Origin of the sequence: Sulfurospirillum oryzae, assembly GCF_025770725.1 — a bacterium.
GTDB lineage: Bacteria > Campylobacterota > Campylobacteria > Campylobacterales > Sulfurospirillaceae > Sulfurospirillum > Sulfurospirillum oryzae.
The window spans coordinates 228,077-285,747 of sequence record NZ_JANZKZ010000002.1; the positions used below are offsets into that span (position 1 = coordinate 228,077).

A 57,671-nucleotide genomic window follows, 5' to 3' on the forward strand; every position below is an offset into this window, starting at 1 on the left:
CTGTCAGTGCTGTTCCCGTCGAAGATAATGTGATGGCATTAGATGCACCTGTCGAATCAGATTTGATGACAAGTCTATAAGGATTTGTTCCACCAACATTGAGAATCGAAGCTGTGACTTTATCGCCAGCCTTATCGTTGATCATATTTTTAAGATCTGAAAGCGTAGTTGTTGATGTTATATCAAAGGCATACGTATTTGTTCCAAGTTGCAGACTAAGAGTGTCACTTGCAGATGTAAATGTACTGGTTTGGCTTGTAAAACTAGACGATTGATAAATGTCTTGACTTGCCAATGTATTCACATGCATCGTAAAATTTTCTAACGTTGCACCTGCTTTTGTTGTAACAGATATGGCATCATTTGAAACGGTGGTCGTTCTTTGAAGATAGTTGTTTTCTTCTGATAATGCAGCTGTTGATGACTTTAAAGTATTTGCCAATGATGTCAGCGTAGACAAATCAGTCTGCTTGGTTGTATTGGTGGTTAGCTTTGCATCAATAGGATCAAGTTGAGCCTTTTCATCGACTGCTCTTAATTTATCAATAGTATCGTATGTAAGAACACCGTTACTACCAAGCCCTAGTGAGCTTAAGCTTGAAGTTGCCATCGTCTATCCTTTTTTATCAAAAATAATTCCTACGATCTCTTTCATTTTAGCTGAAAGGCTCATTGCTTCTTCTGTTGGGAATTTGCGAATGACTTTACCTGTACTTTTTTCAATAACATTGATAAACATTTGATTAATTTTATCGTTATATCCAAACGTAATATTTGTATTGAGTAAGTCCATCTGTTTATTGAGTTCTTTGACGGTTTCGCTTAGTCCTTTTGAATCTTCATCTTGGCTTTGCTGATTGACTTTTGATGTATCAGCTGTTTGTTCGACTTGTCTTACCGGAACTGAGTTTGTTACCTTCGGAGCACTTGTTGCTTCGACTTGCTGTTTACTGGTTGCGCTAAAGATGTCCATAATTGCCCTCCTTGACATTTTATAATTTTCCTATTGACAAGATCGACACATCTTTTTTTTTATTTAGTGCTATCCATATATGGAAAAAGAGGATTAAGATTTAGTGTGTTACTATTTCAATACTACACAGAGAGGAAGAAGATGAAAATAGCTTTAGTTTGCCAATCATTACTGTTGAGCCGCGCACTGAAAAGTTTTTTAGGAGAGATCGTTGTTCCTTATAAGCAGTGCGATTTTGTCATCAGTGATAAAAAGATTGAGCTTGATAAACCTATATTCTATATTTCATCCAATGAAGGCAATTTAATCATTCCTTTTTCCAAATCTTCACTACTCATTGAACTTGATAAATTTTTTCAGCATCTCATCATGCTTCAAGGCAATGTTGATGACATGATGCCTCAAAGTAAAATAACCCATGCTTTAGAAGAGAAGATCACAGCACTGACTGAGAAATTTAGAGCAGAATTGATTCAGACGATTCGGGGATATTATGGCAACTAAGCCACTTTTTACAACCATTTCCGCGGGCAAATATAAGGGCAAGAAACTAGAACTTCCTTCATTAGAAAGTACACGAAGCACGAAAGCCATTCTTAAAGGTTCTCTTTTTGATACATTACAATATGATATTCTAGATGAAACGTTTGTCGAGGTGTTTGGTGGAAGTGGATCAATGGGACTCGAAGCGCTTAGTCGAGGTGCCAAGCATGCATATTTTATTGAAAAAGATAGAGCAGCCTTTAGTACGTTGAAAAATAACTGTAAAGCTATTGCTGAAAAGAACACAACACCAATGCACGGAGATAGTTTTGTGCTCTTTCCAACGCTTCTTTCTACGCTTACATGTAAGACTTATTTTTATTTTGATCCGCCTTTTTCGATTCGTGAGGGGATGGAAGATATTTACACAAAAGTACTCTCTTTGATTGCTTCAATTCCAAGAGAAAAAGCGCATTTGATTGTTATCGAGCACATGAGCAATATGAGTTTACCTGAAAATATTGGCGAATATATGCTTTCTAAAACAAAAAAATTTGGGAATAGCTCACTAAGCTATTACATGTAAGATGGAAAACAATACTTTTATCAGCGATATATCGCATCAATCTTTTCCTCTTTCTGAACGCATTTCTGCTACAACCATTCGTCATTCGATTTTAAAGTCCATCCAAGAATCATATCCTGCCTTTGGGGAGGAGAGTTATCTTGCGCTTACGGAACTCAATGCCTTTAGAGAAAAATATATTGCTGATTATTTAGCAAAAGAATTAGGGCAACTCTCAGACTTAGAACAACGCGTTCTTGCTTCTTTTCAAAATAACACCACATTAACCGATAAAGTCGAAAATGACGATAGCACTCCTTTAACGTTTGGTCAAAAAGTCGCAGACAAAGTAGCTACGTTTGGCGGTAGTTGGACATTTATTATCTCTTTTTGTTCTTTTTTGGTCATTTGGATACTTATCAATGTTTTTTGGTTTAACAATCAAGGCTTTGATCCCTATCCCTATATTTTACTCAATTTAATTTTGTCGTGTATCGCAGCGCTTCAAGCACCTGTCATTATGATGAGCCAAAACAGGCAAGAAGAGAAAGATAGAATTCGTGCCAAAAATGACTATATGATTAACCTCAAATCTGAACTTGAAATTCGGATGCTTCATGAAAAAATAGACCATCTTATTATGCATCAACAAGAAGAACTCCTTGAAATCCAAAAAGTTCAAATCGATATGATGCAAGATATTTTGCAACGTGTAAATAAAAAAGGACTTTTGGAACATTAATTGCTTTAAAGTTGGCAAGAATGTCAAATTTAAAGGCAATTGATGAAAATCATTAAACTATCCTTCGTATTGATTTCAGCGCTCAGTACACTGTATGCTCAAAGACTTGGTGATATTGCTAATGTCATTGGCGTACGCGATAACCAACTTATTGGTTACGGTCTCGTCGTTGGTCTTAACGGAACAGGAGACGGTTCTTCTTCTCAGTTTACATTGCGTTCACTTTCAAATCTTTTGCAAACAGTGAATGTTAAAATAGATCCTGCTGACATTAAATCTAAAAACGTTGCTGCTGTTCTTGTGACAGCAAAACTTCCTGCCTTTGCAAGACAAGGTGATAAACTCGATGTTTCTGTCTCTTCTATTGGCGATGCAAAGTCATTGCAAGGTGGAAATCTTATTTTGACACCACTCAAAGGTGTGGATGGCAAAATTTACTCTTTGGCACAAGGTTCACTTACTATTGGTGGTATGAATGGCAAAGAAAAAGGTCAACTCAATCATCCTGCATCTGCCAATATTTTTGGTGGTGCTTTAGTGGAACGTGAGATTGAAAATGATCTGCATGAACAAGAGTATATTAATCTTTCATTGAAAGAAGCAAACTTCAATACAGCCGTCTCTGTTCAAAATGAACTCAATCGAAAATTTGGTAAAAAAGTTGCTGTTGCAACAGATTCGCGAACAATTCGTATGATGCGTCCTGAAAGTTTAACTTCAGTTGAGTTCTTGGCAAAAACTTTAGACACAGATGTCAGATATGAAAAAGAAGACAAAATCGTTATTGATGAGCGAACAGGAACCATTGTTTCTGGTGTCAATATTAAAGTGGATCCTGTTGTGGTAACACACGGTGATATTACTATTAAGATCGAATCGAGCAATACGCCCCTTGATGATAAAAGCGTTGATATTGGCGGCGATGTACAGATTGCAAGTACAGAAAATCGTATTAAGATCAAAGAGGGCAGTATGACCGTTGCTAACATTGCACGAGCGCTTACAAAGCTTGGCGCAAAACCAAAAGACATTATCTCTATTCTTGAAAACATTAAACGTTCAGGTGCGATTACAGCTCAATTGGAGATCATCTAATGCAAGCTGATAACAGTGTAGCTCTTTTAAATGCAAATTACAGTGGCGCTCTCAATAAAGTAAGCTCTACAAATTCAAGTGATGCAGCACTGAGAGAACAGACCGATAAATTTGAAGCATTTTTCCTCAAACAAGTTCTTGATATTGCGATGAACAGTGAAGATAATAGTGAAAATAGCCTTTTCCCAAAAGATGCAGGCGATAAGATTTATAAATCGATGTATAACGATACGATGAGTACAGCTTTAAGTGGAAATCTTGGATTAAGTGAGATGTTATTTAATTATTTGAAGGAAGGACGTTAAAGTTTTATCATTTTGGACGATATGGTTGTAGGTATCTACAATCTATACAAAGGGTTTAAAATGATTTCAAAAGTTCAGACGTCCAACGCGGCGTATATACAGCAAAGCACTCCTAAAGATACTTCATCTAAAGGTGTTGAAAAAACAGAAAAAAGTGAAGGGGTAGACAAAGTCTCCGCACTCAAAGAGCAGATCGCAAATGGAACCTATAAAGTCGATCTAGCAAAAACTGCTCAGGCGGTCGCGGAAGAGTTGATCTAAATCCTTACATGTAAAAGGATAATAAGATGTTGACGCACTATCTACACAATGCTATTAAAGATATAGAAAACCTCATTGAACAAACACATAAAGATATAGCCGATATTAAAGTCGCAAAACATAGTGAGGTTTTTGAGAGAGCAAAAATTAAAAATGATTTGATACAGTCATTTGAAAACAAAAAATCTCTTTTAGATAACGAATTGATGAAAATGCTCAAAGAGAGCGGTAAAACTTCATTAGAAGAGTTGTTAAGTGTTGAACAAAAAGAGCTTTTAGCCCAAATGAAAGTAAAACTCTCAGAACTAAAAACCTATAACAAACAATATGCTAAGTATGTCGTCACCATCAGTCAATTTTACAATGTACTGCTCGATAGCATTTTCCCTCGAGATATGGAAGGGTATAAAGTTTCAAATCATAAGCCAGCGTCTTTACTTAAAGTAAGGGCTTAGTCATGAGTAATTTATTTGGGATTTTCAATACAGGTAATTCTGGGCTTAATGCTGCCCAAGTTGCCGTAGCAACAACGAGTCAAAATATTGCTAATGCCAAAAATGAATTTTATACGCGTCAAAGAGTAAACTTTTCTGCAAGTCCCGCACTTAGTTCGCAAGGTGTCAGCGTTGGTTCTGGTGTTACGGTTACTTCGATTGTCCGTATTCATGATGAATTCGTTTTTTCAAAGCTTAGAAATGCTTCAGCCAATCTTTCTTATGACACTTACTCATCTCAATCACTTCAAGAAGTTGCAAAGTATTTTCCCGATTTAAGTGATGCTGGTATTGCAAAAGATTTGACGAATTATTTTACAGAATGGAATAATCTTGCCTCAAATGCAACAGCAGGTTCACAAAAAATTGCTTTAGTGCAATCAGCAGCAACATTAAGTGCCGATGTTCAATCAACAAGACAGACCATTCGAGGACTTCAAGATTCTATTAACTCACAGCTTAAAACATCTATTGATGAAATTAATAGCCTTGGCGAAAGAATTGCGAATGTTAATAAGCAAATTGCTGCCATTGAATCTGACAAAGGGAATTATGCCAATGATCTTCGTGATAAACGTGATGAGTTAGAGCTTACGTTATCCAAAATGCTTGATGTTTCCGTTGCGAAAGGTAATATTACCAGTGACACGAGCATTGATGCTAATATGACAGACTCAGGTACACAATACTATCTGAATATTGCTGGCGCTTCATTTGTAGATGGCTCAACTTTTCATCCTTTGGTCATTGATAATACATCCAATGAAAGCAGTTACTACTCTATTTATTCTGAAATTCAAGATGGCACACGATACAACATTACAGAGCAGCTATCTGGCGGTAAAGTAGGTTCAATGCTTGATCTTCGTGGTCGTGTGATTGATTCTAGTGTCAATGGCGGGTATCCACAAGATGGTACTATTCAAGGTTACATCAATAAACTTGATAGCTTTGCTCAAACCATTATTACAGAAACAAATAACATTTATGCTAAGAGTGCTCAAACGAGTATGCAATCACCTAATTTAGATCTCAAAAGCGATACTTCTTTAAAAAATGCCTACAATAATATCGAAAGTGGCTCTTTTGATATGGTCGTCTATGATAGCTCTGGAAAAGAAGTAGCCCGTAAAACGATTAATATTGAAAATGCTACAACAATGGGCGATGATACATTTTCTTCTAGTATTTTGACACAAATGAATAAAAATACGGATGATAACAAAGATAATAATTCACTAAATGACGTTGATGATTATTATAAAGCGACGTTTATGGACAATGGGGCATTTTCACTTTCTCCGACATCCCTTAATAATGGCTATACAATTGCAATCCAAGACAATGGAACCAACTTCCCTGGTGCTATTGGGCTAAACCAATTCTTGACAGGAAGTGATGCTTCTAATATAGATGTCAATTCAGAATATAAGAAAAATCCATCTTTAATGCAAGCGTATGGCGCGCCAGTCGTTGGTAACCATGATGTTGCCAATTCAATGTTACAGCTACAGTACAATACATTGAATTTTTATTCTAAAGATGGCTCAATTGCAAAAGAGACAATCGCAGGTTATTACAGTGCATTGACAACAAAAGTCGCTACAGATGCTTCAGCATCTTCAACGAGTTATGATACCAATGAGGCACTTCATAACACTATCAATACACAATATCAATCTATCAGTGGTGTTAATAAAGATGAAGAGTTAGCCAATTTGATGCAATATCAAAGCTCCTACAGCGCGGCAGCAAAGATCATTACAACCATTGATGAAATGCTCAATACTCTTTTAGGCATTAAACAATAGTGAAACGATTTCCTTTATTGAGCACCATCCTTTTGGTGCTCATCTTCCTTTTTTGCTTTGTTTTACCCTTCTTCTATGCAGGCTCTGCTTATGATCTTGATCCAAAAGCCATTTTATTACCACCAAGTTTTGAGCATCTTTTAGGAACCGATAGACTAGGTCGTGACCTGTTTACAAGGTTGATGGTGGGCGGGCAAGTATCCTTAATGATTGGCATTTTAAGTGCGCTGTTCTCTAGTTTAGCAGGGCTTATGATTGGTATTAGTGCGGGATTTTTCCAAAAGAATGTTGATAAAATGATTATTGTGCTTATTGATCTTTTTCTCACGTTTCCGACATTTTTTCTTTTACTCGCACTCATTAGCTATATGAGCGCTTCAGTCTGGGTGTTGATTTTTATCATTTCAATTACTGGCTGGATGGGCATGGCGAGGATGATACGAAGTGAAAGCTTTGCCATTTCCAATGCTCCGTTTATTAAAATTCTTAAACTCTCCAATGTCAATACCTTCAAAATTATTTTCAAATACTTTGCCCCTTTACTTACGCCTATCTTTTTTATCAGCTTTACGTTTGGTGTGAGTGGGGCGATTTTGGCAGAGAGTGGGCTTAGTTTTCTAGGTATTGGCATCACACCGCCACAGATGAGCTGGGGTGTGATTATTAGCGAAGGTAAAGAGGTCATCGATATTGCATGGTGGCTGAGTTTTTTCCCTGGGTTTCTCATCTTTTTAGTCACGTTTTCGCTTATTAATCTCTCTGATTATTTGCAAAGTAAAAGCAACGAAAAAGACATTTTGAATGACGTTTGAAAAAGTTGCAAAACTTTTAAAAGAAGAATCTTTCAAACGAAATCATTTGGAGGAAATTAGTTTGGAGCGCCCTGATCCTTTGATGGTTGCTTCAAAGCACAAAGATGAGTTTAGTGCGCTTATTTGCGCGCTTTTTGCCTATGGCAATGTTCAAGCCATCATCAAGTTTTTAGAGAGTTTGGATTTTTCACTGCTCGAAAAAGATGAGATAAGCATTACTCAAACACTAAGTCAGCACTATTATCGTTTTCAAACCTCCCAAGATATTCAGCAATTTTTTCTTACATGTAAAAGAGCAAAAGCCCAATCTGCCACATTAGAGTCTATCTTTTTAGAGGGCTATCGCAAAAGCCATAACGTGATGGATGGATTAAGAGGGTTAATAGCATTTTTATACGATATAAATCCCTATAGGTCGCGTGGATATGAGTTTTTATTGGGCAAAATACCTGCTACTATCCCAACGTCTCCTTATAAACGATGGCACATGTATCTAAGGTGGATGGTGCGTAAAGACCATCTTGATCTTGGTCTTTGGAGCGGAGTTGAGAGCAAAGATCTGCTTGTCCCTCTTGATACGCATACGTTTGCACTAGGAAAAAAACTGGGTTTGATTCAGCGAAAATCGTATGATTTTAAAGCGGTGTTAGAACTCACCGAGTCATTTAAAAAGCTAGATCATAATGACCCGATTAAGTACGATTTTGCACTGTATCGCTTAGGACAAGAGCGACGTTTTTAAACTCTTCCAAGAAATTGTAGAAGTCCATTGAGTGCTGTGTAAGGGTGCGGTGGGCATCCAGGAATGTAGAGATCAACGGGTAAAAGCGAATCGACACCATTGCACACTTCATCGCTCTTTTGGAACAAACCTCCTGAAATGGCACACGTGCCTGAGGCAATGACAATCTTTGGACTAGGCAGGGCATCGTAAGTATCCATGAGCGCTTGTTTCATGTTGAGTGTCACAGGGCCTGTGATGATGATACCATCAGCATGACGAGGCGAAGCTGTAAAACTAATACCAAAACGATTAAGGTCATAAACGGGTGTGCCTAAAACATTGAGGTCTGCTTCACACGCATTACATCCACCTGCGGATACAAGGCGCAATTGAAGCGATCTTTTAAAAAGTTTTTGTATTTGTTGGTTTAATTGAAACCCAATTTTTTCGACCTCTTTGGTCACAAGGAGTGTTGATCTTTGATGGGACGCCAAGCGATACTCATGGGTAAATTGAATGTTGTTATGGGTGCAAAGCGGAACACATTGATCACAAAAGATACATTTGCCTAAATCAATCGCAATGCTTTGCTCTTTTTTTGCAATCGCCTCTGTCGGACAAACATCTATGCACGCTTTACATGTAAGATCACAACTTCCCGTTATCTTTGGCACGCCTGAAAAACGAGGGGATAAAATAGGCTCAATTTTAGGGTATTTACTGGTGTTATAACCTTGTCTCAATCGTTCCAAAAGTACAAAAAACATCGCTTTATCCTTATAAATCAAAGCCGCAGTAAGAGAGGTTAAAGCTCTTATTGCACAGAGGGAAATCTGAAATTTGCCCCTCTCTCATGGCAAGACTGAGTGCTGTCCAATTATGAAAAGATGGGTCTGTGATTTTATAGCGTACCAATTTTCCATGCTCATCGGTTTGCGCTACATGCACAATTTCACCTCTCCAACCCTCTGTCAGCGAAATACCTAAGGCATTTGAAGGTAAGACAACATCATTGACTCGCGTAGGTTTTTGAATGGCTATCTCTTGAATACTTCGTAACATGTTATGAATAAGCTCTAAAGAGGAGACAATTTCAGCTCTTCGCATCATCGCTCTTGCAAAAATATCACACGATGCTTCAAGCGGTATGTCATAACTTATAGCATTATAATAACCAAAAGGGTAATTTTTTCGTGTGTCGCGAGCTATAGCGCACGCCTTGGCGGCAATACCTACAAAACCATAGGTTATAACATCTTCTTTGGTTATTTTTCCGATGTTTTCAACTCTTTCTAAAACGGATGTCGATCTAAAAAAGAGATCAATAGCGCTGAGTGTTTTGCTTTGCAATACTTTGAGTTGCTTGGCTATCGTGGCGGCGAGATTGAAGTCAATATCATAACCCACACCCCCTACGATAATACCGCCTCTACCAAATCTATTGCCGGTGATGCTGGCGGTAAGGTTGAGAAAGTCGCCCCTCAGTTTTCCGCAGTAAGACGCCGTTGGTAAAAATCCCGTATCGCCAGAGAGCGCACCAATATCGCCCACGTGGTTAGCAATTCTCTCCAACTCTAAAAGCACTATACGAATGAGTTCACTTTTTTGAGAGACGTGAATACCTGCCATAGCTTCAACGAGTTGCACATAGGCTAAAGAGTGCCCTATGGTTGTATCGCCTGCAAGAACTTCCATTTGTGAAAGCGTTTGAGGGGAGGGGCCGCCTTGTAGCATTCTCTCAATGCCTCTGTGCTGATACCCTAATGATATTTCTAAATTCACTACATTTTCGCCATAGCATTGAAATCGAAAGTGCCCTGGCTCAATGACCCCCGCATGAACAGGACCTACGGCTACTTCGTGTACATCTTCACCACTGACCTGAAAATAGTTGAGATCACCACACGCATTTTTCTTTACATGTAAAGAAAAGTCTTGCTCAAATCGTACAGGTTTAAGCCACGGATGATCGTGCACAGTTACACCAAATTGTTCGGCGATTTCTCTCTCAAAAAGATGGATTTGAGGGATGATGGAAGCATGTGACTGGAACGTATTGTTGATGAGCTCAAATCGGGAGATTTTTAAAAGAGAGGTTGTGTCATTACCCAAAATGCAGACCAAATGCAACGCGTTATTCATAGGTGTTGCAAAAAGCGATAAGACGCGGAAATTATGGTTAGTGACATTTTCTACAATGTTGCTCCAAAACAGCTCTTCGGTTGAACTGGGAATATCTTCTATTTTGCCCCATGAAGGATTACATGTAAAGAGTGTACTGTAACTCATAGGTTTCCTTCCAATAAAGCAGCCGCGTCCATGATGAGCTGTTTGAACACATCAGGCATGCTCAGACCAATGATGAGAATAATAGACAAAAAGAGTAAAGGGGTAAGATACATTTCAATAGTATCTTTATACCCAGTTTCAACCATAGGCGGCTTTCCTCTTGAAGCGCCAAGAAACGTTTTTCCCATACCCATAAATGCAAGTATTAGTCCTAGCATAAAAAGAAGTGAGACGAGTGGCGAGTGGGCAAGTACACCTTGTAAAATCGAAAACATACTAAAGAAAGAGCCAAAAGGAGGCGTTCCGACAACCGCTAGAAAAGCGATGAGGAAAAGAGTACCTGTTATGGGTATTTTACTCAAAGCGCCACTGATAAACTCAGTCGTTTTTTGACCGTATGCTCTGCGGATGTTGCCTACTGCAATGAAAATAGCACCTTTAAGCAGGGCATTGTTAAAGATATGAAAGAGAGCTCCAAAAATGCCTATGCCTCCCACGCCAAGACCAAGTGCAATAATGCCCATGTGCTCAATGCTTGAATACGCCAAGACTTTTTTAATATCCAGTTGATTTAACATCGCAATGGAGGCAAAGAGTATGGAGATAATGCCAAAGAAGATAAGAATGGTGTGTACTAAAACAGACTCTCCTGCGGCATTCATGATCTGAATCAGTCGCATCAGTGCAAGCCATGAGAGAGAGGTGACGCCTCCTGCCATTAAAGCTCCAAAGATACCCGGTTCCACGCTGTAAGCATCCGCTTTCCAAGAGTGAAGAGGGAAGAGCCCTGTTTTAGTTGCAAAGCCTATAAACATAAACACAAATGAAATTTTGAGCCATGTGGGATTGAAATATTTATCATTTGAGAGAATATTGGTAAACGTAAGCGACGTGTCATTTGCCCCAGCAATAATGGCGGAGTATGAGATAAAAAGCATACCAATCAGTGCTAAAACAATGCCAATGGAGCAGAGAAAAAGGTACTTCCATGTCGCTTCAATGGAGGCTTTATTTTTGTTGTAATAAATAAGCGGTGTACATGCAAGCGAAGCGGTTTCTAAAAAAATCCACATGCTAATAAGCTCATTGGCTATAACCATCAGTGTTGCAAAAACGATAAAGACAACCAGGCTGAGTGTGACTATTTTATTGTCATTGGTGAATTGGCATTTTGAGAAATACCCAATGCCATGAAACGAGATACCAAGGTAAAGAATACTTAGCGTGATAAGAATGAGTTTGGATAGGGCATCCATCATTAAAACAGAAGTGTTTAAGAGATAGATGGTTAATCCTAGATGAAAGATGGCTACGGCAAAAACAGTATAGGCACGTAAATAGTTCTCTTTTGAAATAAGGATAATGCCCAAAGAGAGCATGATAAAAAGAGTGCAAAGAACCAAAAGAGTCATGCGTTACTCCCGTAGCGATGTAAGCTTGCCTACATCACCTTTATCGAAGGTTGTTGAAATATGGTTCAACATAATTCCCATAATGAAAACACCCGCTAAGACATCAAGCAAAACACCAATTTCGGCTAAAAAAGTAACGGAACCTGTGAGCATTGAACTCAAAATATAGACGCCGTTTTCCATAATGAGATAACCAATAACCTGCGTGATGGCTTTTTGCCTTGCAATGATCAAAATCATACCCGACATTAACGTGGCAAAAAAGACGGGCACGATAATCGTCTCTTGATGGGCGGGAAGAAGCGGAAGCTTTTGCGAAATGAAAAAAGATAAAAAAACAGATAAAGCATCAATAAACATCGTTGGCATATACCCAATCAAAGGATGCATCTCTTGGTTGATTTCGGCAAGTTTGGTTGCACGGATGAGAAGCATTGGAATGATGATCCCTTTTATAGAGACAATAATGAGAAAAAGAATGGTTCCTTTGGGAGTAAATTCTTCTGAAAAAAATGCCAATAAAGCTAAGATAATGCCTTGTAAAGCAACGGCTTTAATCGCGGTGATGATTCTATTGCTTCCCATAATAAACATATTGATGAGAACGACAAGCAGTAAAATGGTGTTGATAGAAGAAGCGTTCATCATGTTTTTACCTCGTAATCAAAATAATGCCAAATAAAGAAACGATCAATGTTCCAATCAGGACTTGTTTAATGGCAATCAGTTTCAGTCTTGCCATCACTGATTCAATAACACCAACAACGATGCCTACGCCCAAAACACCTGCAATGGCTATAAGCGTATCATAAGCTAAAACACCTGTTTTAAAAGGAATTGCCAAGTCAACAATCAAAACCGCATAGACTGTAAATTTCATAGCACTACCTAAAACGATGGAGGCAAGAAGCGGTCCACTATGGTCAAGCACCATCGCTTCATGGATCATCGTAAGCTCAAGGTGCGTTGCTGGATCATCAAATGGAATACGGGAATTTTCGACCAGTAAAATGACCAAAAAGCAGACAACAACAATGCCAAAAATCGTGCTATAGTCATGCCATGCCTCTAAAATATGGGAACCAAAAAAGTCATACAGGGTTAAAGAAGAAGTCCCTTTTGCCAAAATAATCAAACAGACAAATAAGATAGGCTCAACCAAAAATGAAAATGTAAGCTCCCTAGCACTTCCCATGCCTTCAAAACTCGAAGAGGTGTCAAGTGCCGATGAGGTTGTAAAAAATCTTAATACCCCAAACATATAAACAAACAGCAAAAAATCTCCCTCAAAGCTGATAAGCGGAGGAATGGAAGCAAAAGGTAAAAATAAAAAAGCAAAGAAAGGTACTATCAAAGCAAAAAGAGGACCTACAAAAAAGACCCATGAAGTTGTTGTACTAAGCTTTATAGACTTTTGCACAAGCTTGATGATGTCATACATTTTTTGAAGCACAGGTGCCCCGCATCTTCCTCCAAAGAAAGCTTTTACTTTGATGATAATGCCCATATTAACAATGGAAAGAACCAAAAAGAGCAAAAGCATCAAAATGATTTGAAGTATGTCAAACATTTTATTTTCCCACATACAAGAGCATAATAATGAGTGCTGTAAAAATATAAAGCACATAAATACCCATGTATCCATTATGAATTAACTTTCTTGTTTTCGCCGCAAATAAAAGCGTGGAATCTGCTATTTTGAGTAATGTGTAGATAACTTTATCGTTTTGACGTAGATAAAATTGATATTTTTGAACAAAAATCCCTTTCATGGATAACTCACTCTTTTTACGTTTGAGTGCCCAGCTAAAAAGATTCATAATCATTTGCGCCAAGGAAGCAGGTGTGTATTGTATTCTGGGTGTGCCATAAGGAAAAGCACATGCCCATGTGTCTATATCGGTTTTGATTTTACCTTTGAGGGTATAAAAGAGTATGCCTCCACTTAGAGCTACAATAATCAATAATCCACTATAAGCATACGATAAATCGCTCATCGCATTAAGTTTGAGCATAAGTGGCGCATGGTTGAAAAGCATTGTGGCACGTGAGAGGAAGCTTTCTAAAATAAAGGGAAAGAGTCCTAACATAAAACAAATGACCGATAAAATACCCATAGGTAGGAGCATTGACCATGAAGATTCTTTTACATGTAAGAGTTCAATATGGCGAGGTTTACCCAAAAATGAGATACCAAAAACTTTCACAAAACAGGCAAGGGCTAATCCTCCAATGATAGAGAGAGCTATAATCCCCGCCATAACAGGAAGAAGCGAGTTTTGAGTAGAAAGAAGACTTTTAAACATTCCCATATACAGTAACCATTCACTTGCAAAACCATTAAGCGGTGGTAATCCGCTAATTGCCACAGCACCTATGAGAAAGAAGAGGGCTGTATAGGGTTGCACTTTGATGATGCCACCGTAATGATTGATGTCCCTAGTATGGTATTTTTCAATAATAGAGCCTGCACTGTAAAAGAGCAAAGGTTTAAAGAGTGCATGATTGATGACGTGAAAGAGCGCACCGGAGAGTCCAAAAAGAACCAGTGTTTCGTTGCGATAACTTTTTCCAAGTATCGCAAGCCCAATGCCAATAAGAATAATACCGATGTTTTCTATACTATGGTAGGCTAAAAGTTTTTTGATGTCATGTTGGGCAATGGCGTAAACAACGCCTAAAATACCCGAGATAATTCCGAGCCCAAAAACTACCCATCCCCACCAATGAGGTATGTTGGTAAATAAAGAAGCCACTCTGATGATGCCATAAATTCCCATTTTAATCATAACGCCAGAGAGAAGTGCTGAGATAGCAACCGGTGCGCTTGCATGAGCGGAAGGGAGCCAAAAATATAAAGGGAAGATGCCCGCTTTGACACCAAAGCCAAAAAGTCCTAGCAAAAATATCCATGAAGCAAGACTTGAATGTGCATCAATATGCCCAAGTGCAGAGGTAAAATCAAAGTAGCCAAAGTAGTTTTGAATGATGCCAAACAGACCAAAAAGTGCCACAATACCCGTATGTGTCGCGATGATATAAAGATAACCAGCTTTTTGTGCTTCTTCATCTAATTCATCAATCGTTACTAAAAAATAGGCAAGTAAAGACATGATTTCCCAACACAACAAAAACATCATAAAGTTATCGCAGATAACAAGAAGTATCATAAAGATGGTAAAGAAAGAGAGAAAAAGCCTGTATTTAACCGATTGGTGTAAACCCTTTTGAATCGTTGACCAATAGGATATGCTGTAAATCGCACTCATCGCACTGATGGTATAAATTGGGATTAAAAAAACAAGGCTGAGTGTATCTATTTTGATTGAAAAATGACCAAAAAGTGTTTCAAAAGGTAGTATCGCCGCAATATCTGAATGATTGTGTAATTGCAGCAAAATAAACACCCACCCCACAATGCTACCTATTACATGTAAAGAAGCAGAAAGCTTGTCTGATAAAGAGGGTTTCATTTTTGCTGTAAAAAAAGGAATAAGACCTGCAAGAAGTATACAAAAAAGTGACAATACAATGAGCGTCATATTGAATTATCTCCTCTTTAGAGCGTCAAAAATCATCATATCACTACTTTAATAAATTATTATTTAATGTTATAAAATTAAAGTTTTTTCTCTTGTAAGGTTTATAAAAAGGTAATAAAGCTGGAATTAAGTTTTTACAAAGTCAGCTAGCTATATCATTTCACATTAAAAACTTCTTCTTCTATGTATCAATTTATATATTCCTACATACCAGTTAGATTAATGGGAGAATTGTATTGAAATTTAATTATTGGCTACCAAGAAGCATTGCTATCTTGAAAGAAGGCTATAGTATTTCAAATTTGTCAGCAGACTTTATGGCTGGAACAACGGTGGCGATCATTGCCCTTCCTTTAGCAATGGCTTTTGCAATTGCAAGTGGCGTGAGCCCCGAGAAGGGTATTTTTACCGCTGTTATTGCAGGGTTTCTCATCTCTTTTTTAGGGGGAAGTCGGTACCAAATCGGAGGTCCTACAGGGGCATTTGTTGTTATTTTGTATGCGATAGTACTCAAGCATGGCTATGATGGGTTAGCACTTGCGACATTAATGGCAGGTGTGATGTTGATGTTGATGGGCTTTTTTAGGTTAGGAAGTATCATCAAGTTTATTCCATACCCTGTGACTGTTGGTTTTACCGCTGGTATTGCTCTCATTATCTTTTCTTCACAAATGAAAGATTTTTTTGGTTTTAATATTGCTAAAATGCCTGCTGAGTTTGCAGACCAATGGGTCATTTATGCGGAAAATGCAAGTCACTTTAATGTCTATTCTCTGGTTATTGGGTTTTTGAGTGTCATTGTATTGCTCAATTTCCGTAAAATTTATCCTAAAATTCCAGCTCCCATTATTGTGATCGTCCTTTCTTCCATAGTTGTAGCACTTTTTCAGCTTCCTGTTGAAACCATTGGATCACGATTTGGCTCTATTCCTTCCACACTTCCAAGTCCAAGTATTCCTCTTTTTTCACTGGAAAAAGTACGAGCTGTTTTTTCGGACGCCATTACGATAGCGCTTTTAGGAGCCATTGAGTCATTGTTGTCGTGCGTTGTGGCTGATGGTATGTCCGGAGACAAGCATCACTCCAATAAAGAGCTCATTGCACAAGGGCTTGCCAATATCGCTGCACCATTGTTTGGAGGTATCGCTGCAACGGGTGCTATTGCTAGAACCGCAACCAACATTAAAGCAGGTGCTTTTAGCCCAATTTCAGGCATGATTCACGCATTGATGCTTTTAATTTTTATGTTTTTATTTTCCAAGTGGATTTTACTAATTCCTATGGCAGCTTTGGCCGCTATTTTAGTTGTTGTAGCTTGGAATATGAGTGAATTTCATCACTTTAAAGCGATCGCATTAAAATCTGAGAAATACGACAAAATTGTTCTCTTTACCACTTTCTTCTTAACGCTTTTTATCGATTTGAATACAGGCGTTCAGATGGGTATTTTATTTGCAGCCCTTTTATTTATTAAGCGTATGAGTTTAGTCACAGATGTTAAAGATCAAAGACAAGATTTTTCTATCTCGTTAGATGAAGAAGATGAAGAGGTTGAAAAAGCGGATCCTTACGCGATTAGCAATCGTATTGTTCCCGCGGGTGTTGAAGTCTATGAAATCAATGGTCCTTTCTTTTTTGGTGTTGCCGATAAGCTCAAAGGGGTGCTTGATTCGGTGAGTAAGTTTCCTGAAGTCTTTATCTTACGTATGCGTCATGTCCCTATGATGGACGCAACAGGATTTCATGCGTTAGAAGAGTTTTATGAATTGTGTAAAAAAGGCAATGCGCAGCTGGTGCTTTCGGGTGTCAGTGAAACTATTAAGGCGAAATTGAAGCGTTTTGGATTCGATGTCATTATTGGCGAAATTAATATTACCGATAATATCGACTTAGCGCTTGCACGTGCCAATGACATCTTACTGAAAAAAGAACAAGAGAAGTTCTATGCACATATCAAAATTTCCAAAGAAAGAGTGAGCGAAGACCAAAAGGAACGTATTATTGCAGGGACACAACACTTACTTATGGAGATTTTAGGTAAAAAATCAACAGATACGGTTGTGGAAATTGAAGAAGAGGAAGATAAAAATGCCTTACGTTAACATCAAAATCACTAAAGAGGGTGCAACAAAAGAGCAAAAAGCGGAGCTGATTGAAGGTGTTACAAACCTTTTAGTTAAGGTTCTTGGTAAAAATCCAGCTACAACCGTTGTCACAATTGATGAAGTTGATATGGATAATTGGGGCATAGGTGGCGAGCAAGTGAGCGAACTTCGCAAAAAACCGAAGCATTAATCTACTATTAAATGATTTATAGGTACAATCACGAAAAATTATTAACGAAGGAAATGTGTAATGGGCGAAATGTTTACATTTTTAGGTCTTATTAATCACACTCATGACTTCATCTTTGTATCCCATATTGTTTTAGTTGGCGTTATCAGTTTTGTTTTGGCAAAACTTGCAACTTCTAAAATGCAACTGGTACCAAGTGGTGTTCAAAATGTCATGGAAGCGTATCTTGAGAGTGTCATCTCTATGGGTAAAGATGTCATTGGAGAAGAATTGGCGCGTAAATATTTACCACTTGTAGCAACAATTGGTTTGATGGTATTTATTGCAAATGTTATTGGTATTATTCCTGGTTTTGAATCACCAACAGGTAACCTTAATATGACACTAGCACTTGCTTTGATGGTGTTTGTTTATTATAACTTTGAGGGTATTCGTGTTAATGGTGTTGTGCATTATTTTGCACACTTCATGGGACCATTGAAAGTTTTAGCACCTCTTATGTTCCCAATCGAAATTGTTTCTCACTTTTCAAGAATTGTCTCTTTGACATTCCGACTTTTCGGTAACATTAAAGGTGACGATCTTTTCTTAGCAGTTGTTTTGATGCTTGCTCCTTGGATAGCACCACTTCCTGCGTATGCGCTTTTAACATTCTCTGCATTCTTGCAGACATTTATTTTTATGATTTTGACTTATGTTTATCTTGCAGGTGCTGTTTTAATTAGCGAAGAGCACTAAAAAGAAGAGACGTGTTAACACACAAAACGCGTTTTGAAAAACTCCTCAGTCTGTTGCAAGGAGCCTCTTGGGCACTTGCAATAGCTGGTGGAGGCTATACCTTCCTTGCTTTACTCCCTTTTGGTTTTATTGTCGCTTCCATCATTGCGCTTTTCTTCTTTTTAACAGGGTGTTTTTTTGTTATTATTTTTGAAATGGCACAACTACAACTGGATAAACTAGATGAGCTAAAAAAGCAAACATATCTTTTAGAAAAACTCTCCTGTGATGATCAAACACTATCTCATCACTGATCCTTATTTTTATACCTCAGATCCTTTTATATGTGTTCAAAAACTTTTACATGTAAAGGCAAAACACCAGCCTGATTACATCTGTTTGAGAGACAAAACAACCTCTGATTATACCTCGCTTGCTAAAGCTGTTGCAAGGGCAGGCATTCAAGATGAAAGAACCAAACTCTATTTGCATACGGATTTTATGCTTGCACATCAACTCGGCTGTGCTGGCGTGCATCTACCTTCCACTGCTTTACATGTAATCCAAAATGCTAAAGCCTTAGGCTTGGAAGTGATTGCAAGTACGCATACATTAGAGGAAGTAGAGGAAGCTCAAAAAAGAGGAGCAGATGCGATCACATTTAGTCCCATTTTTGCAACGCCCAATAAGGGCAAACCGCTTGGTTTAGAGAAGTTAAAAGAAATAAATGATAGAATCCGCGTTAAATGTTTCGCGCTTGGTGGCATCATCAATATGGAGCAAGTGAAAGCTTGTGAAGAGGTTGGTGTGTACGGTTTTGCCTCAATTCGCTTTTTTATAGATTAATCCCAAAGGGTATTTATGCAATTTGAAGTTGTTATTGGACTTGAAGTTCATGCTCAGTTAAATACAAAAACCAAGATTTTTTGCAGTTGTCCAACCAGTTTTGGCGACGAACCTAATACCAACGTGTGTGAAGTCTGTTTAGGACTTCCTGGAGCTTTACCTGTTTTAAACAAAGAAGCTGTCAAAAAAGCCATTGCACTAGGCACTGCTATCAATGCAACCGTTAATCAAAAATCTATTTTTAACCGTAAAAACTACTTCTACCCAGACCTTCCAAAGGGTTATCAAATCAGCCAATTTGAGATACCTATCGTTGAAGCGGGTGAAATTTATATTGACTTTGAAGATGGCACAACAAAACGCATTGGTGTGACACGCGCGCACCTTGAAGAGGATGCTGGTAAAAACATTCACCACGGTAATGTCTCTCATGTGGACTTAAACCGTGCTGGAACACCGCTTCTTGAGATTGTGAGTGAGCCTGATATGAGAAGCTCAGAAGAGGCAATTTTGTATCTTAAAAAGCTTCATGCCATTTTACGCTACCTCGACATCAGTGATGCCAATATGCAAGAAGGAAGCTTCCGTTGTGATGCGAACGTTTCTATTCGCCCTAAAGGCGATACGAAGCTTTATACCAGAGCTGAGATTAAGAACCTAAACTCATTTAAATTTATCCAAAAAGCGATTGACTACGAAGTAGAGCGTCAAAGTAATGCCTGGGAAGATGGCATTTATGAGAGGGAAGTGGTTCAAGAAACCAGACTTTACGATACTGAAAAAAATGAAACAAGAAGCATGAGAGGTAAAGAAGACAGTGCTGAGTATCGCTATTTCCCAGATCCAGACCTATTGCCAGTGCTTATTCCTGATGATATGCTCGCAGAGTGTATCCAAATTCCAGAACTTCCCGATCAAAAGCGTGATCGTTTCCTTAAAGAGTATGGCATTAAAGAGTACGATGCCAATGTGATTACCTCCAGTGTTGAAATGGCGCATTTTTACGAAACTATGATCAATGAAGGCGCAGGGGCTAAGAACTCTGTAACATGGCTCACCGTTGAGCTTTTGGCGCGATTAAGTCATGGTGTGACTCTTATGACTTCGCCTGTGGATGCAATTAAACTAGCAGCGATTGTTAAACGCATTGAAGATGGGACCATTAGTGGCAAAGCGGCGAAAGAGGTACTTGATTATCTGATGGAAGAGCGTGTGAGTGTTGATGATGCCATTGAAAAACTCGGTCTTAAACAAGTCAGTGATGATGGTGCAATTTTAGCAATCATCGATGCAATCATCAGTGCAAATGCTGATAAAGTCGCAGAATACAGAAGTGGAAAAGATAAACTTTTTGGTTTCTTTGTTGGTCAAACGATGAAAGAGAGCAAAGGGGCAGCTAATCCTGCTAAAGTGAATGAACTTTTAAAATCTAGACTTGATGTATAAGCGAGGGAGAGCGTGAGTATAGCGGTCATTGGAGCTGGGAAATGGGGACAAGCACTTCAGTTTGCACTTTCTCGTAATGTTACATGTAAGATCACCTCACGCCAAATAAAACCTCTTGAAAACTTTGTCAGCCTTGAAGAGGCTTTAAAGTGTGAGTACCTTATCTTTGCACTTCCTGCTCAAGTCGTTCGTGGCTGGCTTGAGGCGCATTTTACATTTAGTGGTCAAAAAATTCTGGTTGCTGCCAAAGGCATAGAGCAGGGAAGTGGGGCATTTCTGAATGAAATTTTTGCCAAGCATGTTCCCGAAGATCATCTCAGTTTTTTATCGGGTCCATCATTCGCAAGTGAGGTCATGCAAGGACTTCCTACTGCCGTTGTCATTAATTCAACCAATGAAACCCTCTCCAAAGAGTTTGCCGCATTTTTCCCAACATTTATTAAAACGTATACTTCTAAAGATGTCATTGGTGCGGAAGTGTGTGGGGCTTATAAAAATGTTCTTGCCATTGCGAGTGGTATTTGCGATGGACTAAAGCTGGGCAATAATGCAAGAGCGAGTTTAATCGCCCGTGGTCTTGTTGAGATGCGCCGTTTTGGAAAATTCTTTGGTGCGCAGGATGAGACTTTTTTGGGCTTAAGTGGCGCAGGAGATCTTTTTTTAACCGCTTCAAGTACGCTCTCTCGTAACTACCGTGTCGGTCTTTTTTTGGCTGAAGGCAAAAAACTTGAAGATATTTTAAATGAATTAGGTGAAGTGGCAGAGGGTGTGTTTACTTCCGAAGCAATCTTCGAGCTTTCCACTAAACATTCTATTTATACACCCATTGCCCATGAAATAGCACTTATTCTAAAAGGCAAAGAGCCTCGAATAAGCGTGAAAGATTTATTGGCTGATTGATGCTAAAAATCCTACTTACTTGCCTACTTTTTTCTTCGCTTTTGCACGCTAAAACACCTCCTTTGGAAGATATGATTGCCCAGATGATTATGATTGGTTTTGATGGAACCAAAGAGGGTGATAAATGGGTTGACCAAATCGCCAAAGACATTAAGCGTGAAAAGATTGGCGGGGTTTTCTTAATGGATAAAAACATTCAAAGCCCGACACAACTTAAAAAACTCAATGAATATCTCAAATCAGGAGCACCTAAAGGACTTCCTTTAATTGTTGCTGTGGAGCATGAGGGTGGAGAGAAGAGTAATTTTGAAGCTAAAAAAGGCTTTAGTGAAATCCCAAGTGCTTATGAGCTCTTCAAAAGTAAAGATATTTCTGAGACGGAACAACTTTACCAAAAGCTAAGTCAGGATCTTGCTAAAAGCGGTATCAATGTCAACTTTGCGCCCGTGCTTGATCTTCAACCCAAAAGCGATGTCTTTGAAAGCGCAAAATTACAACGAAGTTACTCTAGCTATGAAGAGATCGTTACAACGTATGCAATGCTTTTTATTAATGCGCTTCATGCTGAGGGTGTAATGCCCGTTGTCAAATATTTTCCAACAGCAGGTGCTAATCTTTGGAATAACTTTTCCAGTGAAGAAGATGTCACCAAAACATGGCGTTTTGAACAGTTAAAACCTTATTATGATCTCATCGCTTTTGGTAAAATGGATGCTGTGTTGATGTCGCATGTAATGCACAAAGAGATTGACCCAAAAAATCCAACACTCTTTTCAAAATTGGTTATTCAAGGGCTCCTTCGAGATAAAATGCACTTTGAAGGTGTTGTTTTTGCTGATAATTTGCGAACAAATTCCATTGCAAGCAGTGTTGACTTTAAACAACGCGTCATTCGCTCTATTGATGCAGGTGCAGATATATTAGTCTTTACAAACTATTTTGCAGATAACGCCAGTATGCCTTTTACGATTAATAAAATTATTACCGATGCCATTAAAAATGGAGAGTTAAAAGAGGAGCGCATAGCGCTTTCTTATGAGCGTATTGTGAATTTCAAACAAAAATTATCAAAGCGAGGAAGCCATGTTAATTAAAAATGCTTTTGTATCAACCACGCAAGGTCTTGCGTGTAAAGATGTGCTGATTGAAGAGGGAAAAATCGTTGCAGTTTCAGATCATCTTGATGCATCTACCCATGAAGTCATTGATGCAAGTGGACTTTATCTCCTTCCTGGTCTTATTGATCTTAACGTGCGTTTTTCCAACAGTTGCCTCAATCAAGAGCATATTGATAAGCTTGCCAACAGTTGTTTAAAAGGCGGTGTCACTACGGCGGTGGTTATGTCTGATTTTACGCCTCGACTGGACAGTGCAACGCTGCTTGAGTTGGTTAAATTTAAAATTGATCAAGCCAAAATCACGCTTCAAATCAGTGCTCCACTTGCTGATGAAAAAGAAGATCAGCTTCATAATATCGCTACGCTTTTAAACAATGGTGCAGCGGCAATCTTAGCAGACTCTCATCGTAATGCAAACTTACTTCGTCGAGGCATGCAATACGCTACAATGAAAAAAAGACCTTTCTTTGTGCAATGTTACGAGCCAAATTTGGATGACAATGGTTTGATGAATGATGGTGTTATCGCTTCTAAATTAGGGCTTTCTGGCATTTCAAAAATCTCTGAAACTGCCGAAGTGGCAAAGCTTTCAGAACTCGCACGTTTTTATGGTGCAACCGTCGTGTTAAAATCACTCTCAACCAAGCGTTCATTAGAGATTGCAAAAGAGCATAAAGCACTTCAATCTAAGCTTTACACCGAAGTTTCTATTCATCATCTGAGCAAAAATGATAGCAGTTGCGATGGTTTTAATACCTATGCAAAACTGATGCCACCGCTTCGCGAGGAAACAGAGCGACAAGCTTTAGTTGGAGCACTCAAAGAGGGGTTAATCGATGTTCTGACTTCCTCACATTCACCAAAGTCCATTTTGTATAAAGATGTAGCATTTGAGGATGCGGCATTTGGTATTGGCTCTATTGAAGAGTTTTTAACACTTGCGTATACATTCTTGGTTAAAAATGATGTCATTGCTCTTGGTGAACTGATCCGTATTTGTTGTCAAAACCCAGCTGAAGTATTGGGACTTTCTCATACAAAAGGTGCCATTAGCGTGGGATACGATGCCGATTTAGTTTTATTTGACCCTAAAGAGAGCTATACCGTGACCAACAAACATTCACTTTACTGTGGCAATACTCTTTATGGAAAAGTCAAAAAAGTTGTTGTGGACGGAAAGTTACTGCTAAATCAATAAAAGACGCGTGAGAGGTAAAGTCCACACGCTGGTATAAGTGATGTGGACACTTTCATTTGACGATCACGCTGTGCGATAAGATCATTAAAACTGAGCAATCCCTCAGATGCTTTGAGCAAACTTCCACACATCATACGCACTTGTGATCGCAAAAAGGCATCTCCTATAAAATAGATAATAATAAGATTTTTATACCGATACGCCCCTGCTTTAAAGATGGTACGCTCATCTTTCGTTGTACCCCCACCCAGTTTTTTAAAATACTCAAAGTTATGAAATCCAACAAAAACTTGTGCATAATCATTTAATTTCATAACATCTAGTGGTTTTACATGGTAGGCATAATTGGCTAAAAAAGGCTGATACGCACCATCATATAAGACATAGCGATAAAGTCTTTTTTTTGCATCAAAACGGGCATGAAACGAAGAATCAACGTGTGTAATACTCTGAATGAAAATGTAAGGTTTTAAAAAGCCATTCAGATGGGATTGAAGTTTTGAAAGATCACTCCAAAAAGAGGGGAGGTCTACATGTAAGACTTGGTGCATTGCATGAACACCTGTGTCTGTTCGTCCACTTCCTACAAGTGTCGCATCAACATTCACACGCCTAAAAGCTCTTGTAATGGCCCCCGCAACGCTCTGTGTTGTGATTGTTTCGTTTTTTTGGATTTGGAAGCCATGAAAAGCACTTCCATCATAACTTACAGTAATTTTAACACGCATAGAAATTTAAAAAACAGCACGAATGCGCTTTTGATAGATTTTATAAGCGATAAAAAAAGTTATAAGGAAAACAACGAGTGGTGCGATTTGTGGCTGCCACGTTGAAACGAGAGTTGTTAGAATAAGATAGATAGAGATCGTTGCAAACATGGCGATATAGATACCACCTTTGTTATAACGATACGTCACAATACCAATACTGAGTGCAATAAACGTTGAGGCAATAGGGAAAAGTGCAATAAGCAAGAAAAATGAAAGATCGTATGCGCGTCTTGAATCAACAAAAACACCATCCCAATACTCTTTGATACTTTGCATGGCTCCAACAGCGGTTTTTGGTTGTGAGTTGATGTGCATACGTTCAAAATCGACTTGTTGAATAGCATCTTTTGTAAACTCAAAAATTTTCCCTTGTTCAAGGTTAAGTCTAAGGACGCCTTTTTCATTGTCAATTATTGCATTGGAGGCAATAATAAGCTTTTCATCTTCTTTTTGAGTGGCGACTTGGTAGAGCGTCACACCACTGTAAAGTTTGTTGTCATCGCTGTGTTCAATATAAACTAACCAATCAGCAAATTTTTGACCAAATTCATTGGCTTTGATATTAAATTTTGCTTCGGCTTTTTTGTACTCTAAAAAGTTCGCATTGAGCTGTTTTGAAATAGGGATAAGCACAAAAATATCAAGAATTAGTAAAAATGAGAGTATGGAGGAGAGTGATAAAAAGAGTTGTGCAATTTTTTTAGGATTGTAGCCGAGCGTAAAAAGGACAATAGTCTCATTCTCTTTGGAGAGGTTAAAAAGTGTGATACAAAGCGCAATAAAAAACGTAATAGGAAGTGTATAGACCAATGTTTTAGGCAAAAGGTAGATATAAAGTGTTCCTAGCTCTAAAAAGTTCATCTTGATAATGGCTGTAAGTGCCGTAATTTTGATAAAAAAGACCACCGATGTGATAAAAAAGAGAATAAAAAATAACGAGCTAAAGAGCTCACTAAAATGTTGTAAAAGATAGCGACTAACTCTATTCATAGATTAATTCCAGTATATGTAAAATGGGTGTATCAAAAAGCCATGTGATTAAAAGACCAAGGGCTAAAAAAGGTATAAAGGGAAGTTCCAAGCCACGTTTGCGCAGAAGCATAAACGCTATTAGCGCAATAACGGCCGCAATGTAAATAGCAACAAATCCCAGCTTTATGCCAAGCAGGGCTCCCATGATACCCGCAATGATAATATCCGCTTCTCCCATAACCTCTTTTTTTGCAAGTGCCGAGACAAGAAAGCGTAAAAGGGTAAATGCACCCATAAATAAGAGCCCATTTTGCAGTGCTACCAGAGGATTACCAACACAAAAAGCGATGAGAAGTGCTGGCAGGCTGAGAGCATCAGGAACCGCTTTAAAGCGAAGATCAATGATGCTCAGTGCCAATAAAAGGGCTAAAACACTGCCGACTAAAAGTGCTTGAAGAACATTCTCTAGGCGTAGATAACAAAGCCCATACAAAAGGGCAGAGCAGAGTTCTACGAGAGGATATTGAAAAGAGATGCTTTCATGACAAAAAGCGCATTTTCCGCGCAGAGCAAGCCATGAAAAGAGCGGGATATTGTGGTACCATTTGAGCGGATGAAGGCATGATGGACAGTGTGAGGCAGGAAAATTGATGCTCATATTTTTTGGCATGCGCAAAATAGCGACATTTAAAAACGATCCAATACAAAGTCCAAAAAGTACGATCAAAATGCCTTCCATAACCCACTAACCCTTTAAATCTAATACCATATCGCTCAGATCAAAAAGAGGTTTAATCTCTTTTTGCAGAGTAAGGTGTGTAATGATACCTAATTTCGCACTCTCTTTTTGCAAATAATGGAAACTTTTCTCATACATTGCGCTTATATGAAGCTCTGTTTGGCTTAAAATGCCCCATAGTGGCCCTAAATGCTCAAAAGCAAGGTAAATAAGAAGCGTTTCATCTGTCTGCTTTTGAAACTGCACCATGACTTTTTTTCCTTGGTGAATTAAAGGGATATGAATGGTTGCTTTTGAGAGGGCTAGAAGCATATAGCCGTATATTTTAAAAAGCTCCTTTGAGAGCTGTTCGTTGCTGAGTTGTTTAAGTAAAAAAGCCTTGAAATCATTGAAACTAAAGCTTTTTCTCTCAAATAACTGTTCAATGGAGATCGGTAAAAAATAAGCTTCATTTTCAAAAAGTTGTGGCTGTCTGTAAAGGTTTGAAATAGTTAAGATGCCACCTTTACTCTCAAAAAAATTTGCCCAGTATTTTTGCCCAACTTTAAGGTTTTGATTGCTTTTAGTGGTCAGCTCTTTTCGTCCAATTTTCAAACGATAACGCAAGGCATCTATCTGTTTGAGTACTTCAATGGTTACAGGTAAATTGGCATTAAAATTGATACTAGAACTACTGGTATGCCCAATATCTTGACCAATTCCTGCTAATTTATGAAGCGTAGAGATCATAGGTGTGAACACTGCTCCACAATCTGTTCAGCGATCTCAAATTTACCTGCTAAGGCAAATTTTTGGACATGCGAAGTGGTGATAAAACTGATCTCATTTTTAGTGCTTCCAAAAGTGTTATGATCTTTAAGGACATTAAGACATACCGCATCTAGACCTTTTTTTTCTAGCATGGCACCTGCATTACCAAGCGCTTTGCTTTCATCCATCTCTGCTTTAAAGCCGATGACTTTGAAGCCTTTTTTAGGAAGGGATGAGAGCACATCGATATTGCGTTTAAGCTCTAAGCTATAGGTCTCACCCAACTCTTCTTTTTTGAGTTTGCCCTCATGCGTTTTGATAGGTACAAAATCACTCACGGCTGCTGCCATGAGAAGATAAGGGGTTTTATCGTTTTTATTCACATATTGCATTTGAGAGAGAAGGGCACTTTGAAGCTCATACGTGCTTTTTACATGTAACGTATTGATCGCATTAACCATAGGTGTTTCACCACTGCTGATGAGTGTGACATTGGCACCTTTGAGGTAAAATGCAAGAGCAAGGGCTGAGGCTTGTTTTCCGCTGGAAAAGTTGGTGAGGCATCTCACATCATCAATTTTCTCCATGGTGCCACCACCCGTGATAATGACTTCTCGATCAACCCAAAAAGACTCTTTGAGAAGTAGCCTAGCGCATGTGTAGAAAATTTGCTCAACATCAGCAAGCGCACCTACACCTTCGTCATTACACGCAAGTAATTTGGATTGCGGGGCGATGATTTGATAACCAAGTGAGATAAGTTTGGTAAGGCTCTCTTGTGTGATAGGGTTTAGCATCATATTAGTATTAGCCGATGGGGCTAGAACAATAGTTTTAGTAAATGCGATCGCCGTTTGTGTTAAAAGGTTGTCTGCAATGCCATGAGCGAGTTTATTGATCGTATTAACCGAAGCAGGGGCTATAATGAAAAGGTTCGCCCATTTACCCGTGTGAATGTGACTAAGCCCTTCACTCCACGATTCTGTTTCTACATGTAAAACCTTATTTTGACTGATCGCTTCAAAGGTAAGAGGCGTGATAAAACGCTTGGCATCTTCGCTCATAAGCACCTTAACTTCAGCTCCCGCTTTGATAAAAAGGCGAATAAGCTCTAATGCTTTATAGATCGCAATGCTTCCAGTTACGCCTAAAAGGATTTTTTTACCCAAGAGTTGGTTGTTACGCATCTTTTTTTCCAAAAAATTTATAGAAGAATCCCTCAATGATTTTAAGCGGTTCACGGTTGATCGCTAGGGCTCCTTTAGGGATGTCTTTGGTTACAGTTGTACCTGAAGCAATGAGGACATCATCCGCAATGGTAACAGGCGCAACAAGTTGAGTATCGCTACCGACGAAAACATTTTTGCCGATGATGGTTTTGTATTTTGCTTTACCATCGTAGTTACATGTAATCGTCCCACAGCCGATGTTCGTTCCCTCATCAATGGTAGCGTCACCCAAATAACTCAGATGTCCCGCTTTAACCCCTTTGAGAGTGGACTTTTTAATCTCGACAAAATTGCCAATGTGTGTATCTTCGATGATTGAGTCTGGTCGAACACGAGCCATAGGCCCTATGTCAGAGTTTTTGATGACACTTTTTTCAATGACCGAGTGCGCTTTAATATGCGCATTTTCTAGCATCGTTCCTTTAAGCAATGTGACACCATTTTCAAGTTTACATTCACCTTTTATCTGCACATCCGCTTCAATGTAGATGGTTTGAGGTAAGCGCATACTCACACCTTGTTCCATAAAACGGCGTTTAATGCGATCTTGCATCAACTCTTCGGCTTGGGAGAGGTGATATTTAGAGTTGACACCCATAAAGGTTGCTTCATCCACAAAAAGGGCTTTTACTGTTTTGTTCTCGACATTGGCTAAAGCAATTAAGTCCGTGATGTAATACTCTTTTTGACTGTTTTGGTTGGAAAGTTTAGGAAGATTCTCTTTTAGAAAATCGGTCTTAAAGAGGTAAACACCCGCATTTACGGCAGTTACTTTTTTCTCTTCAACACTCGCATCTTTCTCTTCAACGATTTTTTCCACGTTATAATGGGCATCCATAATGACACGCCCATAGCCAAATGGCTCTTTACATGTAAACGCACTCATGACAACGTCTGCTTCTAAATGTGTAAAATTTTGCATATTTTCTGCTTCAAGCAAAGGCATATCGCCATTGAGTACCAGCAAACGCTCATATTTTGGTACAACACCACGGATCGCACCACCCGTACCTGGGAAGTTTTGATGGTCTTGTATGCTATAGTGGATATTTTTAAAATGACGGTTCATTTTTTCTTGAACAAGGTCTGCTTGGTGGTATAAAATAACATGGATGTCGTCGCTGATCTTTTGTGCCTCTTTGATGATGTGGTATAACATCTCAAAGCCGCTGATCTCATGAAGTACCTTTGGAAGTGTGGACTTCATGCGAGTTCCAAGCCCCGCAGCCATAATCGCAATTGAAATATTCATTAATTGTGTTCCTAAGAGTCAGATTAAATCTATTTTAACGAAAAGTTGTTTAAAGATTAAAACGTTTTTAACGCAAAACCAACTAAAATCACAAGATAATATTAAAGGAAGCCATTTGAAGAACGCGAAGAGAATTTTACTTTTACTCTTGATTTGTATGACACCGATGGCTTTTGGTGCCGATACAATCCCTACGGTCAATCTTTCTCTCAGCGCACCTAACTCACCTCAACAGTTGGTAACCAGCCTTAACCTCGTTCTTGTTTTAACCATTCTGGTCTTAGCGCCTTCACTCATCTTTATGATGACCAGCTTTTTACGTCTTTTGATCGTCTTCTCTTTTTTGCGTCAAGCTCTTGGAACACAGCAAATGCCGCCATCTCAAGTGATGGTCTCTTTGGCGATGATTTTGACGTTTTTTATTATGGAACCGGTGATGAAAGAGTCGTATGAGGTCGCCATAAAGCCTTATTTGGCAGAAAAGATGAGTTACCAAGATGCATTTGAGAAAGGCTCTGCCCCTTTTAAAGCGTTTATGATTCGCAATACGCGTGAAAAAGACTTAGCGCTTTTCTTTCGTATTCGTAACCTTGAAAACCCTAAAAACATTGAAGATGTACCTTTGACCGTGGCAATGCCAGCATTTATGATCAGTGAGCTAAAGACTGCTTTTGAGATCGGCTTTTTGCTTTACTTGCCATTTCTTGTTATCGACATGGTGGTCAGTTCCGTTTTGATGGCAATGGGTATGATGATGCTCCCTCCTGTTATGATCTCACTTCCTTTTAAACTCTTGATTTTTGTTCTTGTTGATGGATGGAATCTTTTGGTGCAAAAACTCGTGGAGAGTTTCCATTAACGCTCACTCTATTAAAAATACTCCAATAGGTTTTGAACTTCACCATCCGCTTTTTGATGCAACCATTTTAAGACAAGGTGCGCAACTGATTCATTTTCAGCCTAAAGGTGGCGAGCCACTTTTTTGGAGTGCGGAGCTTTCAACGTTTGAAAAAGGCAAAGCATTTCGAGGTGGCATTCCTCTGTGTTGGCCGTGGTTTGGAAAAGCGGGCAGCCCCGCTCATGGATTTGCTCGTATTTTAGAGTGGGATTTGATCAAACATGAAGAAAGCGAAGAGGGTGTGCAACTCATCTTTGAACTGCATGACTCCGCAACGACACGTGCTCTGTGGTCTTATGCGTTTACCACACGACTCGAAATGAACTTGGGGCGCGATGTTGAACTCTCTTTACATGTAAACGCAGAAAAAGAGAGCACCGCTGCACTTCACTCCTACTTTATATGTAAGCATATTAACGATGTGAAAGTGATAGGGCTTGGTCGCACTTATAACGACTCATTACAAAATGGAGCGTCGTGTAAAAGTGGAGATGAATTTTTACATGTTAATCAAACCATTGATCGTATTTACACACATCCAGAGCCAGAAACTCTGCTTCAAGAGAATGATCGTACCATAAGCATTTTTCACGAAAATCATAGCGATGTTGTTGTGTGGAATCCATGGCTTGAGGGTAGTTCAAAACTAGCTGATATGAAAGAGGATGACTATACACAAATGCTTTGCATTGAAAGTGCGAGAATCACAGAGCCTTTGAAGTGCCAAGATCGTTTACATGTAAAGATCAAAACCCTTTTGCTGCTTTAAAATACTATCAAAAAGTTTTTGTGCTTCTTGGAGCATTTTTTCATTCTGTTTTTGGGCTTTTTCTAAAATCTTATCAAGGCTTTTTAAAATTGAATTGTTTGTATAATTTTGTGTATTGAGATCTTTGATAGTTGGTAGTTTACTGTTGATGTCATAAGCCGTATTGGTTGTTTTTGCTTGCGTTGTTGGACTGTCGCTTTCTTGTACATTTTTAAGATATTCGTCCATCATTGGCTGGATGACTTTCATTGCCGCATCAATCTCTTTTTGATCGTTTGCATCAATACCATCGCCTTTATAATGGAAATTGTAGCCATACGCATGGGTAAGTGTCATCGTTGTTGTTTGTGTTTTACCGTCACTTGCTTGTGAGAGTTCGGTTGAGCGTTCATCATACATACTAAGATCAATCACGTCACCACTGCTGGTTTGAAGAGAAAATCCAAAGGTGTTTGAACTGTAGCTTGCGGCATTGATACTTTGCATGATGACTCCTTAATGATTAGAACCTAAATCGGCACAAATCATTTTTATTTAACTATCAAAACCACTGTAAAATTTGCGCTCTTTTGAGACAACGATCTCTTTTTGACGTTCTTTTTTGTGCATATCTTTTTCCACAAAAAGAGGCTTTCGCGTTATAGGGTGTAAGCCTGTATAGTACATGAGTGTTGCATAGGTTGAAGGCGTTGGTGTAAAGATCTGCGCTTGTTCAGGATTGATTTTTAACACATTGCTCGCAAACTGCTTTAAGGAGTGCATGTGCTTCTCTTCACAACCTGGGTGTGCGGCAATGAGGTAGTAGGTTAAAAACTGTTTTTTACCAGACTCACGGCTCAATCTATCAAAAAGTGCTTTAAACTCGACTAAGGACTCTTTTCCGGGTTTCCCCATCAGTGCTAAAATTTCATCGTCGATGTGCTCGGGGGCGATTTTCATCTGACCGCTGAGGTGATGCTCAACAATCTCTTTAAGATACTCATACCCATAAGACTTATCATCGCTAATAAGATCATAACGAATACCCGAAGCGACAAACGCTTTTTTAATGCCGGGGAGTGCTCTTACTTTGCGTAGGAGATCAAGTTGTTTTTTATGCGTTGGTTTGAGTGCTTTGCAGAGTTTTGGGAACATACAACTTTTATCTTCACATGTTCCTTTGGAGAGTTTTTTAGAACACTCGTAACCGTACATATTTGCCGTTGGTCCTCCAAGATCGGAGATAATGCCTTTAAAATCCTTGTACGTGGTAAAGTGTTTTGCTTCTTTGAGAATGGAATCTTCACTACGGCTTCTGATGGTTCTGCCTTGATGTACGCTAATTGCGCAAAAGCTGCATTCACCATAACAGCCTTGATGCGTTGAAATGGAAAATTTAATCGTCTCCAGCGCTTTAACCGCGCCATCTTTTTTATGGTAAGGGTGAACATCTCGCATAAAAGGAAGCGCGCTTACTTCATCCATCTCTTCTGTGGTTAAGTAAAGTGCAGGCGGGTTTTGAATGAGGTAGCGAGCATCCACTTTTTGGCAAAGCCCTTTGGCTGAGATAGGGTCATTGTTGTGGTAAAAGATGTCGAACATGTCCATAAATTTGAGCTTATCCGCAAGCGTTTCATCGTGGCTTGGAAGCGTTAAATACTCCTCTTTTGGCTCTTTTGAAATGTAGCATAACCCTTTTACATGTAAAGGCTCAATCCCCTTTTTTAGGGCATCTGCAAACTCAACAATGCTCTTATCTGCCATGCCATACAGGAGATAATCAGCCTTGGCGTCGAACAAAATGGGTTTGCGAAGTTTGTTGCTCCAAAAATCATAATGTGTCACACGTCTAAGACTCGCTTCAATGCCGCCTAGCATAATAGGCACCGTGTTTTTAAAGTTTTGGCGGATAAGGTTGGTGTAAACAAGGCTCGCTCGATCAGGTCGTTTGTTATTGATACCACCAGGGGTATAATCATCAGAATTGCGAAATCTCTTTGTAGCTGTGTAGTTCGACACAAGCGAATCCACACTGCCGCCACTGACACCCCAAAAGAGCTTTGGCTCACCCAAACGGCTAATATCATCTTTACATGTAATGTCGGGTTGCCCGATAATGCCTACTTTATAGCCCGCTTTTTCCAATACACGCCCTACGACAGAAACGCCCATGTAAGGGCTGTCTATATAGGCATCAGAGGTGATGAGAATGACATCAAGTTGTTTCCATCCTCGATCCAACATCTCTTCGTGTGTGGTTGGTAAAAACATAGGCTTCCTAGTCGTTAGATAATAGGTGAAAATATACCACAACACCTCTATGTTTTGGCTTTTTTAAGATTGTTAGTAGTAATATCACACCAATTATCATTTGGAGGATAAGTTTGAAAAATTCACTCTATTTTAACATTAAAGTAGAAGAGGGCATCTTCGATAAAATCGTAGCAGAGCAAAAAACAATTGGCTACTATGCATTGCCAGATCAAGACATTAGCGCACTTCTTAATTACCTAGAAGAGTTTAAAGCAAAAAATGACTACGATGCGATTAAAGACGTTGCTATTATTGGTATTGGTGGTAGTTCACTAGGCCCTAAAGCGATTTTTAGAGCGCTTCAGGGTATTCGTGATTTTGACAAACGCTTGCATTTGTTCGAGAGTACCGATCCTGCATCCATTCGCTCTACGCTCAATAAACTAGACATTAAAAATACCCACTTTTTTGTCATCAGTAAATCAGGCACAACGATTGAGACAATCTCCGTTTACAAATATGTTCTCTCCCTTTTAAAAGCTAAAGATATTTCACTTGATTATCGCTTTACCTTTGTCACCGATGATGGTTCAAAACTAGAAGCACATGCTAAAACATTTAACTCGTTTGTTCTACACATTCCGGTTAATGTCGGTGGACGTTTTTCTGTTTTAAGTGCGGCAGGACTTGCACCTCTTTTATTGGTTGGTGTGGATATTCAAAGACTGCTTGATGGTGCTAAAGCGATTAAAAAAAGCTTCTTTGAAGATGGTTACATCAAAGAGACGTTGATGAAAAAAGCGACCTATTACGCTAAAAACTCAATGCACTACAACATCAACACGCTTTTTGCGTATTCAGAGAGTTTGGATTGTTTTACGGACTGGTATGTTCAGCTTTGGGGTGAGAGTTTGGGTAAAAAACAGCGCCACAGCAGCTTTAACGTAGGTCTGACACCGGTAGGGCTTATTGGTCCAAAAGATCAACACTCGTTCTTACAGCTCATTGTTGAAGGACTTCGCGATAAAAGTGTTACCGTACTTAAAATCGAAAATTTTGACGATAAGATCAAAATACCTGCCATTACGCTTAAAGAACTTGAGAACTTGGATTTGATGAATGGCATTGCGTTTTGCGATCTCATTAATATGCAAGCAGATTCGACCATTGAAGCACTTCTTGATAAAAAAGATATTCCAATCGACACAATTACCCTTCAACATATTGATGAAGAAAACATCGGAAAGTTGATTTTCTATTATGAGCTTTTAACATCACTTGTTGGTCAAATGATGAATGTTAATACTTACGATCAACCCGGTGTTGAGAGCGGTAAGAAGATATTAGAAGGAAAACTTCTCGAAGAGAAGAAAAATACAGGTAAAAAAGCTCACTAGACTTTTAGGCTGGGAAGAAATTCCCAGCTTTTTAAACTGCAGTAAAGACGAGCGCTTGCTCGTAAAGTGATGAACCCATTTTCCCCCACATTGAAAACAGATGCATTTCTTTCTCACCTAGATGAAATTTTTGTGCAATTTTATCCATAATTTTGTGTTCATAAATACCAAATTGATCATCAATATGCACCAAGACCATCAGCGCAAGGGCAGCAATTTTTTGACTTTGTGCTGATCTAAAAACAGTTAAAGTATCTTCCAAGACAAAATGTTCCAAGTTAATTTCGATATTTTCAATGCCCATTTCGGTGCAGTATTCATCTATCACTTCACGCTCTTTGGGACCGTATTCTCCATCTTGTTTTGCAACATATTGCGCGAGTTGTAAAAAAGCAAATTTTTCTTCAGTTTTGAGTTTCATAAGTAACAATTTGTACTCCTTTAATATTGGATCGATGAAATTATAGTAAAACATTTTAAATAAATATTAATAAACATGCTAAAATGAGCAAAGTGTATTTCAAAAGGATATGCCAAATGGATAAAAAACGACGTAAAAGCGAAAAGATTTTAGAGGCAGCATTGATGCTGTTTTCAACACAAGGTTTTTATGCAACTACAATTCCCGATATTGCCAAAGCGATGGGTATGAGTGTCGGCAACATCTATAATTATTTTTCCTCCAAAGAGTTGCTTGCTAAAGAGATCATCAAGTACTCATCCGATATTTTAGGCGCTGAAATTCGTACAGTCAATGAAGAAGAGTGTCCCATTAAAGAAAAAATACGAAAAATCGTTGCTGTTTATTTTGAAATGGCTTCTTCCAAACCTCAGCATATTAACTACTTTTTACGTGTTTATTTAGCCAATAAAGAGGTCTTTAAAGATGGTTGCGAAGGGATGCTTTGTGTTTCGTCATTTGTAACGGAATTGATGATCTTTTTTGAAGATGGTGTCTCCAAAAAAGAGCTACGTAATCAAGATTTCTTCTCGGCTTTTGGTCTTTTTATGGGGTATCTAGGTGGTTTTGTTTTCCTCAATGGCGAGGGGGTTTTGGATAAAGATCTCAGGCATTATGTGGATGACATATCTTTAAATATTTACAATGCGTTAAAACAATAGTCAATGTCTCGCAAATCCTCTATTGTCTGGCTACAAGGTCTTACATGTAATGGCAACAGCCACTCTTTTTTGAACTACCCGCAAATGGCAAGTTTTGCAGCTTCTTTTGAAATGCTTTATCATCCTTTAATATGTGGCGCGCAGAGTTTTGAAACACTGCTGCAAAGTGATGAGCCATTTGATTTTTTGATTTTAGAAGGTGCGTTAAGCCATGATGAGCGTTTGCTTCAAAGGTTTAATACCCCTTTTTACGAGATACTGGATAATTTTGCAAGCAGAGCCAAGCATATTATCTGTGCAGGTAGTTGTGCTAGTTTTGGGGGTATTTTTAGACTGCGTGATCCTGAGTTAATTTCGGGAGCTCTTTTTAATGGAAAAGAGAGGGGCGGCTATTGGCTTGAAAAAAGAAATGTAATTAATATTCCAGGATGTCCTGTGCATCCTAGGTGGCTGGTTGAAACACTTTTAGAGCTGCACCAAGGCAATCAATTGCTTTTAGATGAACTTTTACGCCCTAAGGAAATTTTTGCTTACTTGGCGCATCACGGTTGTTTGCGTAATGAATATTTTGAATGGAAAGTTGACAGTAAACAACTAGGGGAAAGAGAGGGGTGTCTGTTTTATGAGCATGGCTGTCAAGGCCCTATGAGCCATGCCAATTGTAACAAAATTCTTTGGAATTCTGTCAGTTCTAAAACCAGAGCAGGTTCTCCTTGTTTAGGCTGTACGGAGTTTGATTTTCCTCACATGGCACTCTTTGAAACACAAAAAAATATGTCTTTACCTCAAACGCCTTTTGGCATCAGCAAACGTGCTTATTATAGCCTTGCTGGTATTGCCAAAAGCTTTAAGATTGAAAGACTTGAAAAGAAGTTGATAGATGAAGATCACTAAAGAGATCATACAACGAATCGAAGGAGAGGCAACCTTAGAGCTTGAATGGGAAAATGAGCGTGTTAATTTTGCTAAAATCAAATTTTTTAACTATCGTGGCATTGAGGAGATTTTACAAAAACGTCCTTTATTAGATGCGCTTGTCTTGACACCTCGTGTATGTGGCATCTGTTCTCATTCTCATGCGATGGCGTCTGTCTTAGCTATGGAATCTCTTTTAGCGAACACTGGGGAGGTTTTACATGTAAGCCAAAAAGCCAAAGATATTCGTGAAATTGCACTCAATGCCGAGAAAATTCATAATCATATCAAATGGTATTTTTTCACGATTCTTCCAGAGCTCAAAAAAATAGCCGATCCATCTTATGAGGGTAATGCTTTTAAAGAGAAACTTTGGTATCATGCTCAACAAGCTGTGATGGAGAGTTTGAGCATGGGATCGCATTTTTCTGGGCAATGGCCTCATGGCTCCTTTGTGATGCCAGGTGGTGTTACATGCGATCCTCTAAAAAGTGATGTCATAAATGCATTAGGGTATCTAGATCGTGTCATTGCTTTTTGTGAGGAGCACTTATACGGTATGGAACTTGAGGAATTTTTGAGTTTTGACTCAGCTTTGCAAGTCATGTCAGCTCCCTGCGCACTTGCCTATGGTATTGATGAAATGCTCAAATATGGTTTTGATAGTTTAGGCCGAAGTTATGATCGTTTTCTTGCTTTAGGCGAGTCTTTTATGTATGAAGGAGCTCTTAAAGCTAGTAAAACAACGGTTTTAAGTGCAGATATTAAGTATGTGCATGAAAGTTTAGATCACACTTTTTTTGCGGACAAATACAAAGGTTATACCTATTCTAAGAGTGCTCTGTATAAAAAAAGTTATTTTGAAGTAGGACCATTGGCGCGTTTGATGGTAGCGAAAGAGCCTTTGATGCGGGATTTCCACAGAAGATTTAAAGATGCTGTGTTAACACGCGTTGTTGCCCGTGTCATTGAATGTGCCCATTTACTCTCGCGGACGAAAACACTCCTTTTAGAACTCAATCTAAAAGAGCCTTCTTTTTCGCCTCCTAAACAAGATATTCACACGTTGAGTGGCGAAGGCATGGGCGTGATTGAAGCGCCACGAGGAACACTCATTCATCAAGTTTCGGCGCATCATGGAATGATTAAGTCTTATAACATTATCACCCCAACGGTTTGGAATCTTGGTAATGGAGATAGAGATAATCCTGCGACGGCACAAAAAGCACTTATTGGTCTAAATTCATTTACCAAAGCGGACTTTATCCTCAAAAGTTTTGATGTTTGTTCGGTTTGTACTACTCAATAATAAATCGTTGGTCGTGTGACAATTTAGCCATTTTTAATATAATACTCTTTTTATCCTCTTTTTTTGTTACGTATTTACTCCCTTTGATTAAAAAAGCCTTAATTCCTTGTATTCCCAGCATATTGTGAAACATTTTTTGATTTAATTCTTAATGAATAGTCATTCAGGTAAATAACTATTGCCTGAATGGAGAGTCAAAATTGATCTTGGAAAATTTACACAGGAGAAACTGATGGAACACGCAAAACTGTACGAAAGGCTTGCTGAGAGACTTAGCAATCTTGAGAAGTTCCCCCGAATTAAGGAGGAAAAATCTATTGCGGCATTGATGGAAGAACATGGTATCAGCCGTAGAGATTTTATGAAGTGGGCAGCAGGTGTTACTGCAATGTTGTCTTTACCTTCAGAATTTACGCCACTTATGGCGCAAGCTGCTGAGCTCACAGATCGTTTGCCGGTCGTTTGGTTGCACATGGCAGAATGTACTGGTTGTAGTGAAAGTTTGTTAAGAACAGACGCTCCAACAATTGATAGTTTGATCTTTGATCACATCTCATTAGAGTATCATGAGACTTTAATGGTAGCTGCTGGTTGGCAAGCTGAGCACAATTTAGAGAGTGCTATTGAGAAATACAAAGGTAAATTCATTTTAATGGTTGAGGGTGGTATTCCAGCTGGAAGCAGCGAATTCTTCTTAACTGTTGGACCACACGGACAAACAGGTCAAAAAAGTGCTCAAAAAGCAGCAGATGCTGCAGCAGCAATTTTTGCTATTGGTTCTTGTTCAAGTTTTGGTGGTATCCAAGCGGCTCATCCAAACCCAACCAATGCTCAACCTCTTAGCAAAGTAACAAATAAACCCGTTATTAATGTTCCAGGCTGTCCTCCAAGTGAGAAAAATATTGTTGGTAACGTATTACACTATATTCTTTTTGGAACCCTTCCAGCACTTGATGCTTACAATCGTCCAAAATGGGCTTATGGTCTTAGAATTCATGATCTTTGCGAAAGACGTGGTCACTTTGACGCGGGTGAATTCGTTCAAGAGTTCGGCGATGCAGGTGCTAAAAAAGGTTTCTGTCTTTATAAAGTGGGTTGTAAAGGTCCTTATACCTTTAATAACTGTTCACGCGAGAGATTTAACCAACATACTTCTTGGCCAGTTCAAGCAGGTCACGGTTGTATCGGTTGTTCAGAACCAGGCTTCTGGGACAATATGGGACCATTTGAAGAGCCTCTAGGTGATAGACTTTACCATACAGTTTACGGTGAAGGTGCTGATAAAACTGCTGATAAAGTCGGTGTTGCACTTCTGACTGCAACTGCGGTAGGTATTGCGGCTCATGCAGCAATTGCTGCGGTTAAGGGCAGTGGAAAAACTGAAGAATAATAGAAGGATAAGAGAATGAGTAAAAGAATCGTAGTAGATCCAATAACCAGAATCGAAGGTCACTTAAGGGTTGAAGTTATCGTTGACGATAACAACGTTGTAACAGAAGCATACTCTTCTTCAACACTTTGGAGAGGTATCGAGACTATCCTTAAAGGCAGAGATCCTAGAGATGCTGGCTTTATGGTACAAAGAATTTGTGGTGTTTGTACATACTCACACTACAAAGCAGGTATTATGGCAGTTGAAGATGCTCTAGGAATTGAGCCTCCTCTTAATGCAAAATTGACACGTACATTGATGAACAATGCACTTTTCTTGCATGATCACGTTGTACACTTCTATCATCTCCATGGTCTTGACTGGGTTGATGTTGTTTCAGCTCTTAAAGCAGATCCTCGTAAAGCAGCAGAAGAAGCATTTAAATATACAGATGCACCTATTGCGTGTGGTGCAGATATTCTTATGGCAACTCAAAAAAGAGTGGCAGAATTCGTCAAAAAAGGAAACCTTGGACCATTTGCTAATGCTTATTGGGGACATGCAACCTACAAATTGACACCTGAGCAAAACTTGATTGCCGTTTCTCACTACCTTAAAGCACTTGAACTTCAAAGAACAGTCGCTCAAATGATGGCTATCTTTGGTGCAAAACAACCGCATCCACAAAGCTTAACCGTTGGTGGTGTAACCTGTGTTATGGATCTTCAATCTCCTTCACGTTTAGGCGAGTACATGACGAAATTTAAAGAGATTGCAGATTTCGTTAACCGTGCTTACTATCCTGACGTTGTTATGGCTGGAAAAGCGTATGCTGGCGAGCCAAGTGTTACAGGCGGTCTTGGTGTTGCAAATCTCTTTACACAAAAAGAGTTCCAGATCAATGCGAAAGAGTTCTTGTTTGAGAGCGGCGTAATGATGGGCGAAGATGTTGTTAATCTTATTACGGGTAAACCATTTAAAGTTCAAACATTGGATGAGAGTAAAATTACAGAAGAAGCAACACGTTCATGGTATAAAGATAACGCTGCATACCATCCTTATGAAGGTCGTCAAGAGCCTAACTATACAGGTTTCAAAGATGCTCAAACCATTAATGACAAAGGCGTACTTGCTCCAACGAAAGTTATCGATGAAAACGGTAAATATACTTGGGTAAAAGCACCTCGTTATGATGGCAAACCACTTCAAGTTGGACCATTAGCAAACATCGTTATTAACTATGCACTTGGCAACAAGCGTGTTAAAGTTGTTGTAGATCAATTCTTGAAAGATACAGGTCTTCCAATTACTGCAGTTGCTTCAACACTTGGTCGTACAGCATGTCGTATGATTGAAGCTAAAGTCATTGCTGACAATGGTTTGGAAGCATTTAACGCGTTGATTAAAAACCTTAAAGTCGATGATTCAACATGTACAAGTTACAAAATTGATAAAAACAAAGAGTACAAAGGTCGCTACATTGGTCACGTACCACGTGGTGTTCTAAGTCACTGGGTTAAAATCAAAAATGGTGTGATCGAAAACTACCAAGCAGTTGTTCCAAGTACATGGAATGCAAGTCCAAAAGATGCTAAAGGTGTTAGAGGATCGTATGAAGAGTCTTTAATTGGCTTAAAGATCACTGATCTTTCTCAACCGCTTGAAATTGTAAGAATCATCCACTCTTATGATCCATGTCTTGCATGTGCTGTACATGTTATGGATACAAAAGGTAATGAGATGAGCAGTTATAAGGTCAATGTTAACGGCGCATCTTGCTAAAAGCGAAAGGGAGTCTAACAATGAAAAGAGATATAGAATTTGAGTTCTCAGCAGGGCTTCGTTGGACGCACTGGCTTAGAGCAATTGCTATTTTTGTATTAACGGTGACAGGGTTCTATTTAACCTATGTATTCATCGCTCCTGAAGCATCGGATGAGCCTATCCTCTTCTTGAATGCAAAGTTCAGAATGTGGCATGAAATCGCAGGGTTTTTGCTTATTGCAATTACCCTTTTTAAAACCTACCTCTTTTTCGCTGATCGTATCAGTTCAAAAGAGAGAGTATCGTTTTTAGATTTTATTAGTCCAAAAATATGGTTTCAACAGCTTAAATATTACCTTTTTATGGGGGAACACCCTCATTTAAGAGGTGTTTATAATCCGTTGCAATTTGTAGCATACGTTGGTCTTTATGCAATGATTTTTATCATTAGCTTAACAGGATTAATTTTGTATGTTCACTGTTATCAAGGTGGTGGCATTGGTCTTTTCTTGTATGACTATATGCGACCAATTGAAGCAATGTTAGGCGGACTTTCTATGGTAAGAGAAATTCACCACATCGTTATGTGGGGCATTTTGATCTTCTTACCAATTCACATCTATATGGCAATCTTTAACTCTATTATGGGTAAAGAGGGTTCAATGGATGCGATTATTAGTGGTTATAAATTTCATAAACAACACAAACACTAAGAGAGTTTTGGCTTGAAAGTGTTGATTTTGGGCATTGGCAATGTGATGTTCTCCGACGAAGGCGTCGGAGTTCATCTTTGCCGCCTTGTTGAACAAAAGTATGCGTTTTCTTCTTCTGAACACACCCTCACATTTATTGATGGCGGTACCCTTGCAGAGAGATTAATCCCTATTATCGTTGAATATGACTATCTTATCGTTCTTGATTGTGTTGATGCCAATGATGGCGAGATCGGTGATGTTTACTTCTTCGATTTTGAAAATGTCCCTAATTCTATTACATGGCAAGGTAGTGTGCATGAAGTAGAAATGTTACAAACCCTCTCTATGATGGATTTAGTGGGAGATCGTCCTCCTACCAAAATAGTGGGCATTATTCCCGAAGTTATTGAAGATACAACGCTCCAAATGACCGATGCTGTCGTTAAAGGAAGTAGCGTTATGGAGAGCGTTTTACTGAAACATTTGGTAGAATTAGGCTTTTCATATCAGCAAATCAGCGATATTGATATCCAAAGTGTGGCAAACACATCCTGTCTGGAGGATCGATGATCTTAGCATTTGAATTTAATTATGTTTCAAATAACGGTATTTTAGAAAATTTACTGAAAGAAATCGTGAGTGATTTTGGTATTAGCCATAAGATTATTCGCAAAGAGACAATTGTAACGCTTTTTGTAGAAGCTGATGAGACAGTGTTAGGCACGTTTGCCGATACACTCTCTGCTTCTCTTCCATTATCTATCTTTTTTAAATCTTCCAGCGTGGAAGTCGTCGATGCTATGCCTAATGAGGATGAAGTAATCCCTCTTATGGCATATCGTGTTGAGTTTACGCCTAAAATATTGGCTGCGGTTGATACACCAAATTCTTCATTTTACCTCTCGCCTTTTGGAATCACATCAAATGATGCCCATTTGAAGCTTTTACAGAACAGCCAAGAGCTTTTACATGTAAAAGATGCGGCGGGTTATGAAGCGCTTTATGAAAAAGTTGCAGAACTCATTGCCGCAGGTGAAAACGTAGCTATTAAAATCAAAAATGGACATTTTGTTTTTGGAAAAATCGAGAACATAAACGCTTGTTCAAACATTAAAAAACCTGAAGTTATCGCGACAGATTTATCCGTAGTTGAACGTATGGTTGTTATTAGAGAGAATGAGATTAAAGCGCTTGCTACATTGGAGCGACCTTCAATTCGCTTAAAAGTGAATGCAATGTTTGCGCAAAAAGAGATTTTAAATACTTCGCGCATTATGTTGCATTTAGCAGACGATCTTTTACTCTATCAACTCTGTAAACGTCTTTTTGCCAAAGGGATTTTATTTCTTTTTAAAGCCTCATTGGAACAATGTAAGGCGGTCTATACTGTTGATTTTGATGTCAAACAAGAAGCATTGGAGCCTTTGGTCATTAGTGTTCTTGAAAATGGTGCTATTTTGATTGTTGAAGGTCAAAGTTATGCTTCAAATGCACTCAAAGCAAGTTTGAAAAAATTTGATGAGCCATCCCACGCGGCTTTTGCTGCTATTATGCAAGAACATCAACTTTTTGATACGACATCTAGCTGTGTTTACTTAAGTAAAACACACAACGATAGGATTATGCACTACTCGAAAGAGCATGGTATGCTCAATCTTGTGGAGGTTTTAATTCCGACATCTTTTGCAGAACTTTTTGCAGAAGTTGAGCGCAGTAGCCCAAGTGCTGAACGTTTAGTGGCAAACTATAAAGAGCAATTTCCTGAGATTTATGCAAAAGCACTTGAAACGATTATTCCAAGTGATACGCCTAAAAACATCTATTCACTTTGGAAGATTATGGCAATTGCCTTAGGATTAAGTGATGATTTTGATAGAGCGGCTTCAAAGCTTATCGAAAATGCAGAGGATTTTGGTGGTCAAAAAGGTCCAAGAATTGATTATTTCTTGGAAAAAGAAGATGCTCTAAGTTCGGATTTGAATTATGTTAAGTTGCTTCGTAGTGGTATTAGCTATAAGCTTGCAGGAACAGATGATACGACATTAAGCTTTGGTTATATGGAAAGCCTTTCGTATTTTATCTCTGATATGGCAGATTCCCATAAAGAGCATTTTGGCAATCTCAAAATAGCCCTAGCAGGTTCTCTTTTTGGTTATAAGCGTTTGACTGAAATGTTAGTCAAAAATCTCAAACCAAATCACACACTCTGTTTTAATAAAGAGTTGCCGATTGATCTGTAAATCACGCCTTAGTTATCACATTGAAGGTATTGTCCAAGGGGTTGGTTTTCGCCCCTTTGTCTATACCATAGCCTCACGTTACACACTGCATGGTTTTGTACTCAACAATCCAAAAGGTGTGCTTATAGAGGTAGAAGGATTTCAAGAGAGCCTTGATGCGTTTGAACAGGCTTTGTTTAAAGAACTTCCTCCACTTGCACGCATTGATTTTTGGCAAAAAAATATCCTTACATGTAAAGATGATCTGAGTTTTGAAATTCGTCATAGTGATGAAGCAAGTACGAAATCTTCCCTTGTTTTGCCAGATATGTCCATTTGTGATGACTGTCTTAAAGAGTTGCATGATCCTACCAATCGCCGTTATCACTATTTTTTTACCAACTGTACCAACTGCGGTCCACGCTATTCCATCATCAAAACTGTTCCTTATGATCGTCCATACACTTCAATGCAACCCTTTGTAATGTGTGAAGCGTGCCAAAGTGAATACACAAACCCGCTCAATCGCCGCTATCATGCGCAACCCATTAGTTGTTCTAAATGCGGTCCAACACTTTTTCTGCGCAGCATAAATGGAGAACTCCTTGGAACGAATGAAGAGGCGATTGTTAAATTAGCGGATTTGATTAATGCTGGGCACATCGTTGCACTCAAAGGTATGGGAGGGTTTCATCTTATCTGTGACGCGACGAGTGATGCGGTGGTGGCACACTTGAGAGAGCGTAAGCATCGTCCTTCCAAACCGTTTGCTGTTATGTTTAAAAATCTTGAAGCGATCAAAGAAGAGTGTATACTCAGTGCTCAAGAAGAAGAGGGTATTCGCTCACTGCTTCGTCCGATTGTTCTTGTAAAACGTCACACAAAAGCTTCTAAAATCAGCTCACTGATAGCCCCTCACATCGATCGGCTCGGTGTTTTTTTACCCTATACCCCTTTACATGTCATTCTTTTTGAATATCTCAAAAACCCTATCGTGGCGACCAGTGCCAATCGCTCGGGCGAGCCTATTATCAGCGAAGCAACTGTTTTAGAACAAAAGCTCAATGATGTGGTGGAGTATTATCTTGATTACAACCGTGAAATAGTCAATTCCAGTGACGATAGTGTTTTACAGTACATTGGTGATAAAACACTTTTGATGCGATCTTCGCGTGGTATTGCACCGAAGAGTTTTCGCATTGATTCAACGGATGAGCGAAAAATCTTAGCCGTAGGCGCACACCAAAAAAACGCGATTGCTATTTATTTAAATCATCAGATTATTGTGAGTCCTTATATCGGTGATTTGGATAATATCGCCTCAAATGAACTGTTTGAAAAGATGATAGAAAATTTTGCTCGCTTTTATGATTTTACGCCCGATCTTATCGTTGGCGATCTACATCCCAATTATGTTTCAACACAGTGGGCAAAAAAGCAAAATATCCCTTTTGTACAGGTGCAGCATCACTATGCGCATATTCTCTCTGTCATGTGTGAGCATAAGCTCAAAGAAAAAGTATTGGGTATCGCATGGGATGGTACGGGGTATGGTGATGATGGAACCATCTGGGGTGGTGAGTTTTTAGTGTGCGATCAAAGTGGTTATGAGCGTGTTGCGTCGTTTGAGCCATTTGCTCTTTTAGGTGGCGATGCGAGTATTAAAGAGATCAAGCGTATTTTAGCTTCTCTTTTGTGGGATACTTTAGGTGATAAAGCAGATATTCACCTTTTAGACTATTTTGATGCGAAATCACTCAAACTTCTCAAACAAATTTACACCAAAAAGATTAATTCACCTTTGTGCTCATCGGTGGGCAGGCTCTTTGATGCTGTTGCCGTTTTGTGTGGCATGGAGGGAAATGTGAGTTATGATGGAGAAAGTGGCTTGCTTATCGAGGCTTTGTATGATGCTTCGATTACAGAGCATTACGCTGTTGAAATCGACGAAAAAATAATTCACTCTAAGTCAATGTTCATCCAAATGCTTCAAGATCAAGAACCACGCATGATTGCTTCTAAATTTATTAACACACTTGTCCATATTGTTCTGCATCTATCTTCACACTATACGTATCCTGTGATGCTAACCGGTGGGGTATTTCAAAATCGTACCCTGATGGAGCAAATACTGAAAAATATCACGCATGACCTCTATTTTCCGCTACAATTACCGACCAATGATGGCGGAATTTGTGTTGGTCAACTCTACAAAGTCATTGCAACGTAATATTAATTTTTTTATCTAGTAATATTTAAAGAATAGTATGACTAAAATATGACCAAAAGTATATTAATGAAGGATAGATCATGGATAAAATTATTCGTTTTAGTGTTTCACTCCCCGAAAAACTTTTAGAAGAACTTGACAAAAAAGTCGATGCTCAAGGGTATGCTTCACGTAGTGAGTTTACCAGAGATCTTATTCGCGAGAAGATCGTAAAAGATGATTGGCAAGATGACAATAGTGATGTTATTGGTGTTTTGACCATGATCTATACGCATCATCAAAATGAGCTTGTGCAGAAGATATTGGAGATTCAACACGATGCAAAAATAAACATTATGTGCAATACGCATGTACATGTAAGTCATGAAAACTGCCTAGAGACCATTATGGTGACAGGAAAAGTATCTGAAATAAAAGACTTTGCACAAAAAATTGCAGGACTTAAAGGGGTTAAATTCTCTAAACTTGTTGAGGCATCAATCCCTGCTTCATAATCTTTACATGTAAAGATTTTTCCTCCACAGCGCCTCTAAAATGAGGCGCTGTTCTTTTTTCTCATAGTTAAATTTAAACTCTGCTTCTTTAAGATAATAGATAAAATTCTCTTTTTTTATTCCTTTAAAATGATCCAGCCAGTTTTCTAAAAAGATCCAAAAATCGACTAAGGCATTCTCAAAGCTCTCGTAATGCGCCACTTTGTGTTGGTTAAGGTAGCGTGCATAAGTCTCTTTTTCAATAGAGTTTTCTTCTAAATTTTTCAGATGAGCGAACTGATCGGGAAGCAAAAGCGTGTGAATACGTTTTCCATACAGCATGCTCAAAATTCCGATAGCATCAAAGAGATGTTTTGGATTTCCTCGTTTACATGTAGGCAGATAATAGTACTCATCGTACTGCGAAAAAGAATCTGTTTGTTCTGCATAAAGGGTTTCGGAATGTCCTATAAGTACGAGTCGTAATTTTTGATAGCTTTTAGCAACAGTAAGATAATTCAATTTTAAAAGCGTAGCACATTCATAGGCACTTTTGTTATCAATAAAGCAGTCCAAAATGTTCATCTCTTTAGCATATTTAGCATGACTCCATGTTCGTTTACATGTAACGCATCGGTATTGTGTTTTTGAAATACTGTAAAGTACTTTATTTCCGCAAAAAATGCACTGTTTTTGATCTGTTTTCATAAGTGTATTTTTCCTGAAAATAACTAAGAAACTTCTTTTTTTAGCTCTTGTTTAACCGCTTCGGACTATAATGGATCAAAATATAGAGATAAGGACTTAAAAATGTGTAAAGATTGCGGTTGTTCAATCACTCCTACCCAATGGTCTGCGCACGCGCACGAACACTCTCACGATGGTCATACGCATAGCCATTCACACGATCACGACGATCATACCCATCATGAGCATCCTCATGCCCATGACCACGATCACCATGATCATCGAAAACATGAAGAAATCCATGCCAACCCTCAACTTAACGATAAAAAAACCATAGCGGTTATTACCAAAATTTTGGATGCCAATGATACGCAAGCATCGCACAACAGAGCTCATTTTGAGGAGCATGGTGTTCTTGCCATCAACCTTATGAGTAGCCCAGGTAGTGGAAAAACCACGCTTTTAGAAGCGACCATTGATACCAAGCAGATTAAGCTCGGTGTCATCGAAGGTGATCTTGAAACCAACCAAGACGCGGATCGCATCATTGCCAAAGGTGCTCCGGCGCATCAAATCTCAACAGGTCAAGCGTGCCATTTGGATGCTTTTATGGTGCATGAAGGACTTCACCATTTGCCGATTGATGGGCTTGATGTTGTTTTCATCGAAAACGTGGGCAATCTTGTCTGTCCCGCGAGTTACGATGTAGGGTCACACCTAAATGTTGTACTTCTCTCTGTACCAGAGGGTGATGATAAACCAGCCAAATACCCTGTTATGTTTAGAAGTGCTGACTTGTTCCTCATCACCAAATGTGACTTGTTACCATACTTTGATTTTAGTGTTGAAAAAGCCATCCGTGAGGCTAGAAAACTCAATCCAAAAGTTGATGTTATTGAAATTGACAGCAAGTCTGGAAAAGGGATTGATCAGTGGATCAATTACCTAAAAATGAAAAAAGCATTGAGGTAACCATGTGTTTATCTATTCCCTCTCGTGTCGTTGAAATCGACGAAAATAACTATGCAACGGTAGATACTATGGGTGTTAAGCGTAAAGTGACGCTTGACTTGATAGCTGAAGAGGTAAATGTTGGTGATTATGTCCTGATTCATGTAGGATTTGCCATGAATAAGATCAGTAAAGAACATGCAGAAGATAGCATTGCTGCTTACAATGAAATAGCAGAAGCGATGCGCGATGGTGAGATTAGCGACGAAGAAGGAAATAGTAACTATGTCTGAAGTTGAAGTGGATCTCATTGAAGGATTTCGTAACCCTGAACACATGAAAGCCTTAGCGGCACTCATTAAAAAAGAGTGTACGTCAAAGATTAACATTATGGAAGTCTGTGGTGGACATACGCATACGATTATGAAGTTTGGGCTTTCTCAAATTTTGCCTGATTTCATTGAGTTTGTGCACGGCCCTGGTTGTCCTGTGTGCATCATGCCTAAAGAGCGCATCGATCACGCTATCGCTTTGGCTTCTATGCCAAATACGATTCTTGCGACTCTTGGTGATATGATCCGCGTTCCTGGAAGCAAAACTTCTTTGCAAAAGCTTCGCGCTGAGGGGAAAGATATACGCTCTTTATATTCACCGCTTGATGTGATTAAAATTGCTAAAGAAAACCCCGATAAAAATGTTGTCTTTTTCGCCATTGGTTTTGAGACAACAACACCAATGAGTGCTGTTTTAGTGCAGCAAGCTATCGAGCAAAACCTGAGCAACATTTTCTTTCATATAAACCATGTTACCGTACCTGAGGCGGTAGATGCCATTATGAGTGGTGGAGATGCTAAGATTGATGCTTTTTTAGGACCTTCGCATGTAAGTGTTATCACGGGTTTTAAAATTTATGAGCCAATTGCAGAAACGTACCATACGCCTGTGGTGGTTTCAGGTTTCGAGCCAACCGATGTTATGGAGTCTGTTTTGCGTATTGTTCGTCAAATGAATGAGGGCAAAAGTGTTGTAGAAAATGAGTATGCAAGAGCGGTTTCTCGTGAGGGAAATCTTAAGGCTCAAGAGCTTGTTGACACTTACTTTGAACAAAGAGAGCATTTTAGATGGCGTGGTATTGGGGATATTCCTATGAGTGCTCTAAAACTAAGACCTAAATTTTCTGCTTTTGATGCTGAAATTGTTTTTGATGAAATCTTGCCTAAAACAGAGTTGAATGACCATAAAATGTGTATTTGTGGTGACATCCTAAAAGGTAAGGCCAAACCCTTTGACTGTAAAGTTTTTGGAAAAGCCTGCACACCTAGCAATCCAATGGGATCGTGTATGGTTTCGAGTGAAGGCGCTTGTGCTGCGTACTTCAAATACGGTAAATTGAACCTCAAAGGAGCGAAAGCGTGAGCCAAAAAAAGATACTTCTCTCTCACGGAGGTGGTGGAGAAGAGACTCAAAACCTTATCAAAGACCTGTTTTTTAAACATTTTGACAATGACATATTGCTACGCATGGAAGATGCAGCAAGTCTTGTGATGAATGACCATAAAATCGCTTTTACAACCGACTCTTTTGTCGTTTCACCGCTCTTCTTTAAAGGCGGTAACATTGGAAAACTTGCCATTGCTGGAACAGTAAATGACCTCTCCATGATGGGCGCGAAACCTCGTTATATGACCTGTTCGTTTATGATCGAAGAGGGCTTTTTGTATTCTCATCTTGAAGAGATTGTTATAACCATGCGCGATGAAATGGCTAAAAGCGGCGTGAAGATTGTTGCAGGTGACACCAAAGTCGTTCCAAAAGGTGGAGTTGATGGACTGTTTATCAACACCTCTGGTATTGGTGAAATTATGTGTGAGGACATCTCAGCACACAATTTAGAAAACGATGATGTCATCATTGTTTCCAATGAAGTGGGAAATCATGGTGCCTGCATCTTAGCAACACGCGAAGAGATAGAGCTAGAGAGTAACCTTCAAACAGACTGTACAAGTTTATGGAAGCCGGTAGAAGCACTTATCGACGCTGGTGTGAAGATTCATGCCCTAAGAGATGCAACCAGAGGAGGGCTTAGTGCCGTACTCAATGAATGGGCTGTCACATCGCACGTTTGTATTGAAGTTGATGAAGCTAAAATTCCTGTTGCCAAAGAGGTCAGAGGTGTGTGCGAGCTTTTAGGATTTGAACCTTATGAGTTTGCAAATGAGGGTACTATGGTCATAGCACTCCCTCAAAGTGAAGTCGAAAAAGCCGTTGAAGTGCTCAAAGGATTTGATGAAACAGCTAAAGTTGCTATTATTGGAAAAGTCAGCGACCTGTACAGGGATAAAGTCATTCTTCATACACCTTGGGGATCAGAACGCTTTTTAGAGCCACCTAAAGGTGAGCTTTTGCCAAGAATTTGCTAAGTAAGGTACACCATTATGCATGAATTTTCGATCGTCAATGCACTCTTAGAAATGTGCGAGAAGAATGCCAGAGAGCATGAAGCCAAAAAAGTGACTAAAGTTGAGATAAAAGTGGGAAAACTGAGCGGTGTTGAACCTCATCTTTTGGAAACAGCTTTTGATACCTTTAAAGAAGAAACGGTATGCGATGGAGCAGAATTTGTCATGCATGTTCAAGATATTGTCATCCGTTGTCAGAGCTGTCAGAATGAAGCTGAACTTAGCAAAAATGAATTTTGCTGTCCTAAATGTATGAGCACAGATGTCTCGGTGATTGATGGTGAAGAGATGTATTTAATGCGTCTGGAAATGGAGTAAAGAGAGGCTAAGACTCAGTAATGTATAATCAGTTATCACATTATTAAGGAAGCGGCTAAATGTTAGATGTGCTAAGACGTGCAACCATTGAGGATTTGCCAGAAATTATTAAAATTTATAATGAAGCAATCAAGGATGGTATCTCCACTGCTGATAGTAAAATCGTCACAGTAGAAGATAAATTAGAATGGTTTCATGCACATGATGCATTGCGCCCAATACTTGTCAAAGAGTATCATGGACGTATTATTGCTTGGATCAGTTTGCAACCTTTTTATGCAAACCTTTTTGCTTATCGCCATAGCGCTCGTATTAATATTTACATCGATAAAAACTTTCAAGGCAAAAAGCTAGGACAGCAGTTTTTAAGTGAAGCGATAGAACAAGCCAAAGGCTATGAAATTAAAACACTTTTAGCTCTTATATTTTCTGAAAATACACCCAGTTTGAAACTCTTTAAAAAATTGGGTTTCAAAGAGTGGGGTAATCTTAACCGTGTTGCTAACATCGAAGGTGTCGATAAAGACCTTTTGGTGCTAGGACTTCGTATTCAAGAATAATCATGCGAAAAGACGCCTCAATTATTTTTGATATGGATGGAACTTTAATTGACTCTAGTGCGGCTATGACGCACAGTGTCAATTATGTACGTCAAAATTTGGGATTAGAGCCTATTGGTCAGAAGTACTTAGAGTATCATATCAATCAGCCAGACCAGCATCTTCCAAAAATCTTTTACAACACAGAAGAGTATGACCCTGCACACCGCGCTTTGTTTAAAGAACATTATATGCACTTTTCCCCAAGTATGATCTCACTTTATCCTGATGTAAAAGAGATGTTGCAAGTACTGAGTCAAAAAGCTTATTTGGCTATTGCGACCAATGCGAGTGATTTTTTTGCGCGCCACATGTTAGAGCAGATGGGCATAATAGAGTATTTTTCTGCTATTGTAGGGGCTAATAATGTCGCCGAGCCAAAGCCAAGCCCGTTAATGGTCTATCGCTTGATGGAAGAGCTTGGAAGTGTGCCAGAAAAGACAATCTTGGTTGGAGATAGCATTAAAGATGAACGTGCTGCCGCCAATGCGGGGATTAACTTCGTTTTCGCTCTATGGGGCTATGGAACAAGTGAAACAGCAGAACTTCGCGCTCATAATATCCACGAACTTGTAGGACTGCTTAACACGATTATTTGAAAAGCTCAAGTGGCAATTCTAGTGTACGCTTAATGATGTTCACGGGCGTCTTGAGTGTATCCATAATTAGATGTGTCTCAATTTTTGGGTCAGTCGTAGAGCCTATAACGTCAACATTAGTTGCAATTCTTTTATCTTCACCAAGGATGATTCCGCCCACCAAAGGGATCATGTCAATTGCGGAACTAAAAGTTTTAAGCGTTTTGATTTGAAGTTTAAGATCAAGTGTACTGTTGGTTAAATTGACCATGCCTGCTCCCATAATATCTGCACTTTTACCCCGTAATTGTACTTCTTTAATATGCATAGCCTCTTTCGTTTGGTTAAATTCAACATAACCATTATCCACAAAATAGCCCTCTGTATTAAAATTAGGATCGTTAAAGACAAGTAGGGATGGAATAGCATTGATCGTTGCCATAAGGTTATTGAAGAATTTAAGGTCTTTAATAAAGGTTTTACGCATAATGAAAGTACCTTGCATCGTGTGGCTATCTTTTCCTTCAATACTGAGTGAAAAATCTCCTTGATAAAAATAGTGCCTATTCAGAAGTGCATTGGCAGCTTCTGCATCAAGTGCGCTTGCTTGAATGCCATAACTTCCTTTTTTTTCTTCATACTCAAAAGAAGATTGACCCCTTTTTGAATTAAGGTGAGCCCTATCTTTATACAGTGTTAGGGTATAGCGTTCACTCAGCACCGTTCTATTGTTGTCCATGTCGATCAAAGAAGAGTTTTCGCCAAAAATAGTTGTTTTGATAGGTATGTCTAAAGGATCATCGCCTTGAGGTATCGAAATATTCAGATCTTTTACATGTAACGTAATATCTTTGTCAAAATGAATCGAGAGTTTGTTATTCGTTGTGCTGGCATCAAGTGTTTGTGTATTGGTCGTGAGTGCAATTTCAAAGTCACGCACTGGTTCACGGTTATCTAAAAGGGGTGTAGTAACATTTTGTAAATTAATTTTAGCATCAAAATTTTCAAAGTCTTTGGTTAAAACCGTAACAGCGCCTTGCGTTAAAGAAGCATCTTTCATGAATGGTGAATAGGACGCTATTTTGGAAAGGTCATTTACGATAAATTGATTGTTGTCTTTTTCAAATATAATTGCAGTGTCAAGGTTTGGTAAAAGCATTTTAGTCGTCGTGTTTTCAATGGCAAACGAAGCATTTTGATCGACTAGATTAGCAATTTTTAAAAGTTTTGTTCCACTAAAGTCAAGAAGAAGAGAATTAATGTCAATAAAGCCATCAAAACGACTTTTTTTCGCATCAAAAATACCTGTGGCATTAATATCAAAAAGATTCTTATAGCGAAGATTGGCGTGATCTAGGGTGATCGCAAAGTTATCCAGTCTTACTTCACCCGCTTTGGTGGACATAGGTACGCCACTTAAAGTAAATTCGCTGGGTGAGAGTTTAAATTTCCCTGTAGCATTGATGTCAAAAGGCAGAAAACGTATATCAAGTCTCACTTTAGCATCGGTCTTACCAGACGTTTGAGTAATGGGAACATCAATTTTAAAAGCATGTAAAATTTTATGTATTGGTTCATCAAGCTTCGATGTCGCCGTAAGATCAACAACAATGCCTGTTCCTTTACCGATAAGATTATAGATATACACATCGGCTTTATCCACAGTTTTCTTTTCATACGTTGGCTCTCTAACATCAAAGAGAAGTGTGTCATTTTTAAACTCTATGCCTATCTCGTTAACATGGGCAGGAGGAACACTAGGCTCAAAACTTACAATGGCATCTTTAACGGTAGCTTGACCGTGCATTTTAAGAGGAAAATAGTCAAAGGTTTCAATGTTAAATTGACCTTCAAAATAGTGCAAAATGTACTCTTGCCCGACAATGTTTTTATCAATCCAATCCTTAGCAATTGGATCAAGTTCCACTTGCGTCACGATGAAGTTCATAAGGTCTGTGAGTTCTTTGTTGGTAAAGGTTTCACTTTGCAGATGGTAGGTTAAAAGTTTATCTTTAAGGTCGAAAATAGCAATACCTTTAAGACCAAATGTTTCAAATTCACCTTCAAAGGAGTATGTTTTGGCTTTAAGGTCAATGTGGGTTTTACCCTTTACATGTAAAGCATAATCTTTAAGATACGCCTCTTGAATCTCAAGATCTAGACTCCACTTATCAAAGGGAGTTATGATGAGATTGACATTAAGATGATTGCTTTCGAGTTTAAATGTCTCACCCTCATAATCGAGTTTAAATGTTTCGTTATTGTAGATCATATTTTGGATCACAATATGGCTGAAAAATTGGTTGAGATAAGGAAAATTTTTGATGATAGTCGTACTCTCTTCAAGAGAGGTATCGTTTTGTGTATCCTTCTTGATTTCAAGCGTTTGGATGTTCACAATCAATTTTTTATCTAGTTTTATATATAATTGATCAATTTTTATCGTCGGTAATGTTAAATTATCGATCGAAATGCCATTTACTAAGGTACCAATTAATGCTACGACAGAAAGAACTATGAATAATAAAAGTATCCAGATATTCCTAATGGTGTGTGATGTTGCTTTAATAATCATATATTCACTTCTCTTTCACTTGTCCAGACCGATGACTTCTAGTTCGGTCGCCTTTGTGCCACAAGGCTCAATAGGTCAAATTATATCATATATGGTTGAGAAAAATTTTGACCTTCATGACAAAGTCGATAAATACCTTCTTTACATGATTGGTAAACCTCAATCGGGCTGGGTGAGTATTAATCCAAGCCCTTTAACACGTGGTGATTTTCTCTACAAGCTTTCTCACTCAAAAGCTCCTTTAAAGGTCATCACCTATATTCCTGGCGAAACGAAAGAGCTTTTGTTTGCTCAAATTGCTTTAGCATTTGATCTTTCCTACGATAAACTTATGCAAGAATACGCCCTTGCAACGCCTTATGTAGAAGGATTTCTTGTGCCTGATACGTACTATATCCCTGTGGGTATTAATGAAAAGCATTTGATTCATTTTTTACTTGCCAATGCCAAAAAGTACCATAAAGATGTTTTCGAAAAGATCTTTGGTGAGTTTAATGAAGCTAAATGGCAAAAGTTCCTTATTATCGCATCTATCATTCAAAAAGAAGCCGCCAATAACGAAGAGATGCCTCTTGTCTCTTCGGTTATTTACAACCGCCTTAAAAAAGATATGAAGCTTCAAATGGATGGATCTCTTAATTACGGGCAGTATTCGCATCTTAAAATTACCCCACAGCGCATTCGTGAAGACACGTCGCCTTATAATACCTATATGTATAAAGGCTTACCACCTAATCCTGTGTGTAGTGTGAGTAAAGAGGCAATTTTTGCAGCCATTTTTCCCAAAACGACCAATTATCTCTATTTTGTAAAAAATAAAAATGGTACGCACACTTTTTCCCAAAATTATGAGACACATTTGGAAAATATAAAAAATTAATCACATAGATTTAATAAATAAATTGGTAGCATTATCAAAATTTAGTTCTTAAAAGGGGTAAACATGGCTCAAAAAACAAGTAAAATCATCTATACACAAGTAGATGAAGCTCCCGCACTCGCAACGTATTCTTTATTACCGATTGTTAAAGCATTTACCGCAAGTTCTAATATCGAGATTGAAACCAGAGATATTTCACTCGCAGGTCGCATTCTTGCTAATTTTCCTGAAAATTTAACTGCTACACAAAAAGTCAATGATGACCTTGCGTATTTGGGTGAACTTGCAAATCAGCCAGAAGCCAACATTATTAAACTTCCAAATATCAGTGCTTCTTTGCCTCAACTTCAAGCAGCGATTAAAGAGCTTCAAGAAAAGGGCTATAACGTTCCTAATTATCCAGAAAGCCCTGCTAATGAAGTAGAAAAAGAGATCAAAGCGCGCTATGCTAAAGTCTTAGGAAGCGCGGTTAACCCTGTTCTTCGCGAAGGTAACTCAGACAGACGTGCGCCTCTTTGTGTCAAAGAATATGCCCGTAAAAATCCACACCGTATGGGAAAATGGAGTAGTGATTCTGCTTCGCATGTCGCATATATGAATGAGGGTGACTTTTACGGTAACGAAAAAGCGGTTACGGTACCAGAAGCAACGACTGTTCGCATTGAACTTGTTGGAAAAGACGGTAACACAACGATTTTAAAAGAAAAACTACCCCTTTTACAAGATGAAATCATCGATGGAACTTATATGAGCAGCAAAAAGCTCTCAGCATTTTTTGAAGCGCAAATGGAAGAGGCTAAAAAAAGCGGTATTCTTCTCTCCTTACACTTAAAAGCTACAATGATGAAAGTCAGTGACCCTATCATGTTTGGCTATGCGGTCAAAGTTTTTTTCAAAGATGTTTTTGAGAAATACGCAACACTTTTCAAAGAGATAGGTGTCAATGCCAATAATGGTCTTGGCGATCTCTATACCAAAATCGCAACACTTCCAGAAGCGCAAAAAGCTGCTGTCGAAGCAGATATTATGGCGTGTTATACCAAACGCCCTAAACTTGCAATGGTTAATTCTGACAAGGGCATTACCAATTTACATGTACCAAGCGATGTCATTATTGATGCTTCGATGCCAGCGTGTATTCGCGAGTCTGGTCGTATGTGGGGAGAAGATGGTGCACTACACGATACAAAAGCCTTGATTCCTGATCGCTGTTATGCACGCATCTATGAAGAGACAATGAATTTCTGTAAGAAAAATGGCGCACTTGATCCTAAAACAATGGGTTCTGTGCCAAATGTTGGTCTTATGGCGCAAAAAGCTGAAGAGTATGGTTCTCATGATAAAACCTTCCAATGTGATGCCGATGGTAGTGTTCGCATCGTCGATATTGCAACAGGTAAAGTCTTAATGGAACATCCTGTTGAAAAAGGTGACATTTACCGTGCGTGCCAAGCAAAAGATGCACCGATTAAAGACTGGGTAAAATTAG

60 protein-coding genes (2 of these 60 running past the window's edge) are annotated in these 57,671 nt (G+C 38.8%); 41 read left to right on the top strand and 19 right to left on the bottom strand.

What is annotated here, in order from left to right; genetic code table 11:
- Together fliD and N0B29_RS05660 are read right to left on the bottom strand one after the other, a co-directional pair.
- On the bottom strand, window positions 1-610 hold the 5' portion of the coding sequence (gene fliD / locus N0B29_RS05655) for a flagellar filament capping protein FliD (RefSeq protein WP_263832731.1). Its footprint begins 1,073 nt before the window's first position; only the first 610 of its 1,683 coding nucleotides appear in the window; the start codon lies at window positions 608-610; the stop codon falls past the left edge of the window.
- A gap of 3 nt (window positions 611-613) precedes the next feature.
- Entirely contained in the window at window positions 614-973 is a 360-nt protein-coding gene (locus N0B29_RS05660) for a flagellar protein FlaG (RefSeq protein WP_263832732.1), read from the bottom strand.
- A 141-nt stretch (window positions 974-1,114) separates the two neighbouring features.
- Between N0B29_RS05660 and N0B29_RS05665 the strand changes: the two genes are divergently transcribed.
- Genes N0B29_RS05665 through N0B29_RS05710 form a run of 10 tightly spaced genes read left to right on the top strand, consistent with a single transcriptional unit; the run spans window position 1,115 to window position 8,283 of the window.
- Entirely contained in the window at window positions 1,115-1,477 is a 363-nt protein-coding gene (locus tag N0B29_RS05665) for a hypothetical protein (protein ID WP_263832733.1), read from the top strand.
- The gene (gene rsmD / locus N0B29_RS05670) at window positions 1,467-2,042 is read left to right on the top strand and encodes a 16S rRNA (guanine(966)-N(2))-methyltransferase RsmD (RefSeq protein WP_263832734.1); all 576 of its coding nucleotides are present in this window, start codon (window positions 1,467-1,469) and stop codon (window positions 2,040-2,042) included. Before N0B29_RS05665 ends, rsmD begins: the two co-directional genes overlap by 11 nt.
- Window position 2,043: 1 nt before the next feature.
- Window positions 2,044-2,763 (top strand): DUF1003 domain-containing protein, encoded by a 720-nt coding sequence (locus N0B29_RS05675; protein ID WP_263832735.1) that lies wholly within the window; start codon window positions 2,044-2,046, stop codon window positions 2,761-2,763.
- Window positions 2,764-2,805: 42 nt separating this feature from the next.
- Window positions 2,806-3,858: a flagellar basal body P-ring protein FlgI gene (locus N0B29_RS05680; RefSeq protein ID WP_263832736.1), complete on the top strand. Its 1,053-nt coding sequence runs from the start codon at window positions 2,806-2,808 to the stop codon at window positions 3,856-3,858.
- Window positions 3,858-4,163, top strand: coding sequence for a rod-binding protein (locus N0B29_RS05685; protein ID WP_263832737.1), 306 nt, complete (start codon window positions 3,858-3,860; stop codon window positions 4,161-4,163). The genes N0B29_RS05680 and N0B29_RS05685 overlap by 1 nt, the downstream gene beginning before the upstream one ends.
- A 60-nt stretch (window positions 4,164-4,223) precedes the next feature.
- Window positions 4,224-4,424 (top strand): flagellar biosynthesis anti-sigma factor FlgM, encoded by a 201-nt coding sequence (locus N0B29_RS05690; protein ID WP_263832738.1) that lies wholly within the window; start codon window positions 4,224-4,226, stop codon window positions 4,422-4,424.
- 26 nt (window positions 4,425-4,450) lie between these two features.
- Window positions 4,451-4,879 (top strand): hypothetical protein, encoded by a 429-nt coding sequence (locus tag N0B29_RS05695; RefSeq protein WP_263832739.1) that lies wholly within the window; start codon window positions 4,451-4,453, stop codon window positions 4,877-4,879.
- A 2-nt stretch (window positions 4,880-4,881) separates the two neighbouring features.
- Window positions 4,882-6,729 carry a flagellar hook-associated protein FlgK gene (gene flgK / locus N0B29_RS05700; protein WP_263832740.1) on the top strand — a complete coding sequence of 616 codons (1,848 nt, stop codon included), beginning with the start codon at window positions 4,882-4,884 and terminating at the stop codon, window positions 6,727-6,729.
- Window positions 6,729-7,541, top strand: coding sequence for an ABC transporter permease (locus tag N0B29_RS05705; RefSeq protein WP_263832741.1), 813 nt, complete (start codon window positions 6,729-6,731; stop codon window positions 7,539-7,541). The genes flgK and N0B29_RS05705 overlap by 1 nt, the downstream gene beginning before the upstream one ends.
- Window positions 7,531-8,283, top strand: a complete 753-nt coding sequence (locus N0B29_RS05710; RefSeq protein WP_263832742.1) for a TIGR02757 family protein — start codon at window positions 7,531-7,533, stop codon at window positions 8,281-8,283. Before N0B29_RS05705 ends, N0B29_RS05710 begins: the two co-directional genes overlap by 11 nt.
- Here N0B29_RS05710 and nuoB read toward each other — a convergent pair.
- From nuoB to N0B29_RS05740, 6 genes are read right to left on the bottom strand one after another with little or no spacing between them, the layout of a single operon-like run.
- Window positions 8,280-9,032 (bottom strand): NADH-quinone oxidoreductase subunit NuoB, encoded by a 753-nt coding sequence (gene nuoB / locus N0B29_RS05715; protein ID WP_263832743.1) that lies wholly within the window; start codon window positions 9,030-9,032, stop codon window positions 8,280-8,282. The genes N0B29_RS05710 and nuoB overlap by 4 nt on opposite strands.
- 10 nt (window positions 9,033-9,042) lie before the next feature.
- Window positions 9,043-10,554 (bottom strand): NADH-quinone oxidoreductase subunit D-related protein, encoded by a 1,512-nt coding sequence (locus N0B29_RS05720; RefSeq protein ID WP_263832744.1) that lies wholly within the window; start codon window positions 10,552-10,554, stop codon window positions 9,043-9,045.
- The gene (locus N0B29_RS05725) at window positions 10,551-11,966 is read right to left on the bottom strand and encodes a complex I subunit 5 family protein (protein ID WP_263832745.1); all 1,416 of its coding nucleotides are present in this window, start codon (window positions 11,964-11,966) and stop codon (window positions 10,551-10,553) included. Before N0B29_RS05725 ends, N0B29_RS05720 begins: the two co-directional genes overlap by 4 nt.
- Before the next feature lie 3 nt (window positions 11,967-11,969).
- A complete protein-coding gene (locus tag N0B29_RS05730; RefSeq protein WP_263832746.1) occupies window positions 11,970-12,614 on the bottom strand; it encodes a hypothetical protein in 645 nt (214 codons plus the stop codon).
- A gap of 4 nt (window positions 12,615-12,618) precedes the next feature.
- On the bottom strand, window positions 12,619-13,536 hold the full coding sequence (locus N0B29_RS05735; protein ID WP_263832747.1) for a respiratory chain complex I subunit 1 family protein: 918 nt from the start codon (window positions 13,534-13,536) through the stop codon (window positions 12,619-12,621).
- Between the two features lies 1 nt (window position 13,537).
- The gene (locus tag N0B29_RS05740) at window positions 13,538-15,508 is read right to left on the bottom strand and encodes a proton-conducting transporter transmembrane domain-containing protein (protein WP_263832748.1); all 1,971 of its coding nucleotides are present in this window, start codon (window positions 15,506-15,508) and stop codon (window positions 13,538-13,540) included.
- A gap of 236 nt (window positions 15,509-15,744) precedes the next feature.
- On the opposite strand from N0B29_RS05740, the gene sulP reads away from it, so the two are divergent.
- Genes sulP through N0B29_RS05785 form a run of 9 tightly spaced genes read left to right on the top strand, consistent with a single transcriptional unit; the run spans window position 15,745 to window position 24,028 of the window.
- A complete protein-coding gene (sulP, locus tag N0B29_RS05745; protein ID WP_263832749.1) occupies window positions 15,745-17,610 on the top strand; it encodes a sulfate permease in 1,866 nt (621 codons plus the stop codon).
- The gene (locus N0B29_RS05750) at window positions 17,597-17,803 is read left to right on the top strand and encodes a 2-hydroxymuconate tautomerase family protein (RefSeq protein WP_263832750.1); all 207 of its coding nucleotides are present in this window, start codon (window positions 17,597-17,599) and stop codon (window positions 17,801-17,803) included. The genes sulP and N0B29_RS05750 overlap by 14 nt, the downstream gene beginning before the upstream one ends.
- A gap of 60 nt (window positions 17,804-17,863) precedes the next feature.
- A complete protein-coding gene (locus N0B29_RS05755; protein ID WP_263832751.1) occupies window positions 17,864-18,541 on the top strand; it encodes a F0F1 ATP synthase subunit A in 678 nt (225 codons plus the stop codon).
- Between the two features lie 11 nt (window positions 18,542-18,552).
- The gene (locus N0B29_RS05760; protein ID WP_263832752.1) at window positions 18,553-18,834 is read left to right on the top strand and encodes a hypothetical protein; all 282 of its coding nucleotides are present in this window, start codon (window positions 18,553-18,555) and stop codon (window positions 18,832-18,834) included.
- Window positions 18,809-19,366, top strand: coding sequence for a thiamine phosphate synthase (locus N0B29_RS05765; protein ID WP_263832753.1), 558 nt, complete (start codon window positions 18,809-18,811; stop codon window positions 19,364-19,366). Before N0B29_RS05760 ends, N0B29_RS05765 begins: the two co-directional genes overlap by 26 nt.
- A gap of 15 nt (window positions 19,367-19,381) precedes the next feature.
- Complete coding sequence (gene gatB, locus N0B29_RS05770) at window positions 19,382-20,812, top strand: Asp-tRNA(Asn)/Glu-tRNA(Gln) amidotransferase subunit GatB (RefSeq protein WP_263832754.1); 1,431 nt, start codon at window positions 19,382-19,384, stop codon at window positions 20,810-20,812.
- Between the two features lie 12 nt (window positions 20,813-20,824).
- Window positions 20,825-21,712 carry an NAD(P)H-dependent glycerol-3-phosphate dehydrogenase gene (locus tag N0B29_RS05775; protein ID WP_263832755.1) on the top strand — a complete coding sequence of 296 codons (888 nt, stop codon included), beginning with the start codon at window positions 20,825-20,827 and terminating at the stop codon, window positions 21,710-21,712.
- Window positions 21,712-22,806 carry a glycoside hydrolase family 3 N-terminal domain-containing protein gene (locus N0B29_RS05780; protein WP_263832756.1) on the top strand — a complete coding sequence of 365 codons (1,095 nt, stop codon included), beginning with the start codon at window positions 21,712-21,714 and terminating at the stop codon, window positions 22,804-22,806. Before N0B29_RS05775 ends, N0B29_RS05780 begins: the two co-directional genes overlap by 1 nt.
- Window positions 22,796-24,028 carry an amidohydrolase family protein gene (locus N0B29_RS05785; protein ID WP_263832757.1) on the top strand — a complete coding sequence of 411 codons (1,233 nt, stop codon included), beginning with the start codon at window positions 22,796-22,798 and terminating at the stop codon, window positions 24,026-24,028. The genes N0B29_RS05780 and N0B29_RS05785 overlap by 11 nt, the downstream gene beginning before the upstream one ends.
- Here N0B29_RS05785 and truA read toward each other — a convergent pair.
- Genes truA through glmU form a run of 6 tightly spaced genes read right to left on the bottom strand, consistent with a single transcriptional unit; the run spans window position 24,022 to window position 29,740 of the window.
- Entirely contained in the window at window positions 24,022-24,756 is a 735-nt protein-coding gene (gene truA / locus N0B29_RS05790) for a tRNA pseudouridine(38-40) synthase TruA (RefSeq protein WP_263832758.1), read from the bottom strand. The two genes, N0B29_RS05785 and truA, sit on opposite strands and share 7 nt — an antisense overlap.
- Before the next feature lie 6 nt (window positions 24,757-24,762).
- Window positions 24,763-25,788 carry an LptF/LptG family permease gene (locus N0B29_RS05795; protein WP_263832759.1) on the bottom strand — a complete coding sequence of 342 codons (1,026 nt, stop codon included), beginning with the start codon at window positions 25,786-25,788 and terminating at the stop codon, window positions 24,763-24,765.
- Window positions 25,781-26,509: a prepilin peptidase gene (locus tag N0B29_RS05800; RefSeq protein ID WP_263832760.1), complete on the bottom strand. Its 729-nt coding sequence runs from the start codon at window positions 26,507-26,509 to the stop codon at window positions 25,781-25,783. Before N0B29_RS05800 ends, N0B29_RS05795 begins: the two co-directional genes overlap by 8 nt.
- 6 nt (window positions 26,510-26,515) lie before the next feature.
- Complete coding sequence (locus tag N0B29_RS05805; protein WP_263832761.1) at window positions 26,516-27,238, bottom strand: hypothetical protein; 723 nt, start codon at window positions 27,236-27,238, stop codon at window positions 26,516-26,518.
- Window positions 27,235-28,446 carry a bifunctional phosphopantothenoylcysteine decarboxylase/phosphopantothenate--cysteine ligase CoaBC gene (gene coaBC, locus N0B29_RS05810; protein WP_263832762.1) on the bottom strand — a complete coding sequence of 404 codons (1,212 nt, stop codon included), beginning with the start codon at window positions 28,444-28,446 and terminating at the stop codon, window positions 27,235-27,237. The genes N0B29_RS05805 and coaBC overlap by 4 nt, the downstream gene beginning before the upstream one ends.
- The gene (gene glmU / locus N0B29_RS05815; protein WP_263832763.1) at window positions 28,439-29,740 is read right to left on the bottom strand and encodes a bifunctional UDP-N-acetylglucosamine diphosphorylase/glucosamine-1-phosphate N-acetyltransferase GlmU; all 1,302 of its coding nucleotides are present in this window, start codon (window positions 29,738-29,740) and stop codon (window positions 28,439-28,441) included. Before glmU ends, coaBC begins: the two co-directional genes overlap by 8 nt.
- A 157-nt stretch (window positions 29,741-29,897) precedes the next feature.
- Between glmU and fliP the strand changes: the two genes are divergently transcribed.
- Together fliP and N0B29_RS05825 are read left to right on the top strand one after the other, a co-directional pair.
- Window positions 29,898-30,599 carry a flagellar type III secretion system pore protein FliP gene (gene fliP / locus N0B29_RS05820; RefSeq protein ID WP_263833330.1) on the top strand — a complete coding sequence of 234 codons (702 nt, stop codon included), beginning with the start codon at window positions 29,898-29,900 and terminating at the stop codon, window positions 30,597-30,599.
- Window positions 30,553-31,407, top strand: a complete 855-nt coding sequence (locus N0B29_RS05825; RefSeq protein ID WP_263832764.1) for a D-hexose-6-phosphate mutarotase — start codon at window positions 30,553-30,555, stop codon at window positions 31,405-31,407. Before fliP ends, N0B29_RS05825 begins: the two co-directional genes overlap by 47 nt.
- Here N0B29_RS05825 and N0B29_RS05830 read toward each other — a convergent pair.
- Window positions 31,372-31,893, bottom strand: a complete 522-nt coding sequence (locus tag N0B29_RS05830) for a hypothetical protein (RefSeq protein ID WP_263832765.1) — start codon at window positions 31,891-31,893, stop codon at window positions 31,372-31,374. The two genes, N0B29_RS05825 and N0B29_RS05830, sit on opposite strands and share 36 nt — an antisense overlap.
- Before the next feature lie 48 nt (window positions 31,894-31,941).
- Window positions 31,942-33,657: a YgiQ family radical SAM protein gene (locus N0B29_RS05835; protein ID WP_263832766.1), complete on the bottom strand. Its 1,716-nt coding sequence runs from the start codon at window positions 33,655-33,657 to the stop codon at window positions 31,942-31,944.
- Window positions 33,658-33,770: 113 nt separating this feature from the next.
- Here N0B29_RS05835 and N0B29_RS05840 point away from each other — a divergent pair, with 113 nt between their 5' ends.
- Window positions 33,771-35,036 carry a glucose-6-phosphate isomerase gene (locus N0B29_RS05840; RefSeq protein ID WP_263832767.1) on the top strand — a complete coding sequence of 422 codons (1,266 nt, stop codon included), beginning with the start codon at window positions 33,771-33,773 and terminating at the stop codon, window positions 35,034-35,036.
- Between the two features lie 31 nt (window positions 35,037-35,067).
- On the opposite strand, the gene N0B29_RS05845 is transcribed toward N0B29_RS05840, so the two are convergent.
- Window positions 35,068-35,457: a tellurite resistance TerB family protein gene (locus N0B29_RS05845; RefSeq protein WP_263833331.1), complete on the bottom strand. Its 390-nt coding sequence runs from the start codon at window positions 35,455-35,457 to the stop codon at window positions 35,068-35,070.
- Between the two features lie 116 nt (window positions 35,458-35,573).
- Between N0B29_RS05845 and N0B29_RS05850 the strand changes: the two genes are divergently transcribed.
- The 10 genes from N0B29_RS05850 (at window position 35,574) to nikR (ending at window position 47,156) form a co-directional block, all read left to right on the top strand.
- Window positions 35,574-36,158, top strand: a complete 585-nt coding sequence (locus tag N0B29_RS05850; RefSeq protein WP_263832768.1) for a TetR/AcrR family transcriptional regulator — start codon at window positions 35,574-35,576, stop codon at window positions 36,156-36,158.
- A 3-nt stretch (window positions 36,159-36,161) separates the two neighbouring features.
- A complete protein-coding gene (locus tag N0B29_RS05855; RefSeq protein WP_263832769.1) occupies window positions 36,162-37,052 on the top strand; it encodes an NADH-quinone oxidoreductase subunit B family protein in 891 nt (296 codons plus the stop codon).
- Complete coding sequence (locus tag N0B29_RS05860) at window positions 37,039-38,382, top strand: nickel-dependent hydrogenase large subunit (protein ID WP_263832770.1); 1,344 nt, start codon at window positions 37,039-37,041, stop codon at window positions 38,380-38,382. Before N0B29_RS05855 ends, N0B29_RS05860 begins: the two co-directional genes overlap by 14 nt.
- Before the next feature lie 232 nt (window positions 38,383-38,614).
- Entirely contained in the window at window positions 38,615-39,772 is a 1,158-nt protein-coding gene (locus tag N0B29_RS05865) for a hydrogenase small subunit (protein WP_263832771.1), read from the top strand.
- A gap of 15 nt (window positions 39,773-39,787) precedes the next feature.
- A complete protein-coding gene (locus N0B29_RS05870) occupies window positions 39,788-41,536 on the top strand; it encodes a nickel-dependent hydrogenase large subunit (protein WP_263832772.1) in 1,749 nt (582 codons plus the stop codon).
- Window positions 41,537-41,556: 20 nt separating this feature from the next.
- The gene (gene cybH, locus N0B29_RS05875; protein ID WP_263832773.1) at window positions 41,557-42,231 is read left to right on the top strand and encodes a Ni/Fe-hydrogenase, b-type cytochrome subunit; all 675 of its coding nucleotides are present in this window, start codon (window positions 41,557-41,559) and stop codon (window positions 42,229-42,231) included.
- Between the two features lie 12 nt (window positions 42,232-42,243).
- Window positions 42,244-42,783 carry a HyaD/HybD family hydrogenase maturation endopeptidase gene (locus N0B29_RS05880; protein ID WP_263832774.1) on the top strand — a complete coding sequence of 180 codons (540 nt, stop codon included), beginning with the start codon at window positions 42,244-42,246 and terminating at the stop codon, window positions 42,781-42,783.
- Window positions 42,780-44,453 (top strand): hypothetical protein, encoded by a 1,674-nt coding sequence (locus tag N0B29_RS05885; protein WP_263832775.1) that lies wholly within the window; start codon window positions 42,780-42,782, stop codon window positions 44,451-44,453. The genes N0B29_RS05880 and N0B29_RS05885 overlap by 4 nt, the downstream gene beginning before the upstream one ends.
- Entirely contained in the window at window positions 44,443-46,662 is a 2,220-nt protein-coding gene (gene hypF / locus N0B29_RS05890; RefSeq protein WP_263832776.1) for a carbamoyltransferase HypF, read from the top strand. Before N0B29_RS05885 ends, hypF begins: the two co-directional genes overlap by 11 nt.
- An 80-nt stretch (window positions 46,663-46,742) precedes the next feature.
- Window positions 46,743-47,156, top strand: a complete 414-nt coding sequence (nikR, locus tag N0B29_RS05895; RefSeq protein WP_263832777.1) for a nickel-responsive transcriptional regulator NikR — start codon at window positions 46,743-46,745, stop codon at window positions 47,154-47,156.
- Between the two features lie 3 nt (window positions 47,157-47,159).
- Here nikR and N0B29_RS05900 read toward each other — a convergent pair whose 3' ends face one another.
- Window positions 47,160-47,843 carry a hypothetical protein gene (locus N0B29_RS05900; protein WP_263832778.1) on the bottom strand — a complete coding sequence of 228 codons (684 nt, stop codon included), beginning with the start codon at window positions 47,841-47,843 and terminating at the stop codon, window positions 47,160-47,162.
- A 102-nt stretch (window positions 47,844-47,945) separates the two neighbouring features.
- Between N0B29_RS05900 and hypB the strand changes: the two genes are divergently transcribed.
- From hypB to N0B29_RS05935, 7 genes are read left to right on the top strand one after another with little or no spacing between them, the layout of a single operon-like run.
- Window positions 47,946-48,794, top strand: coding sequence for a hydrogenase nickel incorporation protein HypB (gene hypB, locus N0B29_RS05905; RefSeq protein WP_263832779.1), 849 nt, complete (start codon window positions 47,946-47,948; stop codon window positions 48,792-48,794).
- A 2-nt stretch (window positions 48,795-48,796) separates the two neighbouring features.
- Window positions 48,797-49,066, top strand: coding sequence for a HypC/HybG/HupF family hydrogenase formation chaperone (locus N0B29_RS05910; RefSeq protein WP_263833332.1), 270 nt, complete (start codon window positions 48,797-48,799; stop codon window positions 49,064-49,066).
- Window positions 49,059-50,189 carry a hydrogenase formation protein HypD gene (gene hypD / locus N0B29_RS05915; RefSeq protein WP_263832780.1) on the top strand — a complete coding sequence of 377 codons (1,131 nt, stop codon included), beginning with the start codon at window positions 49,059-49,061 and terminating at the stop codon, window positions 50,187-50,189. The genes N0B29_RS05910 and hypD overlap by 8 nt, the downstream gene beginning before the upstream one ends.
- A complete protein-coding gene (hypE, locus tag N0B29_RS05920; protein ID WP_263832781.1) occupies window positions 50,186-51,193 on the top strand; it encodes a hydrogenase expression/formation protein HypE in 1,008 nt (335 codons plus the stop codon). The genes hypD and hypE overlap by 4 nt, the downstream gene beginning before the upstream one ends.
- A gap of 15 nt (window positions 51,194-51,208) precedes the next feature.
- Window positions 51,209-51,550, top strand: a complete 342-nt coding sequence (hypA, locus tag N0B29_RS05925; protein ID WP_263832782.1) for a hydrogenase maturation nickel metallochaperone HypA — start codon at window positions 51,209-51,211, stop codon at window positions 51,548-51,550.
- 59 nt (window positions 51,551-51,609) lie between these two features.
- Window positions 51,610-52,110, top strand: a complete 501-nt coding sequence (locus N0B29_RS05930; protein ID WP_263832783.1) for a GNAT family N-acetyltransferase — start codon at window positions 51,610-51,612, stop codon at window positions 52,108-52,110.
- Window positions 52,111-52,112: 2 nt separating this feature from the next.
- Entirely contained in the window at window positions 52,113-52,748 is a 636-nt protein-coding gene (locus tag N0B29_RS05935; protein ID WP_263832784.1) for an HAD family hydrolase, read from the top strand.
- On the opposite strand, the gene N0B29_RS05940 is transcribed toward N0B29_RS05935, so the two are convergent.
- Window positions 52,741-55,302: a YhdP family protein gene (locus N0B29_RS05940; protein ID WP_263832785.1), complete on the bottom strand. Its 2,562-nt coding sequence runs from the start codon at window positions 55,300-55,302 to the stop codon at window positions 52,741-52,743. The two genes, N0B29_RS05935 and N0B29_RS05940, sit on opposite strands and share 8 nt — an antisense overlap.
- On the opposite strand from N0B29_RS05940, the gene mltG reads away from it, so the two are divergent.
- Both mltG and N0B29_RS05950 read left to right on the top strand, forming a co-directional pair.
- On the top strand, window positions 55,193-56,182 hold the full coding sequence (gene mltG / locus N0B29_RS05945; RefSeq protein ID WP_438874161.1) for an endolytic transglycosylase MltG: 990 nt from the start codon (window positions 55,193-55,195) through the stop codon (window positions 56,180-56,182). The two genes, N0B29_RS05940 and mltG, sit on opposite strands and share 110 nt — an antisense overlap.
- A 63-nt stretch (window positions 56,183-56,245) precedes the next feature.
- Window positions 56,246-57,671 carry the 5' portion of an NADP-dependent isocitrate dehydrogenase gene (locus N0B29_RS05950; protein ID WP_263832787.1) on the top strand. The gene runs 812 nt beyond the window's last position, so the window shows 1,426 of its 2,238 coding nt (coding positions 1-1,426); the start codon lies at window positions 56,246-56,248; its stop codon lies beyond the right edge, outside the window.

Coding starts and splice junctions, on each gene's coding strand:
- N0B29_RS05785 (WP_263832757.1), top strand. CDS start 22,796: ATGTTAATTAAAAATGCTTTTGTATCAACCACGCAAGGTCTTGCGTGT.
- N0B29_RS05855 (WP_263832769.1), top strand. CDS start 36,162: ATGTCTCGCAAATCCTCTATTGTCTGGCTACAAGGTCTTACATGTAAT.
- hypA (WP_263832782.1), top strand. CDS start 51,209: ATGCATGAATTTTCGATCGTCAATGCACTCTTAGAAATGTGCGAGAAG.
- N0B29_RS05940 (WP_263832785.1), bottom strand. CDS start 55,302: ATGATTATTAAAGCAACATCACACACCATTAGGAATATCTGGATACTT.
- N0B29_RS05885 (WP_263832775.1), top strand. CDS start 42,780: ATGATCTTAGCATTTGAATTTAATTATGTTTCAAATAACGGTATTTTA.
- N0B29_RS05825 (WP_263832764.1), top strand. CDS start 30,553: ATGGATGGAATCTTTTGGTGCAAAAACTCGTGGAGAGTTTCCATTAAC.
- N0B29_RS05710 (WP_263832742.1), top strand. CDS start 7,531: ATGACGTTTGAAAAAGTTGCAAAACTTTTAAAAGAAGAATCTTTCAAA.
- N0B29_RS05735 (WP_263832747.1), bottom strand. CDS start 13,536: ATGTTTGACATACTTCAAATCATTTTGATGCTTTTGCTCTTTTTGGTT.
- N0B29_RS05780 (WP_263832756.1), top strand. CDS start 21,712: ATGCTAAAAATCCTACTTACTTGCCTACTTTTTTCTTCGCTTTTGCAC.
- coaBC (WP_263832762.1), bottom strand. CDS start 28,446: ATGCGTAACAACCAACTCTTGGGTAAAAAAATCCTTTTAGGCGTAACT.
- N0B29_RS05845 (WP_263833331.1), bottom strand. CDS start 35,457: ATGAAACTCAAAACTGAAGAAAAATTTGCTTTTTTACAACTCGCGCAA.
- N0B29_RS05935 (WP_263832784.1), top strand. CDS start 52,113: ATGCGAAAAGACGCCTCAATTATTTTTGATATGGATGGAACTTTAATT.
- N0B29_RS05850 (WP_263832768.1), top strand. CDS start 35,574: ATGGATAAAAAACGACGTAAAAGCGAAAAGATTTTAGAGGCAGCATTG.
- N0B29_RS05730 (WP_263832746.1), bottom strand. CDS start 12,614: ATGATGAACGCTTCTTCTATCAACACCATTTTACTGCTTGTCGTTCTC.
- N0B29_RS05805 (WP_263832761.1), bottom strand. CDS start 27,238: ATGATCTCTACGCTTCATAAATTAGCAGGAATTGGTCAAGATATTGGG.
- N0B29_RS05740 (WP_263832748.1), bottom strand. CDS start 15,508: ATGACGCTCATTGTATTGTCACTTTTTTGTATACTTCTTGCAGGTCTT.
- N0B29_RS05725 (WP_263832745.1), bottom strand. CDS start 11,966: ATGACTCTTTTGGTTCTTTGCACTCTTTTTATCATGCTCTCTTTGGGC.
- flgK (WP_263832740.1), top strand. CDS start 4,882: ATGAGTAATTTATTTGGGATTTTCAATACAGGTAATTCTGGGCTTAAT.
- N0B29_RS05765 (WP_263832753.1), top strand. CDS start 18,809: ATGATCAAACACTATCTCATCACTGATCCTTATTTTTATACCTCAGAT.
- N0B29_RS05830 (WP_263832765.1), bottom strand. CDS start 31,893: ATGCAAAGTATCAATGCCGCAAGCTACAGTTCAAACACCTTTGGATTT.
- N0B29_RS05800 (WP_263832760.1), bottom strand. CDS start 26,509: ATGGAAGGCATTTTGATCGTACTTTTTGGACTTTGTATTGGATCGTTT.
- N0B29_RS05865 (WP_263832771.1), top strand. CDS start 38,615: ATGGAACACGCAAAACTGTACGAAAGGCTTGCTGAGAGACTTAGCAAT.
- N0B29_RS05675 (WP_263832735.1), top strand. CDS start 2,044: ATGGAAAACAATACTTTTATCAGCGATATATCGCATCAATCTTTTCCT.
- N0B29_RS05870 (WP_263832772.1), top strand. CDS start 39,788: ATGAGTAAAAGAATCGTAGTAGATCCAATAACCAGAATCGAAGGTCAC.
- N0B29_RS05860 (WP_263832770.1), top strand. CDS start 37,039: ATGAAGATCACTAAAGAGATCATACAACGAATCGAAGGAGAGGCAACC.
- N0B29_RS05755 (WP_263832751.1), top strand. CDS start 17,864: ATGGGCGAAATGTTTACATTTTTAGGTCTTATTAATCACACTCATGAC.
- N0B29_RS05930 (WP_263832783.1), top strand. CDS start 51,610: ATGTTAGATGTGCTAAGACGTGCAACCATTGAGGATTTGCCAGAAATT.
- cybH (WP_263832773.1), top strand. CDS start 41,557: ATGAAAAGAGATATAGAATTTGAGTTCTCAGCAGGGCTTCGTTGGACG.
- nikR (WP_263832777.1), top strand. CDS start 46,743: ATGGATAAAATTATTCGTTTTAGTGTTTCACTCCCCGAAAAACTTTTA.
- N0B29_RS05900 (WP_263832778.1), bottom strand. CDS start 47,843: ATGAAAACAGATCAAAAACAGTGCATTTTTTGCGGAAATAAAGTACTT.
- N0B29_RS05910 (WP_263833332.1), top strand. CDS start 48,797: ATGTGTTTATCTATTCCCTCTCGTGTCGTTGAAATCGACGAAAATAAC.
- hypB (WP_263832779.1), top strand. CDS start 47,946: ATGTGTAAAGATTGCGGTTGTTCAATCACTCCTACCCAATGGTCTGCG.
- N0B29_RS05685 (WP_263832737.1), top strand. CDS start 3,858: ATGCAAGCTGATAACAGTGTAGCTCTTTTAAATGCAAATTACAGTGGC.
- fliP (WP_263833330.1), top strand. CDS start 29,898: ATGACACCGATGGCTTTTGGTGCCGATACAATCCCTACGGTCAATCTT.
- N0B29_RS05690 (WP_263832738.1), top strand. CDS start 4,224: ATGATTTCAAAAGTTCAGACGTCCAACGCGGCGTATATACAGCAAAGC.
- hypD (WP_263832780.1), top strand. CDS start 49,059: ATGTCTGAAGTTGAAGTGGATCTCATTGAAGGATTTCGTAACCCTGAA.
- N0B29_RS05660 (WP_263832732.1), bottom strand. CDS start 973: ATGGACATCTTTAGCGCAACCAGTAAACAGCAAGTCGAAGCAACAAGT.
- N0B29_RS05750 (WP_263832750.1), top strand. CDS start 17,597: ATGCCTTACGTTAACATCAAAATCACTAAAGAGGGTGCAACAAAAGAG.
- glmU (WP_263832763.1), bottom strand. CDS start 29,740: ATGAATATTTCAATTGCGATTATGGCTGCGGGGCTTGGAACTCGCATG.
- rsmD (WP_263832734.1), top strand. CDS start 1,467: ATGGCAACTAAGCCACTTTTTACAACCATTTCCGCGGGCAAATATAAG.
- gatB (WP_263832754.1), top strand. CDS start 19,382: ATGCAATTTGAAGTTGTTATTGGACTTGAAGTTCATGCTCAGTTAAAT.
- truA (WP_263832758.1), bottom strand. CDS start 24,756: ATGCGTGTTAAAATTACTGTAAGTTATGATGGAAGTGCTTTTCATGGC.
- N0B29_RS05720 (WP_263832744.1), bottom strand. CDS start 10,554: ATGAGTTACAGTACACTCTTTACATGTAATCCTTCATGGGGCAAAATA.
- N0B29_RS05665 (WP_263832733.1), top strand. CDS start 1,115: ATGAAAATAGCTTTAGTTTGCCAATCATTACTGTTGAGCCGCGCACTG.
- N0B29_RS05795 (WP_263832759.1), bottom strand. CDS start 25,788: ATGAATAGAGTTAGTCGCTATCTTTTACAACATTTTAGTGAGCTCTTT.
- nuoB (WP_263832743.1), bottom strand. CDS start 9,032: ATGTTTTTTGTACTTTTGGAACGATTGAGACAAGGTTATAACACCAGT.
- N0B29_RS05695 (WP_263832739.1), top strand. CDS start 4,451: ATGTTGACGCACTATCTACACAATGCTATTAAAGATATAGAAAACCTC.
- N0B29_RS05680 (WP_263832736.1), top strand. CDS start 2,806: ATGAAAATCATTAAACTATCCTTCGTATTGATTTCAGCGCTCAGTACA.
- N0B29_RS05835 (WP_263832766.1), bottom strand. CDS start 33,657: ATGTTTTTACCAACCACACACGAAGAGATGTTGGATCGAGGATGGAAA.